This window comes from Microtetraspora sp. NBRC 13810 (assembly GCF_030268685.1).
In the GTDB taxonomy this organism is placed as follows: Bacteria; Actinomycetota; Actinomycetes; order Streptosporangiales; family Streptosporangiaceae; genus BSRQ01.
Genome location: NZ_BSRQ01000004.1, coordinates 164,760 through 219,126, shown reverse-complemented (window position 1 = coordinate 219,126; position 54,367 = coordinate 164,760). Strand labels below are relative to the sequence as shown.

The following is a 54,367-nucleotide window of genomic DNA, read 5'->3' as shown; positions in this document are numbered from 1 at the left end:
ATCACCCTGCAGATCAGGCAGGTCGGCGGGCACACGCCGGTCGCCGGGCGGCTCGCGGCCATCCCCGAGGTGCTGGAGGCGCACACGATCACCGGCGGCGGTGACATGCTGTGCCGGGTGGTCGCCCGCAGCAACGCCGACCTGCAACGGGTCATCGACCTCATCGTGCAGGTCGAGGGGGTCGTCAGGACCTCTTCGATGATCGCGCTCGACACGCCGGTGCCGTACCGGATGCTGCCGCTCGTCGCCGACGCGCCCGGGCACGACGACCCGCCGCACTGACCGCGCCCGCCCCGGCGGGGTCGCTCACCCGGTCCGCTGGGCCGCCACCAGGACCTCGCCGGCGTCGGTCCGGTAGTAGAGCACCGACCTGCCCGCGCGACGGCGCCCGACCAGCTGGGCGTCGAGCAGCACCCTGAGGTGCCGGCCCACCGAGCCGAGGCCCTGGCCGGTGAGGGCCACCAGCTGCGTCGTGCTCTTCGGCGTGCCGAGCAGGACGAGCACGCCCGCCCGCGCGGGGCCGAGCAGCCGGGACAGCGCCTCCGGCGCCGGCCCGGGAGCGGCGCCGGCCAGGGCGCCCGAGCACGGGTAGACCACGGCGTAGCGCGGCACGTCCCAGGACACCCAGCCCTGGCGCGGCGTGACCGGGACGAACATCAGCTGCGCCCCTTCGACCTCGCGCGGCGGGTAGTCGTGCGTGTTGATCTGCAACCTGCTCCCGCCGAGCCAGCGCATCCCGGGCCGCATGTCGTCCAGGGCCGCGGCCCAGCCGCCCTGGCTCAGCCGAGCCGTGCGCGCGACGACGTCGGCCTCGATGATCCGCCGATGCCGCGGCCAGTAGGGGAGAACCGCCTCCCGCCACACCCACTCCAGCAGGCTCGCGGTGCGTTCCGGCAGGTCGGAGCGGTGCAACCGGGCGGGGAGCGGGCCGCGCAGCGTCTCGGTCAGGTCGTCCCTGGCGGCCTGCGGCGGCGTCTCGCGGATGCGCGCCACCTCCTCCTCGAAGGTGGGCTCGCCCTCGCCGGCCGGGGTCGGGGTGAGGAAGGTCGCGTTCCACTTCGGGCCGAGTGCCGCCCGGACGAGCAGCGCGGTGACCGGGTCGCCGGCCAGCCGTTCCCGGTAGGCGGGCAGGTGGGCGTCGAGCCAGGCGCGCTCGCCCGGATGCGCGGCGGCGCCGCGTTGCAGCGTCTTCATGCTCGCGATGGCCTCGGCCAGCGGGGAGACGACGAACCTGCTGCCCGCCAGGGTGTCCGCGTTGACCTGCCACAAGCCCATGGTTTCGCCTCCCCGCGAAACAGTAGCGTTCCCCGGCGGGGTCTTCGAGACTCCGGGCGTGCGTACCTATCGCGAACTCTTCCGCACCCCGGAGTTCACCCCGCTGTTCCTCACGTCCGCCGGGCAGGTGGCCGCCCAGACGGTGAGCGGGCTGGCCCTCGGCACGCTGATCTACACGGCGACCGGTTCGCCGCTGCTGTCCGCGCTCGCCATGTTCGGCCCGTCCTTCGCCCACGTGGCCGGCGCGATGCTGCTGCTTTCGGCGGCCGACCGGCTCCCGCCGCGCGCCACGATGACCGGCCTGGCGCTGGCCTTCGCCGCCGGCACCGCGCTCCTGGCCGTCCCCGGCCTGCCGGTGTGGGCGGTCTTCGCCGTCGTCCTGGCCCTCGGCCTGGTCGCCTCGCTCGGCGGCGGCGTGCGCTACGGGCTGCTGGACGAGATCCTGCCGAAGGAGGGCTACCTGCTCGGCCGTTCGGTGCTCAACATGTCCGTCGGCGGCATGCAGATCTGCGGGTTCGCGGCCGGCGGCCTGCTGGTGACCGTGCTGTCGCCGCGTGGCACGCTGCTCGCCGGCGCCGGGCTGTACCTCGCCGCGGCGGCGGTCGCCCGGTTCGGGCTGAGCCGCCGGCCGCCGCGCGCCGCCGGTCGCCCGTCGGTCGCCGACACCTGGCGGATCAACGTGCGGCTGTGGTCCTCGACGCCCCGCCGCTACGTGTACCTCGCCCTGTGGCTGCCCAACGGGCTGATCGTCGGCTGCGAGTCGCTCTTCGTCCCCTACGCCCCCGAGCACGCGGGGCTCCTGTTCGCGCTGGCCGCGCTCGGCATGCTGGCCGGGGACACCCTGGCCGGGCGGTTCCTGCCGCACCGGTGGCGGCGGCGGCTCGGCCCCCCGTTGCTCCTGCTGCTCGCGGCGCCGTACCTGGTCTTCGCCCTGAGCCCGGGGCCCGCGGTCGCGGCGGTCGCCGTCGTGATCGCCTCGGCGGGGTACGCGGCCAGCCTGGTGCTCCAGGAACGGCTGGTCGCGCTGACCCCCGCCGACGTGCGCGGGCAGGCGCTGGGGCTGCACTCCTCCGGGATGATGACCATGCAGGGCGTCAGCGCGGCCCTCGCCGGGGCGGTCGCGCAGTACACCTCGCCGGCGACGGCGATGGCGGTGATGGCCGTGGCCTCGATCGCGGTCACCCTGATCCTGGCGCCGGGGCTGCGGCACCGGCCGGCGGAGCCGGACGCCCTCCCCGAGGCGGCGCGGGAACCCGTCCGGGGCGCGGTCACCGAATGAGACGGCGGACCGGGCCGCCCTGGGCGGCCGCGGCCGTGGTGGACGCCCGCCAGGCGATCGGGCTTCCGGCGGGTCAGCCGAAGACGCGGTCCCTGGCCAGGTCGAGCGCGGTCAGCACGGCGCCCTGGAGCACCGGGTTGCCCGCCACGGCGCTGGCGCGGATCTCGGCCGGGGCGAGGGAGAGGGCGGCCACCCGCTCGGCCACCAGCTCGGCGAGCCCGTCGCCGCCGGCGCGGCCGGTCGTGCCGCCGAGCACCACGAGGCCGGGGTCCAGGACGGTGACGAGGGCGAAGGCGGCCTTGGCGATCCGCCCGGCCAGCTGCTCCGCACCGAGATCCCGGATGACGCCGGCGCCGAGCTGATCGCACAGCGGGCTGCCGTCCACCTCCAGGAAACCGATCTCGCCCGCGCCGCCGGACACGCCGCGGCGCAGCCGGCCGCCGAGGACGACCGCGGCGCCGATGCCGTCGTCCAGCCAGAGGAGGACGAAGTCCTCGCGGCCCGTCGCGGCGCCGATGCGCAGTTCGGCGACAGCGGCGAGGTTCACCTCGTTCTCCAGGATCACCGGCACGCCGAGCCGCCGCCGTACCGAGGGCAGCAGGCCGGGGTGCCAGCCGGGCACCTCGTTGCCGGCGACCAGGTCGCCGTGCCGGGGATCCACCAGACCGGGGGCGCCGATGACGACCGTGTCCAGCGCGTGGCCCCCGGCGGCCTCCTCGACCGCGCCGCCGATGAGGCCCGCCAGGTCGTCCGGGCCCGCCAGCTCCCGTACGGCCGAGCCGACCGGCCGGCCGGTGATGTCGGCGACCGTGACGTGGACGGCGGTGCGGCGCACGTCCACCCCGGCGGCGTGGGCGCGGCCGGGCACGATGCCGTAGAGGCGGGCGTTGGGGCCGCGCCGGTCCTCGCCGAACTCGCCGGTCACCTCGATGAGCCCGCCGTCTCTGAGTCGTTCGACCAGGTCGGACACGGTGGGCCTGGACAGGCCGGTCAGCGTGCGGAGCTGCGGGGCGGTCAGCGGCCCGCGCTCCAGCAGCAGGTCCAGGGCGAGCCGGTCGTTGATGGCACGGGCCATGGCCGGGGTGGCGGTCTTCACGCTCCCCATATTAATCAGGGAGCCTGCCTGAAAGCTCTTTTCATCAGGAAGCCTGCCTGATAATTTCGCGGCATGAGCCATCACCGCTCCATCGCCGCCGTGTTCGCGGTCCACGGCGCCACTGCCGGCAGCCTGGCCACCCGCGTCCCCTGGTTACAGGACCACCTGGACCTCGGTCCCGGCGTCCTCGGACTCGCGCTGCTCTGCCCCTCGATCGGCGCCTTCGTCGGCATGCCGCTCGCGAGCCGCCTGGCCTACCGCTTCGGCGGACGCGCTGCCACCCGCGTCCTTCTCGCGCTGTGGTGCGTCGGCCTGGCCCTGCCCGTGCTCACGCCGTCACTTCTCTGGCTCTTCCCGGCGTTCCTGCTGTACGGCGCGGCGGCCGGCATGTGCGACGTCGTGATGAACGCGCACGCCGTCGTGCTGGAACGGCACCTGGGCCGCTCGATCATGTCCGGGCTGCACGGCATGTGGTGCGTGGGCAGCCTGGCCGGCGGCGGCGTCGGCGCCCTCGCCGCGCACGGCGGAGTCGACGCCAGACTCCATCTCGGCGCGGCCTCCCTCGTACTGCTCGTCGCCGGCGTGCTGGCCGGGCGGGACCTGCTGCCCGACACCGCGCCCGCCGACGGACCGGCGCCGCGCCGCTTCGCCCTGCCCTCGCGGGCGATCCTGGCCATCGGCCTCGTCGGCTTCTGCGCGCTCTTCGCCGAGGGCGCCAGCGCGAACTGGGCGGCCGTCTACCTCACCGAGGTGACCGCCGCCGGGCCGGGTACGGCCGCCGCCGGTTACACGATCTTCATGCTCTGCATGGCGGGCGCCCGGCTGGCCGGTGACCGGGTCGTCGGCCGGATCGGCCCGGTCGTCGCCGTCCGGGCGGGCGGCGTCGTGGCCGCCGCGGGCGGGGTTCTCGTCGTCGTCGCCCGGACTCCCGTGCTGTGCGTCATCGGGTTCGCCATGATCGGGCTCGGCGTCGCGGTGATCGCCCCGCTGGTGTTCGCGGCGGCGGGCAACGCCGGGCCGACGCCGGGGGAGGGGGTGGCCGGCGTCGCCACGATCACCTACCTGTCCGGGCTGACCGCCCCGGCCGTCACCGGCTGGGTCGCGGGCGGCGTCTCCTATCCGGCGGCGTTCGCGATGATCACCGGCGTGGCGGTGCTGCTGACGCTCCTCGCCCCCGTCCTGCGCCCCGCCCCCGCCGTACGGCCGCCGGCCGTGCCCGTCGCCGGGACGCGGCATGGCTGAACCCCGCCTGGAAGGAGGCCGCCATGTCCACCGGCGGAACGCTTCCGGGGGGGGTCGCCGATCACGGTGGGCGTGCCGGATCAGGCGTCCGGGGGCAGCAGGTCGCGGGTGAGGGCGTCGAGGTCGGCCAGGCGGGCCGCGGAGGACAGCCGGGCGGCGACGGCGACGAGGACGAGTTCGGTGACGGCGATCTGGTGGGTGAGCGGCGCGATCGGCCCGGCCGCCTCGCGGGGCAGCCGGATCAGGATCTCCGCCCGGTCCGCCAGGGGGGACTCCCAGGCGTCGGTCACCAGGACCAGCCGGGCGCCGCGCCCGCGGGCGGCGCGGGCGAAGCGGGCGGTGTCGGCCGAGTAGCGGCGGAAGTCGTAGGCCACGACGACGTCGGCCGGGCCGAGGTCGAGCAGCGTGCGGGCGCGCGACGACGGCGAGCCGGGCACCTGGTGCGCCCCGGGACGCAGGCCGGCGAGCTGGCGGATCAGATACTCCGCGGCGAGCTCGCTCAGCGGGCCGCCGAGGGCCCAGACGCCGCGGGCCTCGGCGAGGCGGATGGCGACGGCGTCGAGCAGCGGCCCGGTCACGGCGGCGAGCGCGCCGTCCAGCCCGGCGCGCAGGTCCTCGGCCGCCCGGTGCGCGTCGGGCGGCCGGGTGACGAAGTCGCGCAGCCGGGAACGGTCCTGGTCGCGGGCGGTGGCCCGGACGGCTGCCTGGAAGTCGGCGAAACCGGCGAACCCCAACCGGCCGACCAGGCGTGAGGCGGTCGGCGGGCTGACACCGGCCCGCTCGGCGAGCGCGCGCAGCGAACCCAGCGCCGCGAACGGGTAGTCGTCCAGGATCACCCGGACGATCGCCCGCTCACCGGGCGGCAACTCGGGATAGACCTCGCCGAGGCGGGCCGCGAGAGGATCGGACTCCATGCTGACAGATGTTACACGTAACCAAGCTTGACGTCATCGATGAAACGAATGTTAGGGTGCGGCCATGAGCACCTGGCATGGTCTGATCGACAGCGACTACCGGCGCTGGCTGCCGGTCACCGACGACACCCCGGCTGTCTCCCTGCACGAGGGCAACACGCCGCTGATCCACTCCGGTCACCTGTCCGCGCTCACCGGATGCGACGTCCGGCTGAAGGTCGAGGGCGCCAACCCGACCGGCTCGTTCAAGGACCGCGGGATGACGGTGGCGGTCAGCAGGGCGGCGCAGGCCGGGGTCGAGGTCGTCGTCTGCGCCTCCACCGGCAACACCAGCGCCTCCGCCGCCGCGTACGCCGCGCGCGCCGGGCTCGGGGCCGCCGTGCTGATCCCCAGGGGGGCGGTCGCGCTCGGCAAACTCGCCCAGGCCGTGCGGTACGGCGCGGACGTCGTCGAGGTCGCCGGGACCTTCGACGACTGCCTCCGGATCGCCCGCGAGCTGGCCGCCCAACATCCCGTCGCGCTGGTCAACTCGGTGCGCAACGAACTGCGGCTCGCCGGTCAGCGCACCGTGGCCTACGAGGTCGTCGACGCCCTGGGCGACGCGCCGGACGTGCACTGCCTGCCGGTGGGCAACGGCGGGAACATCACCGCCACCTGGGACGGCTACCGCGCCTACGCGGCCGAGGGTCTCGCCACCCGCCTGCCGCGGATGTGGGGCTTCCAGGCGGCCGGCGCGGCGCCCCTCGTACACGGTGTCCCCGTCGCCGAACCGCAGACCGCGGCGACCGCCATCCGGGTGGGCAACCCGGCGACCTGGGAGGGCGCCGTCGCCGCCCGCGACGACTCGGGCGGCCTGATCGACGCCGTCACCGACGAGCAGATCTTCGACGCCTACCGCGCGCTCGCCCGCCATGACGGCGTCTACGTGGAACCCGCCTCCGCCGCCGGTGTCGCCGGCCTCCTCCAGCAGCACGCGCGGGGCGGCCTCGCCCCGGGCGCACGAGTCGTGATCACCCTGAGCGGCAACGGCCTCAAGGATCCTGCCGCCTCACTGAGCGACGGCTACACCCCCACCGAGACCTCCGCCGCCACCGCCGACGTGGCCCGCGCACTCCACCTGGCCGCCTGACCTCCACAGACGTGGCCCGCGCACTCCGCCCGATCGACCGGCCGCCGGCGGTGTGGTCCGCGCGCTTCGCCCGGTCGCCTGACCTTTCGTGCCGTGTGGGGCGAAGGTGCCGCGCGGCCGGGCTTGCCCTGGGGGAGAGCGTTCCGGCCGCGCGGCGGGTTTCCCTCGCCTGTCCGCGGGGGTGGGCCGCGTGCAGCCAAAGGTAGCCAGGCGGCTGATCCTCCGGCATCAGCAAATATGCCTATTTAGGGCGACCTGAGATATTCGTCGATACCGCCGGTATTCACTGTCGCCGGGAGTGCATCTTCCCGTCCGGGCATGAACGGTACGGCAGGGCGTGATCCGGCGATCCGTGCCGTCTACGTGGTGAAGTACGCGAAATCCCGGATACCCCCGGTCAATCCCCGATGACACCTTGAGTCCAGGCAATCGCCCAACGTAATCGTCACAGGTCAGGGGAGAAGACATGCACGGCAAGCGACGACTGGTGATCCTCGGCACGGTCCTGCTCGGCGCCACCCTGCTCGTACCGGCCGGCGCCGCCGCGGGCGACTCCGCACGGCACGCCGCGGCACAGAGCGCGGCGGCTCAGAGCAGGTCCTGCGAGCGCGACTGCAAGCTCGGCTTCCGGCAGGGCTACCGCGACGGGTACAAGGACTGCCTCATCGAGACCCGCCGCGACGCCCGCACCCGCCGCGGCTTCGGCGAGTGGGCGCGCGGCTACGACCTGGGCTACCGGCGGGGCTTCTACGCCTGCGGATGACCGCGAGCCCACCCGGCCGGACCGTGACACCGGGCACGGGCCGCACGGCGCCGGCGCCCTCGGCGGGCCGGGGCCGGGCGCCGGGCCGGACGGAGGCGTTCGCGCCGCTCCCTGGGGAGAGAGCGGCACACGCCTCCCCGGCCCGAAGCCACGCGGCCCGGACGGACCCGGCTGTGCAGGCGACTCACCCTTCAACGCCCTGGGCTGTTCGTCGGTCATGTCACTTTCGAGCATTGGGCCGTGTCGTATCCACGGTCCAGGCTCCAGCCGTGGACCGTCCATCGGGTGAAGGGAATCTGAAGGTGCGACACGCGACCAGTGCGGCGAAACCCCGTCGGCTATCCGCGAAGCTCAAGGTCACAGGCGGCACGCTCCTGGCGGCGGCGGCCGTTGCGCTCACCGGTGCGATGCCGGTGCACGCGGCCACCACGCCGCCCTCCACTGCCGCCCAGGCGGAAGCCGGGCAGCGCGGTGCCACTCCCGCGACGGCCGCCGGCGATGTCGACGCCTCCGCCGTCATCTACTGGGCGTTCAGGAACGACGCCACCGATGCCTGCCTGAGCACCTACGCCAGCGGCGCGATCCGCTCCGTGCCGTGCGACGCCTCGGCGAGAGCCCAGGAATGGCACTGGATCAACGTTCCCGGAAGTTCTGAACGGATGCTCAAGAACAGGTGGACTGAGAGGTGCCTGGTCGCGACGAGCCCCGTCACCTCCGGGGACTGCCGCGACAGGAGTCTCACGCGCTTCGTCAACCTGGCGAACACGCACAACGGCTCGTATTGGATAATCAACGGCGAAGACCTCTCGCAAAAGTATCTGTACGACCGCCCTGTCGACGATCACGTGGGTATGACAGGGGATGTGGACGCCGCTCGGTACATTTACTGGTACATGCAGGAGCGCGACCGGGGGTAGGCGAGACGCGTCCGAGGCACGGGCCGATGCTCGTGACCCACTGCTGCGGAGAGCGTTCGATGCCCCGCTCAGGAGGGCCCCCGCGCGCTCGGACGCCACGGCACACGACGAGGCCCGGCCATCCCCGCGCGGGGGTGGCCGGGCTAACGGCGTGAGGAACAGCCAGTCGAAGATCGGCCTGTACGACGGGTACGTCACCGCCGGCAGATCCTCGACCCTGCCGACTGCGGCCGTCCGGCGGCGTGGGACGATCTTGAGGTCATGTGTCTCGGCCTGGGCCCCGACTCCCCGTGGACCGCATCGGTAAAGGATCAGGCACGCTTCATGAACCGGATCACCGTCTGCCGCGGCTGCTGCTGCGGCAGCGTCCGCAAGGTACCCGCGTTCGACCATGACGACCAGGTCCGCCGCCTGTCGCAGGTGGCCGAGGTCCGCGTCACCGACTGCCTGGACGTGTGCGAGCAGGCCAACGTCGTCATCGTCCACCCCTCCCCGGCCGGGCGTCTCGCCGGTGGCCGTCCGGTCTGGCTGGGCCTGGTCAACCAGCCGGACGCCGCCGAGGACATCGCCGCCTGGATCGCCGCCGGCGGGCCGGGGCTCGCCGATCCGCCCGAGATCCTCACCCTCCACACCATGGCCTCACCGGGCCGGAACAGGGCCCGGGCACAGGCCCGCCCCGCCACGCCGTAGCACCGGCACACTGCCGAGCCGCATGCCGTCGCGGTGCGGGCGGTCGAGGCCGGCCCGCCGGAGTGGGCGCGGTCAGGCGGTGCGGTCCAGCCAGCGGGCGATCGCCCGGCCGATGGCGTCGGGCTGGTCCTCGGGGGCGTGGTGGCCCGCCGGGCCGACGGGCTCGATGTCCAGGTCGGCGACGGTCTCCGCGGCCCAGGCGACGACCTCGGGGGAGGCGATGCCGACCTGCGGTTCGACGGTGAGCAGCAGCTTGGGCACCTCGGGGCTGCCGGCGAGCCACCGGCCGTAGGCGTCGAAGCGGGCGGCGACGTCGGCGGGCTCGCCGTCGAAGGGGGCCTCCCGCGGCCACTGGAGCAGCGGGCGCCGGGAGGCGGCGTCCGGGTACGGCGCGCGGTAGACGGCGAGATCCTCCTCCGCGATGCCCTTGCGGGTGCTGAACTCGGAGGTGAGGCCGCCGCCTTCGATGAACACGTTGTGCTCCAGCACCAGGGTCTCGCCGAGCCCGGGGGTGCGCAGCGAGCGGAACCAGTCGGCCACGTCTGGGCCGAGTTCCGCCCAGGTCTGCGGTCGCAGGAACGTCTCGACCAGGACCAGGCCGCGCACCCGCCCGGGATGGCGGGCCGCCCGATCCATGGCCAGTGCGCCGCCCCAGTCATGGCCCACCAGGACGACCTCGCCGAGGTCCAGCGCCTCGAACCAGGCGTCCAGGTAGCGGGCGTGGTCGGCGAAGCGGTAGCCGATGTCCGGTTTGCCGGAGGCGCCCATCCCGATCAGGTCCGGGGCCAGGGTGCGACGCCGGTCCGCGACGTGCGGGACGACGTCCCGCCACAGGTGCGAGGAGGTGGGGTTGCCGTGCAGGAACACCACCGGCGGCCCGCCCACCCCGGCTTCGGTGTAGGCCATGTGGGAGCCGAGGACCTCGACGCCGGGCATGTTCTTCACATCCTTTCCGATGGCCCGTCAGCGGGCGAGTTCCGCGTCGGCGCGGGCGGTGATGAGGGTGAGCACGCGGCCCGCGACGGCCAGGTCGCCCGCCGGGACGTCGCTGTACAGGCGGGTGACGGTCTCGTCGATCGCGGCGGTGAGCCGGTCGTGCAGGTCGCGACCGGCGGGGGTGAGGGCGGCCGGCCCGTCCTCCGCCAGCAGGCCCGCGGCGACGAGACCGGCGATCGCCTGCCGGGCCGCCGGTTCCCCGGTCTTCAGGGCGTTCGCGACCTTCCCGGCGAGCCCGTCGCCCGCGCCGCCGGCCGCCGTGATCTTGAGGGCGACCCACTGGTGGTAGCTGAGGCCGGTGCCGGTCAGGGTGCGGTCCAGCAGGGCCCGGTGGGCGTTCTCGGCCCGGCCCAGGATCTGGGGGTTGAGGGTGGTCATGACATCTCCGTTCTCTGGATGCCCGGCCATAATGACACTCAGTCTCGTTTGAATACAAGTCGCAAATAGTGCTCGGTCTTGTTCGTGACCGGGGGTCGCTGAGGGTAGGATCCCGGGCATGACCGAGGACCGTTCACTGCCGCTGCGCGAGCGCAAGAGGCTGCGCACCCGGCGGGCCCTGGCCGACACGGCGCTGCGGATGTTCAGCGAGAAGGGTTTCGAGGCGACCACGCTGGACGAGCTGGTCGACGCGGTGGAGGTGTCCAAGAGCACCTTCTTCCGCGCCTTCCCCGCCAAGGAGGCCGTGGCGATCGAGGCCGAGGCAGAGCTGTGGTCGGCTTACCTGGCCGCGTTGCGGGAGCGGCGGTTCTCCGGTCTCGTCCTCGGCGAGTTGCGCGACGCGCTGGCCGGCGCCGCCGCCGCGCTCGGCCCCGGCTGGGACGAGCGCTATCTCGCCACCCGCCGCCTGGTGCTGACCGCCCCCGCCCTGCTCGCGTACGTGGAGCACCACCGCACCGGGGTCGAGCGCGAGGTCGTCGCCTGCCTGGCGGCCAAGCTCGGCCTGGACCCCGACGACCTGCGGCTGCACGTGCTGGCCGAGCTCACCACCACCGCCTGGAGCGTCTCCGGCCGCGACTGGGTCCGCCGCGACGGCGAGGGCGGCCGCGCGGCGCTGATCCGGCGACTCGAAGGCGCGTTCCAGGCCGTCCCGGCCGCCCTGCACCTGTCCGCGGGCGACTAGGGCGTGCATCAAAGCCCGCTACGCGCGGCGGGGTGCTGGAGCCGTAGACCTCATCACCGGTCACCCAGCCGCAGATTCCCGCGGCCAGTGCGCGACCGATCATCTGCGCGGCCAGTTCGGGCTTGGTCGCAAAACACCGCTCGGCCGGCACCTTGGCTCGTTCGCGCCGCACCTGGTCGCCTACCCATGTCCGGGGCAGATGCAGCTCGCGGTCGATCAATGCGTGCCCGGTCGCTGTGGCATAGGTCGGAAAGACGCCCACCTGGCTGTTTTCGATCCGCCCGGCAGTGCCGGTGTACTGGCGCTGCACGCCGACTGCCACGGCCCTTCTTCAGGTCGCCGCTCATCGAACATCAACTGCCGGCGCGAGGCCGTTACGCTGTCGCCTGCAGCCATCGCATGATCTTCGTTCGTCAGCACAACAGTCGATGATCGCGGTGGCCGCACGTGTTCGTTGCACTCGCCCACCACACCGCCTTGTCAAGGAGGACGTCTCATGCGTTGGTTAGACGTGCGCCGACATAGCTTGACCAAGAAGGGCGTGACGCGCGGCCGGGGATCTCATCTGTCGGCTGACGGCATCGCCCTGGCCCGTTTCATCGGTTCTGGAGTCGGCCCCTACGAGCGCGTCGTCACCAGTTCGTCCCCACGGGCAGTCGAGACCGCCGTCGCGATGGGGTTCGCCGTCGACGACACCATGGAGATGCCGTCAGGCTACGTATCAGGAGAGATCCCTCGGCATGCACAGTGGGACTGGACCGAGCCATACCAGCAGATCGCGGACATCATCCGGAAGGGCCGTGCCGCGGCGGCCGTGGCCGAGACCCACCATGCGATCTGGGCCGACACGGTGGCTGGTGTCGCGGAGGGCGGGTCGGCGCTGTTGATCGGGCACGGAGGGGCGATCGAACTGGCGTTGGTAGCGTGTTTGCCGGATGCTCCGCACGACACGTGGGGAACGCCGTTCGCACACTGCGATGGCGTCCGCCTCGGCTTCACCGACGGTCACTTTGTCAGCGTCGAGTTCTCCCGGGCCCCCCGCAGAGCCCTCCCCAACTGAAGATCGCTGGAGTACTAGCCGACGATGTCCAGCTCGTTGTGCCACGTGTGCCGCGGCGGCGGAGCTGTCCATCGGTGACCAGCAGCGCGAGGCCGGCCGGAGGCGACCAAGACCCTGTGTGCGGCGTCCGAGTTTCCGCATCGCTGGGGGCGCCGCCGGTGTCGATCTCGAACTTACCCACCTGCTTCGTTCAATTGGCCGAGGACCTACTCAGGATCGAATGCCCCACCGACCCGCGCCGGATGTGGTTCTGGCGTTGACCGAGTTGGGGTGGATACCGCCGAGCGACGAATGGATCGCCGCATTTGTTGCACTGACGGTCACCGGTGACGACGTGGACTGGCCGGCAGAGGGAAGCCCGAACTTCTCCCGTGACCTCTCGATGGCTTCCCCGGACACCGGCGAAGCCGCCAGGCTCGTGGTCGGGGCACTGCGTACCCTCGGAGCGAGGCTATCGGAGCTGACCTACTGGGTCGGGAGAAACGGCGACAGTCTCGGCATGAAGCTGCCCGAACTCGGTATCTGAAAGTTCACTGAAGGCGATCCGGCTATCAAAGTCCATCGGGTGTAGCTCGTCCTCATTGAGTTCCCGAGCTGGAACGGATACCGCCTCATAGCCTGCCCCCGGCTCTCTGAGAAAGAGCCGCACCCGTTCGGATTCCCCAACCCGCTGCTGGGCGTGGCAGGCTCCGCCATCGGCGCCTCCTGCTGACTGGCACGCGGCTGCCGCGCCGGCTTTGGCTCGGCCTGCAGGCCGGAGTCACTTTCGGTGTGGTGTTCGTGCACTGGCTCATCTACCAGAGCCGGTACGTGATCGGCGCGCTGTGCCCCTACTGCATGGCCGTATGGGCAGTCACCATCCTCCCTGCTGGCCGTGCACGCAAAAGGGGGATCTTCCGGCCGAGCCGCCGGGTGGCAGCCGCATCGAGCCGCCCAGGCCGGGCACGCGCGGGGCGATCCTGTCGAGTGGCGCGAGCGCCGGTCGGGTCGAGGCTGCACGGCCCCGCTCGGCCGGCAGACCGGTCAACCGCGCGATGGCTGCCATGTCCGCAGCGTCGGCCCGTTCCCATAGCTCTTCGATCCCGCAACGCGGTCAAGATCCGCCACCAGGTGCCATCACGCTGCAGTCTGCGGGTTCGCCGACGGTGGCACCGCTTCCGGAGACGGGCGGGCAGGGGGTGCTCAGAGGGGCAGGCGCCGGACCTTCAGCACGTTGTCCTGACGGGTGACCGCGTGTCCGCCGGGAGCCGTCTGGCTCCGCTCGTACTCCTCGCTGAGCAGCACCTCCCACCCGCCCTCCGGGAGGCGGAGCTCCCGCAGGACCTCGTCGGTGGTGGGGAGGCGCACGTGGGAGTGGTCGTGCTCCCACGGCGGCGGCCCCGCGTGGCCGACGACGAGCAGGATCCCGCCCGGCGCGACGGCCGAGGCGGCGGTGCGCAGGATCTCCTCCCTGGGCATGTCGGTCATGGAGTGCAGGAAGTGCGCGGAGACGAGGTCGAACGTCCCGGCGGGGAACGACGTGCCGAGGTCGTGCCGCTGCCAGTCGACGCGGCCGGCGACCCCCGCCCGCTCCGCCTCCCGGGCCGCGCGGTCCAGGGCCACGCCGGAGATGTCGGCGGCGGTGACCCGCCAGCCCCGCCGGGCGAGCCAGATCGCGTCGGCACCCTCGCCGCAGCCCAGGTCCAGGGCGTCGCCCGGCGCCATGCCGGAGACCTCGCGGACCAGGATGACGTTGGCGTTCCCGCTCCAGATGCGCTCGCTCTCGCCGTAACGGGCGTCCCAGAACTCCTCGCCGCTCATCGGCGGGTGGTCGCCGAGCGGGTGCTCGGCGGCCTCCCGTTCCGTCCGCGCGGAGGAGGGCGCGCGGCGGCCGGCGACCGCGCGGCGGGTCTCCTCGTCGATCAGGTCGGCGTTGATCGCCGCCCCGGCGCGCAGCCCCGCGGCGGCGGCGCCGATCACCTGCTCGGTCGGGTCGGCGACGTTGCCGGCCGCCCACACGCCGGGGACGCGCGTCGCGCCGGACGGATCGACGGCGATGTAACCGCCCACCACCTGCTCGCCCTTCAACAGGTCGGTGGTCTCCAGGCCCAGACCGGTGAGGACGCCGGCCCGCGCGGTGAAGCGCGGGGCGACCACCAGCGCCTCGCGGCCGATCACCCGCCCGCCGGCCAGGCGCACGCCGGTGAGCCGGTCGCCGGTCACCTCCAGGCCGGTCACCTCGCCGCGGACGACGGTGATGTCCCGCGCGGCCAGCCGCTCGGCCGCGTCGGCGTCCGGTTCTGCGGCGGTGTGCAGGAAAAGGGTCACGTCCTTGCTCCACTGCCGCCACAGCTCGGCCTGGTGCACCGAGCTCGGCCCGGTGGCGAGGACGCCGATCGCCTGGTCGCGCACCTCCCAGCCGTGGCAGTACGGGCAGTGCAGCACGTCCCGCCCCCAGCGCTCGGCCACGCCGGGCACCGCGGGCAGCTCGTCCACCAGGCCGGTGGTCACCAGGAGCCGGTCCGCCGTGACCGCGGACCCGTCGGCGAGGACGACGCGGAACCCGCCGGCGTCCAGGCGCTCGGCCGTGACGACCTCGCCGGTCACGAACTCGCCGCCGTAGCCGGCCACCTCGGCCCGGCCCTCTTCCAGCAGCCGCGCGGGCGGCACGCCGTCACGCGTCAGGTAGTTGTGGACGTGCCCCGCAGGGGCGTTGCGCGGCCGGCCGGCGTCGATCACGAGCACCGAGCGGCGGGCCCGGGCCAGAGTCAGGGCGCCGCTCAGCCCGGCGGCGCCGCCGCCGACGACCACGACGTCATAGCGCCGGTCCGCGCCCGCGGGGGAAGTCTGTTCCGATTGTGCTGTCATGCCCAGCATGTTGTGCTCAGACGGGGGCGGTTGACAAAGTCTCTTGCCATCACGGCAAACTGGGCGGGTGGCAGACGACGACCTCGTGAACGTGCTGAGCGCCGTGGGGCCGCGGCTGCGGGCGCTCCGCCGCGACCGCGGCACCACCCTGGCCCAGCTGAGCGAGACGACCGGCATCTCGGTCAGCACCCTGTCCCGCCTGGAGTCCGGGCAGCGCAGGCCGACCCTGGAGCTGCTGCTGCCCCTCGCGAAGGCCCACGGCGTGCAGCTCGACGAACTGGTCGGCGCGCCGTCCACCGGCGACCCCCGGGTGCACATGCGCCCCTTCACCCGGCACGGCCGGACCTACGTGCCCCTGACCCGCAACCTCGGCGGGCTGCTGGCCTACAAGCACATCATCCCGGCGGGGCGCCCCGGCGAAGAGGCGCCCGAGCAGCAGATCCACCAGGGCTACGAGTGGCTGTACGTCCTGTCCGGCCGGCTGCGGCTGCTGCTGGGCGAGCACGACCTCGTCCTCACCTCCGGCGAGGCCGCCGAGTTCGACACCCGCACCCCGCACGCCTTCGCCAACGCGGGCACGCGGCCCGTCGAGTTCCTCGCCATCTTCGGCCCCCAGGGCGAGCGCATGCACGTGCGGGCCCGCCCCGCGAGCAAGAAGGGCACGGCTACCTGACGGCGGTCGCGACCTGCCCGGTGACGAGCGCTCCACAGCCCGAACCGCGGCCGGTCACCGGCCCGCGCCGCCGACTCCGCGAAGCTCGGGTTCTCCGGCCCGGCGACATCCGGCTCGTACGGACGCTGCGGCCCTGCAGGCGCCGGACCGGGCGCCGGATCGGGCGGCGGCCACGCCGCCCCCGCCGTGGCCGAACACCGTCGTCAGCGACACCGCGAGCAAGGCGGCGTCGGGGGCATCAGTCGGCGGAGGCGCTCAGCATGCCGCGCAGGATTCTGACCAGGGTCTCCGCGTCCTCCGGGGTGAGACAGGAGGCCAGCAGGGTGAGGTTGGCGGCGTGGTCGGTGAGGGTGGCGTCGATGACGCGGAGCCCCTCGGCGGTGAGCGCGACGCGGAAACTGCGCCGGTCGGCCGGGTCGAGACTCCGCTCGACCAGCCCGGCCGCCTCCAGCCGGTCCAGCCGGTTCGTCATGCCCGCCCGGGACATCATCAGCACGGCGGACAGCTCCGACGGGATCAGCGTGTACGGCGGGCCGGAACGCCGCAGCGCCGCCAGCACGTCGAACTCCCCCTGGCGCAGCCCGTGCCGGGCGAACACCTGCTCCACCCGCGCCTCGACGACCCGGGTGAGCTGCGAGACCCGCCCGAAGACCCCCATCGCCGACAGGTCCAGGTCCGGCCGCTCCCGCCGCCACTGGCCGAGCACCACGTCGATCGCGTCCCCGGGCCCATCCTCGCCGTTCATGACCCCGATCCTAGGGGCGCCGGAATGGCCTCCTCCTGCACGGCCGCTCCGGCGCCCGCGCCTCAGCCGAGCGGCGCCCCGAACGTCTTGCTGAAGGTCACCGGGTTCGTGTACTCCTCACCGGCGACGATGAGCCCGTCACGCCAGTCGAACCGGAAGAGGTACACGTTCTTGTACGGACGCCCGTCGGCAGTGGTGAAATCACCGTAAGTCTGGACGAAGATCGTACGGCCGCCGGAGGCGACGCTCAGCCGCTGATCGGTGAAACGGACGCGTCCCATCGTGCCGAACACCGTCCGGAAGTAGCCGAGCACCTGTTCCTTGTTCGTGTAGCGGGTGTCCGGGGTCTGGGCGCCGGTGAAGGTGATCGGCATGGTGAGCGTGACGCGCGGGCTCAGCTTGGCGCCCACCGCGGCGAGGTCGCGCCGCTGGAAGTCGCTCAGGAAGTCCTTCGTCCGGCGGAGGTTGTCGCTCTGCGCGCCCGGGGCGGCGGCCGGGGTCCGGCCGGACCCGGCGTGAGCCGAGGCGGCCAGGCCGGTGATCAGCAGGGTGGCCAGCGCCAGAGGCGTGACGAGGTGTCGGATCTGCACGTGTCGTTCCCATCGAAAGCCGTGTTCGTGACGTGGTCCAGCCTCGGCCGTCCGCCCCGTTCCGCCCAGCGTGCCGGCACGGCCCGCCGTACGGGCCGCCCGCACTCGCCCGGTACGGGCAGCCGCACCCGCCGGGAGCCGGTCAGGCGTTGAGGTAGCGCAGGACGGCGAGCACCCTGCGGTGGTCGCCGGGGTCCGCGGTGAGGCCGAGCTTGGCGAAGATGCCCGTGCAGTGCTTCTCCACGGTGCGCTCGGCCACCGAGAGCCGTACGGCGATGGCCTGGTTGGAGCGGCCCTCCGCCATGAGTCCCAGCACCTCCCGCTCCCGCCCGGTCAGCCCGGCGAGCGGGTCGTCGTCACGGCGCCGGCGGCCGACGAGCTGCCCGATGACCACCGGGTCGAACGCGGAGCCCCCGCCGCCCACCCGGCGCACGGCCGCGGTGAAGTCGGCCAGGTCCGCCACCCGGTCCTTGAGCAGGTAACCGACCCCCTCCGCGCCCCCGTCGAGCAGTTCCACGGCATAGCTGACCCGGACGTACTGCGACAGCACGAGCACCCCGGTGCCGGGGAAGCGCCGCCGTACCTCCCGCGCGGCGCGCAGCCCCTCGTCGGTGTGCGTCGGCGGGAGCCGGATGTCGACGACGGCGACGTCCGGCCGGTGCCCGGCGACCGCGGCCAGCAGCCCCTCGGCGTCCGCCACCAGCGCCGCCACCTCGAAGCCCGACTCGGCCAGCAACCGCCCCAGCCCTTCCCGCAGCAACGTCGAATCCTCCGCCACGACGGCCCGCATCCCCGTCACCTCGCCACCCCCGCAGGGAACGGCTCCCCGGTCGTCAACGGACCACCGGTGGCCGGCGGGTCCCCGGCGGGCAGCCGGCCCTCGGCGGTCAGCGGGAGTGTGACGCGGAGGTGGGTGCCGTGCGAGGGCGGGCTGGAGACGTGCAGGGTGCCGCCCAGTGTCCAGGCCCGGTCGGCCAGGCCGCGCAGGCCGCTGCCGCGCGCGGGGTCGGCGCCGCCGCGCCCGTCGTCGCGCACCTCGATCACGAGGCGCCGCCCGTCCCCGTGCACGGTCACCGCGGCGGCGCGGGCGGCGGCGTGCTTGGTGATGTTGGCGAGCGCCTCGGCGACCACGTAGTAGGCCGTCGTCTCCACCTCGGCGGGCACCTCGCCCGGCAGGTCGAGGAGCAGTTCGACGGGCGGCTCCGCGACGGCGGCCAGCTCGCGCACCGCGCCGGGCAGGCCGCGTTCGGTGAGGACCGGCGGATGGATGCCCTGGCACACCGCGCGCAGCTCCTCCAGGGACAGTAGCGCCGCCTGCTTCGCCTCGCCGATCAGCGGCCCGGCCCGTGTCGCGCCGGCGGCCGGATCGGCGGCGAGCACCGACTCGGCGAGGCCGAGGGCCATCGGGATGGACAGCAGCCGCTGCTGGACGCCGTCGTGCAGGTCGCGTTCCAGGCGGCGGCGTTCCGCCTCGGCGGCCCGCAGCACCCGGGCCCGGGAGGCGGCGAGCTGGCGCACCCGTGCCCGCAACTCGGCGGTCAGCCGCTCGTTGTCCAGGGCGAGGGCGGCGGCCGCGCACGCCGCCTCGATCAGCTTGGGGTCCTCGTCCCGCGCCCCGTCGTGCACCACCACCGCGATGGTGTGCCCGCCCCGCTCCACCCTGGTCACCATCCGTCCCTCCACCATCGGCAACGGCCGCCCGCCCAGGTCCACGAATTCCGCCGCGCACCCCTGGGGAGCGGCGAAACCGTCATCCGTCCCGTGCGGGCCCACGAAGCCCGGGGCCGGGCGGCCGTCCGCCCCGGTCCGCCAGACCCGGTAGCCGACCAGCAGCCCCGGGTCGCGCAGGGTGCCGGCGAGCAGTTCCTGGACGGTCTCGGCCCGTGACGCGTCGTTGAGCCGCACCACGAGATCGGCCATCCGCCCCCGGCCGATCCGCCGCCGCAGCACGCCGGCCAGGTACGCGACCGGAATCAGGGCCAGCGCGACGTGCGTCACGACCGGCAGCGCGGGCACCCGCATCCCGAGCAGCTCCATCGGCTTCCACGCCGCCACCAGCACGGTCGCCGCCACCGCCGCGCCGAGCATCGGCGGCACCGGCCGCCCGCCCCGCCACCGCCTGACCTGCACCCCGAGTACGGCGAGGCACAGCACCACGCTCGCCGCGACGTTCCCCGCCCCGTACGCCCGCCCCGAGGCGAGCAGGCACCCGGCGACCAGCGCGTAGACGTACACCAGCGCCACCAGGCAGCGGCGGCCGGGCGTCTCCAGCCTCCCGGCCGGGTAGATCAGCACCAGGTGGGCGAGCGCGGCGAGCCACAGCCCGCCCGTGGTGGCGGCGAGCCACGCGGGCAGCGGCGCCCACGCCACCAGGCGCAACCCCGCCACCACGATCATCAACCGCCCGATTCCGGTCCCCGGCAGGGCACGGCGGGCGACCGCCCCCGCCCCCGCGAACGCCCCCACGACGAGCAGATTCAGCGCCACGACGGACAACCGCCACCCCTTAGGTTGACAACGTCAACCACCTTAGCCCCCCGGCCGGCGACGACGGCCCTTCACCCCGCCGGTCGGCCGGGGCGGAAACCGGCGGCGGGACGGGCGGCGTCCCCGCTCAGAGCGGCGGCGGGACGCGCTCGGCGAGCCAGTACAGGCTGACCGCCACGATGGGGACCGAGAGCACGGCCGGCGCCCAGCCGGCGGCGGAGGTCCGGCGCAGCAGCACCAGCAGCGGGAAGAGCACGGAGATGATCACGAGCTGGGTGACCTCGATGCCGACGTTGAAGCTCAGCAGGGACAGCAGCAGCGGCCACGACCCGCTCTCGTCGATGTCCAGCGCGCCGGCGAAGCCCAGCCCGTGCACCAGGCCGAAGGCGAAGACGATCGGCAGCCGCCACCGGCCCAGCCTGTCCTCCCCCCGGCCCAGGAGGTTGGCGACCGCCACGACGACGATCGACGCCGCGATGACCGGTTCGACGATCTCACCGGGGACGTCCACGACGCCCATGGCCGCCAGCAGGAACGTGATGCTGTGGGCGACCGTGAAGGCGGAGGCCGTCACGACGACGTCGCGCGGCCGGCGCGCGCCGATGAGCAGCGCGAGCAGGAAGAGGATGTGGTCCGGACCGAGCAGCAGATGCTCGGCGCCGAGCAGGAAGAACTCGCCGATCTGCCGCACGGCGGAGTGGTCGCCGACCCGCACCGTCGGGCTTCCGGCGACCAGGACGGCGGAGCCCCGCTCGCCGTCGAGGTCGTAGCGGACGATGGTCTCCGTGCTGTGCACGAAACTCTCGGCGTCGGGGAACAGCGCACTGGAGATCGCGTGGACCCCGCCGCCCCCGGCGTGTCCGCCCGCTCCGCCCGCTCCGCCCGGTCCGCCCGGTCCGCCCGCGCAGGCGAAGGTGAGGGTGAGCACCGCGAAGGCCGCCTTGCCGCGGAGCCGGATGTCCGCGTCGCCCGCCGTCGTGGGCGCGCAGGGCCGGTCGTCGTAGGTCACGGCGAAGCGCCGGGTGACGTACTCGGTCACGGCCGCGCGGTTGATCGCGAGCTGGCGGAGCTGCTCGGCCCGCTCCTTGGCCTCGTACGCCTCCGCGTAGAGCCAGGCCGACTTCATGAGCAGGTCGTACTCCAGGTCGAGCACGGCCTTGACGTTCGCGCCCGTGCCGCTCACCTCGGCGTGGGCCTTCGTGGTCGCCTCGTGCGCCGCCGCCGGAGCGGGACGCGCCAGACCGGCCAGCAGGCCGCCGAGGACGACGGCCAGGACGGCGGCGGACAGGCGGAGCCTGCGGGACATGTCTGATCTCTCCTGCCGGGGTGGGGGAGCGCCGCCCCGGACGAATCCGGGGCGGCGGAGGTGGGTCAGCGGCGGAACCAGTGGTAGAGCGGCGAACCCGGTCCCCACGTGCCGGGACGGCCGCGCCCGTCCTTCGTGACGAAGACGCTCGGCTCGGAGGCGGTCACGCCGCCGCCGGTGGAGCGGGCGGTGACGAACCAGGCGTAGGCCGTGTCGTCCTTGAGGCGGTCCCAGGTCACCGAGGCGACCTGACCCGAGGCGACCCTGCTCTTGCCGATGACCCGGGTGGGCTTGTACAGCGCGAGGGAGTCTGTCTGGAAGGCGGTCGTGCGGGAGGTGAGGTCGACCGGCAGCACCATGTTGTCCTCGCGGCCGTCGTAGCGGCGCAGCGGATCGAACTCGGTGGCGCCGAAGTCGTCGAGCAGCGGGGAGTAGGTGTCCACGCTCAGCTCGGCCCGCTTGACGTCGAACTGCAGCAGCCGGAAGAAGCTCGCGCCGAACTGGAGCTGGTCCGCCGGGTTGTACCCGCCGACCTCGGTGAGCCCGAGCCGGTCGGCCGACACCGTGTAGAACTGGTAGTCCGCCAGCAGCTCGACCACGCCCTTGCCGACCTGGCCCACCTTCGGCTTCACGTTGGTGCCCACGCCGTGCTCGTGCCCGGCGAGGATGAGGAAGACGTTCGGGTTCTTCTCCACCACCGTCTTGTAGAGCATCGAGCCGTCGGGGGCGGCGAATCCGGCGCCCCGCCCGTCGGGGTTGGTGCTCGGCACCAAGTAGTCGTGCGAGAGCAGGATGCCGTTGCGGCCGGCGAACTTCTTGAACACGGAGTCGGCCCACTCGGCCTCCTCCCTGGTCACGCCGTACGACAGGCCGACCACCACGAAGTCCAGCCCGCCGGCGGAGAACAGGTCGTAGTGGTTCTGGTTGTCGCCCGGCCGCCACGGCCCGCCGTACTCGGCGTGCCGCCAGCCGCGTGAGGCGTCCTGGTACCGGTCCGGGCCGTAGTACCGGTTGTAGATCGCCTCCGGCCCGTTCTCGGTGCCCGACTGGTTGTCGTGGTTGCCGGCGATCACGCCGTTCGGGATGTCCGCGTCGTCCAGCACCCGCTGCTGCCGGGAGGACACCTCGAACTCGCCGACGACCTGCTGCCGGGTGGCCTCGTCGGCGGGCGGGCGGATGTTGTTCTCGATGATGTCGCCGGTGTGCGCCACGTAGGAGATCTTGCGCTGGTCCTTGTTGGCCTTGACCCAGTCCACGATGCCGGCGTAGGCCGACTCCCACACCGCGCGCTCCTCGGCGGTCTCCTGCTCCACCGCGCCCTCGGAGAGGTACTGCGTGTCGGTGAAGTGGACGATCGAGAAGTCGTAGGAGGAGGGTTCGGCGAAGCCGTCCGGGGCGCCGGGCTCGATGTCGTCGGCGAACGGGTCCTCGCCCGTCACCATGACATGGACCTCCTGCCGGTCGACGTGGTCCTCGTCGACGACGGCCGTGAGCACGGTCTTGCCCTCGGCGGCGCCGCGGGCGCTCGTCAGCAGGTCCCAGGCCCTGGTCTCGGTGTTCCACACCCGCAGCGACGCGAGCCGCTCGGGGTCGATGACGCCCTCCCAGCGCACGACGGGGGAGTCCACATGCCCCCGCACCTTGACGTCGTACCGCTGGTAGGTGACGTCCTGGCCGGTGGGCGCGTCGATCGTCCGGCCGTCGGCGGGTTCGATCCCGCTGGCCCTGATCCTCCGCTCGCCCGGGACCTTCAGCGTCGTCGGCACGGACGCGGCCGTGCCCTGGAACACCTCCTCCGGAGTGAGGATCTCGGCCTCGGAGAACGTCGCCGTCACCTGGCCGCCGCCGGGCTCGGCCACCTTCGCCGAGAGCTTGACGGGATCGGACACGTCGGTGGCTCCCAGCGCCGGGCTCAGCTCCGCGGGCAGGTCCGGGATGCCGGCGGACTCGAACACGATCTCGCGGGTCGCGGTGTTGCCGAGCCCGTCGGCGCCGGTCACGGCCAGCGTGTGCCTGCCGGCGCGCAGCCCCGGGCCCACCTGGGCGCCCGGCTCGATCGGCCGGCCGTCGAGCGTGACGTCCGGCCCGGACACGACACCGGAGGCGTCCTCCAGCCGGACGTCCAGCACGACCGAGGCGGTGATCTTCTCGTTCGCGGCCGGGACGCTCCGGGCGACCGCGGGCGCCGAGTTGTCGGTGATCAGGGTGCGGGTGGCGACCTCGCCGGTGGCCGACGCCGCGGCGAGGGTGTGCCTGCCGTCCTTGACGGCGGCGGTGTCGAGGTCGGCGCGCAGGCCGCGGGCCGGCCCGGCGACGAGGAACTCCAGGTCGATCTCCGCGAGCGGGTTCACGTTGTCGCCGCAGTTGCCGTCGCCCAGGTTGTAGGAGGACTTGAGCATCTGGCCGGTGGCCGTGCCCTCCACCGGGGTGAGCGCGATGTTGGAGATCGCGAAGTCGTCGTGGTTGTCGCCGCACGACGTCGGGAACGTGCCGGTGACGAAGTCGATCGTGTTCCAGCCGGGCACGAGGTACTCGTTCGGGATCGTCAGGTCCACCCGCCGGCTCACGAAGTCCCCGTCGAGCACCACCTTCTGGCCGTTGACGAGCACGAAGTTCTGGTAGCGCGCCTCGATCGAGTTGCTGCCCACGGTGAAGCTGAGGGTGGCGGCGCCGGAGCCGAGCGTCTCGACGACGTGCACCGCCGGGGCGTCGATCGTGTAGTGCAGCTCCGCCTCGCGGAGGAGGTTCTGGCCGGAGCCGCAGGTGCCGTCGCCCAGCGCGTACGACGGCTTGACGTCCCGGCCGGTCACGGTGGCGCCTTCAAGGTCGAGGGCGGGACCGGTGATGGTGAAGTCGTCGCGGTTGTCGCCGCAGGTGTCCCGGAAGTCGCCGGTGACGACCTTGATCGTGTTGTCGCCGGGCACCAGGTACCGGGCCGGGACCGCGACGGTCACCCGCTGGTTCGCCCACGAACCGCCCAGGTCGATGCGCTTGCCGTTGACCAGCAGGAAGTTGTCGAACCTGTCGTCGATCGAGTCGGCGCCCACATCGAAGGCGAACCGCGCGGCTCCGGTGCCCAGGGTGGGCTTCGTGGCCGGCCTGCCGCCGTCGACGGTCAGGGACGCGACGCCGCCCGCGCCGCCGGCGGGCACGGTCGCGAAGACCGGCTTGGTGCCGGCGACGAGCGTGCCGTCCACGGGGAGCAGCTTCGGCGCCCCGGCGGGGGCGTTGTTCACGGTCACGGTGTTCTTGACGGTCACCCCGGCCGCGGTCGTGGCGGAGAGGGCGTGCTCACCGTTGGACAGCGTCGTCGTGTCCAGGTCCGCGGTGAGGCCCGTGGTGCCCTGCGGGTCGGACTGCACGAAGAACGTGAGCGTGGCGCGCTTCAGCAGCGAGGTGTTCGTGCCGCAGCTTCCGTCGCCGAAGGAGAAGGTGTACGGGTTCTCCTCGCCGTCCGCGACCTCGCCGAGCAGTTCGAGGCCGACGTCGGACAGCACGTAGTCGTCGTAGTTGAGGCCGCAGGAGGTCTGGATCGCGCCGACGACGATCTCGACGGTGTTCTCGCCCTTGACGAGGTGCTCGTTCGGGATCTCGATGGTGGCCCGCTCGTTCACGTGGTCACCGATGTCGGTGCGGTGGTCGCCGTTGACCAGGACGTAGCTGTGGTACTGCGCCTCCGTCGAGTTCGAGCCGACGTCGAAGCTGAGCCTGGAGACGCCCAGCGTCCGGGTGGCGTCGAGCGGGGTGCCGTCGACGGCGAGCCTGGTGACGCTGTCACCGGCGGTGGCAGGCGTCGCCGCGACCTTCGCCGTGCCTTCGAGGTAGGAGCCGGTGGCGGGGGTGAGCGCCGGAGGGGCCGTGGTGCCGGTCGGCGCCGGGCGGGGCCGTCCCCGGTCCCGTTCCTCCGGTCCCGGATCGGCGTGGGCCGCCGTCACAAGGCTGCTCACCAGCAACACCGCGGCCATGCCGGCCGCGGTGAGACGCCATCGGCTCCCTAAGCCGCCCGGGAGCTTTCGCGCTGGCTGCATCAGATGCAGTCCCTTCTTCACGTTCACGAGGACGATCAGGGCAGTGCCCTTCGGGCGGACACGATGGAGCGCACGAGTGAACGGTGCGGGTGAAGAGACTGACGGGAAGCCGAACCTATCGCCTCAATCTGATCATCTGTCACGAGACAGGAACAACCGGGTCACAAGGTCAGCAAAGAGGGACGTACCATCCGCCGGCGGACGCAGTGGCTTTTGCGAACTCGGTGAAGTCCCGGGGCGCGCGGCCCAGTGCCCGCTGGACGCCGTCGGAGAGGTAGGCGTCCGTCCCCTTCCTGAGCGGGGACACCATGTCGGCGCTCGCCTGGGCGTCGGCGGCGGGCAGGCCCTGTGCGGTGAGTTCGGCGACGTGCTCCTCGGGGGAGAGCGGAACGTAGCGGATCTCCCGGCCGGTCGCCTCGGAGATCGCCGCGACGGCCTCGGCGAGGGTCAGCGCCCGGGGGCCGGACAGCTCGTAGACCTGCCCGGCGTGGCCGTCCCCGGTGAGCGCCGCGACGACGACCGCCGCGATGTCCTCGGCGTCGACGAAGCTGGCCGCGCCGTCGCCGCCCGGCAGCCGCAGCTCACCGGCCCGGATCGCGTCCGCGAAGAAGCCCTCGCTGAAGTTCTGCGCGAACCAGCCCGGCCGGACGATCGTCCACTCGGCCCCGCTGTCGCGCACCGCGTCCTCACCATCCCGCAAGGCCGCGGCGAGGCCGCCGCTGTCAGGGGCGTAGTCCGGCACGTCGATCCCGCGTCCGGACGCCAGGACGATCCGCCGGGCGCCGAGCCGCACCGCGCGCTCGACGAAGGGACGGGTGAGAGGCGCGCCGTCCAGCGGTACGACGTACACGGCCCGCACGCCTTCGAGGACCGGGTCCCACGTGGCGCGGTCGGTCCAGTCGAAACGCGGGTCGCCGGAGCGGGACACGGCGCGCACCGGTACCCCCTTCGCCCGTAGTCGAGAGACGACCCGGCGGCCGGTCTTGCCGGTGGCGCCGGTCACCAGAATGGGTTGTTGCGTCATGCTGACCAGCCAAGCGGGTCCGGCGAAGACGGGCCATGGTTGGAAAGCTCGGATCGATACCTGTGCGTCTACGATGGCGAGGTGGACGCGCTTTCAGACCTGCTGGGCGAGGTACGGGCGCGCGGGGCCCTCTTCAGGCGGACGATCATGAATCCGCCGTGGGCGCTGCGGATCACCGGCGGCGTTCCGCTGACCTTGGCGACGATGCTCCGGGGCGAGGCGTGGATCGTCCCCGACGAGGGCCGGCCGGTGCCGATCAGGGCCGGGGACGTCGCCGTCGTCCGCGGCCACGCGCCGTACACGGTGGCCGGCGACCCGGACACCCCGCCGCGGTTCACGGTCGGCGCCGCCGACTACTGCGGGCGGGGCGGCGGCGCCGAGGAGGCCGCCCGCGACATCCGCACCTGTGGCGTGCCGTCCGACGACTCGCCGCTGCTGCTCAGCGGCGCCTACGAGGGGCGCGGGCAGATCAGCGAGCGGTTGCTCCAGGCGCTGCCCGGGGTGCTGGTGATCCCCGACGCCGAGTGTCCCTGCCCGTTGCTGGACACGGTGGCCGAGGAGGTCGCCAAGGACCGGCCGGGGCAGCAGATGGTGCTGGACCGGCTGCTGGACCTGATGCTGGTCTCCGTCCTGCGCGGCTGGTTCGACCGGCCGGAGGCGAACGCGCCCGCCTGGTACCGGGCGATGGCCGATCCGGTGGTCGGCCGGGCGCTGCGGCTGCTGCACGACGACCCCGCCGTTCCGTGGACGGTGGCGAGCCTGGCCGCCCGGGTGGGGGTGTCCCGTGCCGCGTTCGCGCGCCGGTTCACCGCGCAGGTCGGGGAACCGCCGATGGCCTACCTCGCGGGCTGGCGTATCGCCCTGGCGGCCGATCTGCTGCTGGAGACGGACGACACGGTGGGGTCCATCGCCAGAAAGGTCGGCTATGCCAACGCCTTCGCGCTGAGCGTCGCGTTCAAGCGCCTCCGCGGCACCACTCCCACCGGGCACCGCTCCGGCGCCACCTGAGCGACGGGGACCTCCGCCCGGGGCGGGAAGGGACCTTGGCCCCTGCCACCGGCCGCCCCGCTCGGGAGAGTCTGGCGATGGAAAGGGGGCAGCCATGTCCATCAAGGTCAGGCAGGTGATGGGGCGGGTCGCGATCGCGGTGCGGGAGGAAACCGCGTTCGCCGACATCGTCGCCGTGATGAGACGGTACGGCGTGGGGGCCGTCGCCGTGGTCGACGCCGATCGGCGGCCGGTCGGCGTCGTGTCGGAGGATGACCTGTTGCTCAGGGAGACCGGGGCGGAGCGGCGTGGCGTCGCGGTGTTCGGCGGGGCCGTGAGCCGGTTGGAGCGGCACAAGGCGGTGGGGCGGACCGCCGCCGAGTTGATGACGGCACCGGCGGTCACCGTGACCCCGGGCACGCCGGTCAGGACGGCCGCCTGCCTGATGCACGAGAAGAGGATCAAGCAGTTGCCGGTGGTCGACGCCCTGAGCGGGCGTATCACCGGTACCGTCCATCAGGCCGACCTGCTGCGCGTCTTCGCCCGCCCGGCGGCGGAGCTGCTGGCGGAGATCGCGACCGTCATCCGGGCGGAGACCGGGCTCGACCCCGACGCGTTCTCGTTCGACGTGCACGAGGGCGTGGTGAGCCTCGGCGGGGAGGTCGTCCGGCACCATCAGATCAGGGCGCTGGTGGCGGCGATCCGCCGGGTGGAGGGCGTCGTCGGCGTCGAGTGCCGCCTCACCTGCGCCTGCCGCTCCGACGTCGGGTCGTGCTGACCCGGGCGTGACCCGGGCGCCCCCGGACGCCGTGGGCCGGTGATGGCAGACTGGCCTCATGGGCGGAAGCGACGGACGTCCGTTGATGCCTTCCATGCGCCTGGACGAACTGCTGGCCGAGCTCCAGGTGCGGCTGGAGGCGGTGCTCGCCACCCGGGACCGGGTGCACGCGCTGCTGGACGCCGTCGTCCTGGTGGGCAGCGACCTCGACCTGGAGACGGTGCTGCGGCGCATCGTGGAGACGGCCACCACGCTCGTCGACGCCGGGTACGGCGCGCTGGGCGTGGTCGGGCAGGACAGCACGCTCGTGCAGTTCGTCCCGGTGGGCCTGAGCGAGGAGCAGATCGCCGGGATCGAGCACTGGCCGCACGGCCTCGGACTCCTCGGCCTGCTGATCAAGGAGCCCCGGCCGCTGCGGCTGGCGCGGATCTCCGGTCACCCGGAGTCCTACGGCTTCCCGCCGGGGCATCCGCCGATGGGCAGCTTCCTGGGCGTGCCGGTGCGGGTGCGCGACGAGGTGTTCGGCAACCTCTACCTGACCGAGAAACGCGGCGGCGGGGAGTTCGACGAGGAGGACGAGGCGATCGTCGTCGCGCTGGCCTCCGCCGCCGGCGTCGCCATCGAGAACGCCCGCCTGTACGAGGACACGAGGCACCGCGAGACCTGGCTGCGCGCCTCCTCCGAGATCACCACGAGCCTGCTGTCCGGAGCCGAGCCGGACGAGGTGCTCACGCTGATGGCCCACCGGGCACGGGAGATGGCCGACGCCGACGTGGTGGCGATCCTGCTGCCCGAGGGCGACGCGGAGAACCTGCGCGTCCTGCTCGCCGACGGGCCGGCGGCCGGCGGGCTGGAACGGTCCACGGTGCCGGTCGCCGGATCCCTGGGCGGGCAGGCGTTCACCAGCGGTGAGCCGCGCACGGTGACGAACCTGTCCGCGGCCGACATGCCGACCGTCCTCGCCGGCAGGCTTACCGCCGGACCCGCGGCGGCCGTGCCGCTCGGCGCGGCGGGAGCCGTACGGGGGGTGCTGACGCTGGTCAAGCGGTCCGGGCGGATCCCGTTCAGCCAGGCCGAGGTGCACATGCTGCACGCGTTCGCCGGGCAGGCCGCGCTGGCCCTGGAACTCGCCCGGCGGCGTACGGACGCCGAGCGGCTCGGCCTGCTCGAAGACCGCGACCGGATCGCCAAGGACCTGCACGACGTCGTCATCCAGCGACTGTTCGCGGTCGCGATGACCCTCATGAGCGCGGTGCGCCTGGTGGACCGCCCGGAGGCGTCGTCACGCCTGCAAGGTGCCATCGACGAACTGGACGGCACCATCCGGCAGATCCGCTCGACGATCTTCGCGTTGCAGACCCCTGGCGACGCGGAAGCCCCGACGCTGCGCGCCCGGATCGTGGACCTCCTCGAGGGCGCCCGCGGCCACCTGGGGTTCATGCCCGGCCTCACCCTGGAGGGCCAACTGGACAACCAGGTGCCCGAGCGCGTCGCCGAGCACCTCCTCGCCGTGCTGCGCGAGGCGCTGTCCAACGTCGTACGGCACGCCAGGGCGGCCCACGTGGACGTGGTCGCCAGGGTTGGGGACGGCACGCTCACCCTGGTCGTGGAGGACGACGGGATCGGCGCCTCGGGGGAGGGACGCCGCAGCGGGCTGCGCAACCTCGAAGAGCGCGCCGCGAGCCTCGGCGGCACCTTCGGCCTGTCCGCCCGGGAAGGCGGCGGCTCCCGGCTGTGCTGGCGCGTGCCGCTCGGCTAGCCGTCCTGCCGCGGGAGGCCGGGGTGGACGCGGCGGCCGGTCAGCCGTTCGGCCGGTATGACGACGTAATGGTCCTCCGCGTCGTGCGCCCAGACCGTCATGGGGAGGCGGGACAGCCGGTCGGCCTCGGCCGCGTCGCGCACCGCCCGGGCGCGTCCCAGCGCCGTGACCGACCAGCCGGTGCGGGTCACCGGGTCGAACGCGTCGACCTGGAAGGCGACGATCGCGCCGGCGAGCCTGGACCCGCCCGCGGCGCGGATCACGATGTGGTCGCCGTCCACGGCGAAGGCGACCGGCTGGACGGCGGGCAGGGCCTGGTCGGTGAAGACGACGCGCCCGATCGGAGCCGAGGCCAGCAGCGTGACGCAGTCCTCGCGGGACAGCGGCTGGAGGCCCGCGTGGCCGGGGCCGGGAGGGCCGGGGGAGGCGGTCATCCGCCGCGATCCGCCTTGATCCGCGCGGCCAGGGCCGCGGCCTGGGTGCGCCGCTGCATGCTGAGCTTGGCCAGCACGTTGGAGACGTAGTTCTTGACCGTCTTCTCGGCGAGGAAGAGGCGTTCGCCGATCTGCCGGTTGGTGAGGCCCTCGCCGATGAGTTCGAGGATGTGCCGTTCCTGGCCCGACAGCTCGGCCAGCGGATCCTTCCTGGTGGCCTGGTCGCGCAGCCGGGCCAGCATCGCGGCGGTGGTCTGCGGGTCGAGGAGCGACTGGCCGGAGGCGACCGTGCGCACGGCGCCCACCAGGTCCGAGCCGTGGATCTGCTTGAGCACGTAGCCCGCGGCGCCGGCCATCACGGCGTCGAACAGCGCGTCGTCGTCGGCGAAGGAGGTGAGCATCAGGCACGCCAGCCCGGGCGTCCGGGACCGGACCTCCCGGCACACGCCCACCCCGCTGCCGTCGGGCAGCCGGACGTCGAGCACCGCGACATCCGGCCTCAGCGCCGGTATCCGGGCCATCGCGGCCTCCGCGGTGCCGGCCTCGCCGATCACCTCGATGTCGCCCTCGGACTCCAGCAGCGCGGCCACGCCCCGGCGTACCACCTCGTGGTCGTCCACCAGGAACACTCGAATCATGTCTTCGACGCTAACCGGCGGCCCGGCCGGAGGGTAGGGACGAAGGTCCCACCCGGAAGGGGACCTTCGGCGCGCCGGGCGCGTGCCGTACGGCCCCGCCGCCGGGACGGAGGTTCGCGATCTGCCGGGACCACCCGGCGACGGCACACGGAGAAGAGCCTCAGGCGGCCGGACCGGTCGGCGGTGCGTACGTGCCGACCACGGCGACCGGGCAGCGGGCGTGGTGCATGACGCCGTGGCTCACCGAGCCCACGACGGCCGACTCCAGCCTGCCCAGGCCGCGCGAGCCGACCACGGCGAGGTCGGCGCCGGCCGACGCGTCGCAGATCACGGCCACGGGATGCCCGCACTCGACCGTCTCGCGCACCGGCACGCCGGGAAACCGCTCCCGCCAGGGGGCCAGCGCCTCCCGGGTGACCCGCTGCTCGGCGTCGATGATGTCGTCCGTCACGGTGGCGTACGCGGTCGCGGCGACCCCCATGTAGGGCACGAACCAGGTGTGCACGGCGTGGACCCGGGCCCCGCGCAGCGCCGCCTCGCCGAAGGCGTACGCCAGGGCGGCCCGGGAGTGCTCGGACCCGTCGATGCCGACGACGATCTCGCCGTGGGCCGTCTCCGGCACGTCCTTGACGATGACCACCGGCGGGGTAACGTGCCCGGCGAGCGCCAGGGAGACCGAGCCGAGCAGGAGGCCGGCGAACCCGCCGTGGCCCCGGCTGCCCACCACGACCTCCTGCGCCCCCTCGGCCGCGCGGCGCAGGACCTCGGCGGGTTCGCCCACCTCCAGCACGCTTTCCGTCCGGAGGCCCGGCGCCTGCTCGCGTGCCAGGCCCGCCGCGGTCCGGAGCACGTCGTCGCACCACTCGTCCATCGAGTCGCGGAAGCCCGGCGGGGTGCGCAGGGGCGTGTCGTACCACGGCGAGCACGCGTGCACGATCCGCAGGCCGCAGGCGCGGCGGGCGGCGTCGCCCGCCGCCCACACGGTCGCGGCGTGTGAGGAGGGTGAGCCGTCCACGCCCACCACCACGTCCGCTGTCATAGGCCCTCCCCAAAGGCTCCCGGTCTCCCGCGCCGCCCCCCGGCGGCGGACCGGTCCTCCCTGTGAGGATGTCCTCGATCGGCCGCCGTAAGCTCCTGACCTTGCCGGTGTCAGGAGCGCAGGGTGCGGAGGTGGGCCTCGACGCCGTCCAGGATGCGGGCCAGGCCGTAGGCGAAGGTGCCGTGCACCTCCTCGGCGCCGCCGGGCTCGTCGTCGCCGAAGGCGCCCGCCTCGATCGCGGCGCGCAGCGCGGGCAGCCGCCCGTCGCCGGTGACCCGGCGCAGGAAGGGCTCGTAGTCGGCCCATCGCGGGCCGGGGCCCTGCTCGGCCGCCATGCCCAGCACGACGCTCACCTCGCTCAGCACGTGCCCGCCCACCAGCAGTTCGGTGGCGAGCTTCGCGCGGGCCGGCAGGCCGGTGCCGGCCAACGCCTGGAGCGCCAGGTCGAGCCAGGCGAGCTGGTTGGGGGTGGCCGGCGGGCCGGTGGTCACCATCAGCGGGGCCGCCCAGGGGTGCGCGAGCAGGGCCGTGCGCATGGCGGAGGCCCAGTGTTCGAGCCCCTTCCGCCAGTCGGCGCCCTCCGGGAGCGGCGGCGGCGGGCCGACCGCGGCGTCCGCCATGAGCACGACGAGCTCGTCCTTGGTGGCGACGTAGCGGTAGAGCGCCATGGTGGAGACGCCGAGCTCCTTGGCCACCCGGCTCATCGACACGGCGTCGAGCCCCTCCGCGTCGGCGGTCCGCACCGCGGCGGCCACGATGCCCTCCAGGGTGAGCCCGGGCCGCGGTCCCTTCGGCGGGCGTCCGCGCAGCCCCCAGACGGCCTCGATGCTCGCGGGGAAGGCGCCGCCGTTCTCGCTGTCCATGCCGGGAGTTTACGCCATACGCAGCAAAGTGTATGGTCTACGCAGTACCGTTTACGGCATACGCAGTAGCGTGTAAGTCGTACACAGAAAGGGAGGGTCCCAGATGACCCATGAACCGGCCGTCGAGGCGTGCGGCCTGGAGAAGTCCTACGGCGGCGTCCGCGTCCTCGGCGGCGTCGACCTCACCGTCCGGCGGGGCGGCGTCTTCGCCCTGCTCGGGCCTAACGGCGCGGGCAAGACGACCACCGTCCGGATCCTCGCCACCCTGCTGAAGGCCGACGCCGGCCGGGCCAGGGTCGCCGGTCACGACGTGGTGTCGCAGCGCTCCCTGGTGCGCCGTGCGATCAGCCTCACCGGGCAGTACGCGGCGCTCGACGAGGAGCAGACCGGCGAGGAGAACCTGCGCATGATGGCCAGGCTCTCCGGCCTGCCCCGGGCGCGGGCCGGGCGCCGCGCCGGCGAACTGCTGGAGCGCCTCGGCCTGACGGACGCGGCCCGCCGCCGTGTCGCCACCTACTCCGGCGGCATGCGCCGCCGCCTCGACCTCGCCGCCTCCCTCGTCGGCGAGCCGTCCGTGATCTTCCTGGACGAGCCCACCACCGGCCTCGACCCGCGCAGCCGGCTGGCCGTCTGGGACGTCGTCACGGAGCTGGCCGGCGCCGGGGTGACCGTCTTCCTCACCACCCAGTACCTGGAGGAGGCCGACCGTCTCGCCGGCCACATCGCACTCATCGACGGCGGCCGGATCGTCGCCGAGGGCACCGCGGCCGACCTCAAGCGGCGCGTCGCGGGCGAGCGCCTCGACCTCACGCTCGCCGGGCCGGAGGCGTACGAGCGGGTGGCCGGCCTGCTGGCGGACCGGATCGTGCGGCGCGACCCCGAGACGCTCGTCCTCGGCGTGCCTACCAGCGGCGGCGCCGGCGACGTGCGCGACCTCCTGGACGCGGTCGATCCCGGCCGTCGCCTCGTCGAGCGTTTCGCGGTGCGCACCGCGACCCTCGACGACGTGTTCCTCACCCTGACCGGCAACTCCGCGCGCAAGGAGGACCAGCGTGTCTGACGCCGTGACGATGATCGGCCGCTCCGTCCGGCTCAGCTCCCGCAACGTCGAGGCCCTGCTCACCTCTCTCGCGCTGCCGATGATGCTGATGCTGCTGTTCGTTCACCTGTTCGGCGGCGCGATCAGCACCGGCGACGCCTACGTGCAGTACGTCGTGCCCGGCGTCCTCGTCCTGTGCGCCGGATTCGGCGCGGGGAGCACCGCCGTGAGCGTGTCCCAGGACATGACGGGAGGGATCATCGACCGCTTCCGCTCCCTCGACGTCGGCGGCCCCGCGATCCTCGCCGGCCACGTCACCGCCGCGCTGGCCCGCAACGTCGCCGCGTCCGTCCTCGTCCTCGCGGTGGCCGCCGCGATCGGCTTCCGCCCCCAGGCCACCGCCGCGGGATGGTTCGCCGCGGCCGGCGTCCTGCTGGCCTTCGTCTTCGCGGTGGCCTGGCTGGCGGCGGCGGTCGGCCTGCTCGCCAGGTCGGCGGAGGCGGCGAGCGGCTTCGCCTTCGTCGTCGGCTTCCTGCCCTACCCGTCGAGCGGGTTCGCGCCCATCGACACCATGCCGTCCTGGTTGCAGGGTTTCGCGGAGAACCAGCCGATCACCCCGGTCATCGAGTCCCTGCGCGGCCTGCTCCTCGGCCGGCCGGTCGGCGAGAGCCCCTGGCTGGCACTGGCCTGGTGCGCGGCCATCGTGGCGGTGAGCATGGCCGCCTCGATCGCGCTCTTCCGTCGCCGCACGTCCTGAAACACCGCTGACGGGGTCCGTCAGCGGCCGGTGCGCCGGCCGTCAGCGCCCCCGGCGACGCTCGGCGATGTTCATCCGACCAAGGTCAGACCCGAAGGACGGTCCGCCATGAATCCCTATCTGGAAGGCGCTTTCGCGCCGGTCAAGGAAGAGGTCACCGCCTACGACCTGCCGGTGACCGGGCGCATACCCCAGGAGCTGAACGGGCGTTACCTGCGCAACGGCCCCAACCCGCTCGGCATCGAGGATCCGGTGGCCCACCACTACATGCTCGGTGCGGGCATGATCCACGGTGTCCGGCTGCGCGACGGCCGCGCCGAGTGGTACCGCAACCGGTGGGTCCGGTCCGCCTCGGTGGCGGCCCGGCTGGGCGAACCGCCCCGGCCAGGCCCGCCCGCCGGCGACCCGTGGCTGGACTTCGCCCCGAACACGCACGTCATCCGGCACGCCGGCCGCACCCTCGCGCTCATGGAGTCCGGGCCGCCGCCGTACGAGCTGGACGACGAGCTGCGCACCGTCGGGACCTGCGACTTCGACGGGACCCTGGAGGACGCGTTCACCGCGCACACCAAGCTGGACCCGGTGAGCGGCGAACTGCACGCCGTCACGTACTTCCCGCTGTGGGACCACGTACGGCACCTGGTGCTCGACGCCTCCGGCGCGGTCACCCGGACCACCGAGATCCCGATCCCGGACGCCCCGATGATGCACGACTTCGCGCTGACCGAGCGGCACGTGGTGCTGATCGACCAGCCGGTGACGTTCAGCATGGAGGCGATGCGGAGCGGCGAGCCCGCGCCCTACGTCTGGGACGAGGGGCACCAGGCGCGGGTCGGCGTCATGCCGCGCGAAGGCGGCGCGGTGCGGTGGCTCGACATCGACCCGTGCTACGTCGCGCACACCCTCAACGCCTACGACGAGGGCTCGGCCGTGATCCTCGACCTCGTCAGGTACCCGCGGATGGACGTGCGCACGCTCACCGCGGAACCGCCCGCGCTGGAACGCTGGACGATCGACCCGGACGCCGGGACCGTGCGCCGGCGGACGGTGGACGACCGGCCGCAGGAGTTCCCCCGGGTCAACGACGGCGTCCTGTCGCGCCGCCACCGGTACGGCTACGCCGCGGTCATCGGCGAGATGAACGAGGCCACCTTCTCCGCCATGGCCGGGCCGCCGCCGGACGAGGCGTTCGACAACGCGCTGATCAAGCACGACTACGAGCGGGGCACCGTCGAGGTGCACCGCTTCGGCCGCGGCGCCGCCGTGGGCGAGGGCGTCTTCGCCGCCGCGGGGGCCGGCGAGGACGACGGCTACCTCCTGGCCTACGTGCACGACCCGGAGCGCGGCGCGGCCGACCTGGTGATCCTCTCCGCGCGGGACTTCACCGGCGAGCCCGTCGCGCGCGTCCACCTGCCGGTGCGGGTGCCGCTCGGCTTCCACGGAAGCTGGCTCCCCGACCGGTGAACCGGGCCGCGGCGTCCCTCTCCGTGCCGTTCCGGGCAGCGCGTTGACCCGACGAGGGCGCCGCTGTCCACCACGCCCCTGTCATGGGGGCGCTTGACAGGGAATATGCCGAGTCGTCTATATTCCTGACATGGAAAATACGGTGGAAGGCGCCCCGGGCGCGCACGGAACGCTGGTGACCACCGGGGACGGCCGCTTCGCGCTGAGGTTCGAGCGCAGGCTGGGGCATCCCCGGGCCAAGGTGTGGCGGGCGCTCACCGAGGCCGATCAGCTGCGCGCGTGGTTCGCGCAGATCCTCGACTACGACCGGTTCCGGCTCGATCCCCGGGCCGGGGCCGAGATCGCCTTCGTGCCCAGGGCGGGGCTGGGGCTGCCCGCCGGGCGCGGCGAGGTCCTCCGGGCCGATCCGCCTCGCCTGCTGGAGTACACCTGGGACGCCGAGACGCTCCGCTGGGAGCTGGAGGCCGACGGTGAGACCGGGTGCCTGCTGGTGCTGACCAACATCTTCGGCGACCGGGACTCCGCGGTCGCGCTGGGCGCGGGCTGGCACGCCGGCCTCGACCTCCTCGCGGCGCTGCTGGACGGCCGCCCGGCGGAGCCGCCGGCGATGGAGCCGCTTCTGGCCGGCTACGAGCGCGCTCTCGGGTGACCGGTGTGCGGACCGCGTTCGAGGTGCTGGCCGAGCCCAGGCGGCGGGAGATCCTCGACCTGCTCCGGGACGGCGAGCGGCAGGCGGGCGAGATCGTCGGCAGGCTCGCCCTGACCCAGCCGACGGTCTCCAAGCATCTGAGGGTGCTGCGGGAGGCCGGTCTGGTCGAGGTGCGCAGGGACGCGCAGCGCCGCTGGTACCGGCTGCGCCCGGAGCCGCTGCTGGACATCGACGCCTGGCTCGCACCCTACCGGCGGCTGTGGGGCGACCGGCTCGACGCGCTGGAACGCCACCTCGACGCGATGCCGGACTGACCCCCGGGCCGCCGGGACTAGGGTCGTCCGATGTGACAGACATCCTCATCCGTCCCGCCACGGCCGCGGACGTGCCGGCCATCGTCGCCATGCTCGCCGACGACATGCTGGGCGCGGCCCGCGAGACCCCCGGCGACCTGGCCCCCTACGAGGCGGCGTTCGAGCGGCTGCGGGCCGACCCCGCACAGTCCCTCGTCGTGGCCGAGCGCGAAGGGCAGGTGGTGGGCACCCTCCAGCTGACCGTGATCCCGGGACTGTCGCGTCAGGGGGCCACCCGGTCGCTCGTCGAAGGAGTCCGGGTGCACACCGCGGAGCGTGGCGGCGGCCTGGGCAGCCGGCTGATCGAGTGGGCGGTCGAGGAGTCACGCCGCCGGGGATGCGCCCTGGTGCAGCTCACCACCGACGCGAGCCGCGTGGACGCGCACCGCTTCTACGAGCGCCTCGGCTTCACCGCCTCCCATGTGGGCTTCAAGCTCCAGCTCTGATCAGCCCGCGCGGCCGTACGCGCGCAGGAAGGCCCGGACGCCGGCGGAGGTGAGCCGGTCGGCCTCCTCCTCCGGCAGCGGGACGACGCCCCAGTAGGAGCGGAGCGCGGTGTCCGTCGAGGTCAGCGCGATGAAGTGGGCGGCGGCCTGGGCCGGGTCGCCGTGCGCGTCGATCAGGCCGTGCTCCTCCAGGACGGCCATGGCGGCGGCCGTCTCCCGGGCTACCGCGCGGGGGCCCGCCTCCTGCCAGGCGTCCAGCAACTCGGCCGGGACGTGGCCGGCCTCCGCGTAGATGTGCCGGACCAGCGCGAAGTGGCCGCGGAAGTCCTTCAGCAGGGCGTACCAGGCGCGGGCCAGGGCGAGCAGGTCGCGCCCGAGGTCGGCGGGACGCGGCGGGCGCCCGGCGTCGAGATGTCGCCGCAGCAGCGCGATCTGCGCGTCCCGCACCTGGCCGGAACTCCACCGCACGACCTCCCGGAACAGCTCCTCCTTGCCGCCGGGGAAGTGGTTGTAGAGCGTGCGGGTGGAGGCGCCGGCCTCGGCCGCGATCGCGTCGACGGCCGCGCGGGCGTAGCCGTCCCTGCCGAACACCTCGCACGCGGCCTGCGCGATCGCCGCCGCCTTGGTCATCCGTCCCGGCCGTGAGGCCGTCGTCTCCGCCATGGCACACATCCTAACTACAACGCTCGTTGCACTAATCACAACGTGCGTTGTACCTTACGGCGGGATCGAGCAAGCACACCAGGGGGACATCCATGCCCGACGCCGTCCACACCCGCCCGGCGACGACCGCCGGCGACCCGGCCGTCCCCGGCCTGGCCGGGATCATCACCGTCGTCGTCATCAGCTCGATCATGGCCGTGCTGGACGTCACCATCGTCAACGTCGCCCTGCACCCGCTGGCCGTCGCGTTCGGGGCGCCGCCGGCCGACGTGCAGTGGGTCGCCACCGGCTACACCCTCGCGCTCAGCGCCGTGATCCCGGTCGCCGCCTGGGCCATGGGCCGCTTCGGCGCGACGACGTCCCGTCCGGCAGCACGACGCCGAACATCGTCTCCCAGGTCGGCGCCTCGATCGGCACCGCCCTGCTGTCGGTGCTGCTGGCGTCGAACGGCGCGGGCGCGGGCGTGGCCCGGCAGGCGGACGCGTTCCGGGACACCTACTGGTGGGCGGCGGCGCTGCTGGCACTCGCGGCGATCCCGGCCCTGCTGCTGCCGGCACGCCGCCGCGAGGCCGCCCCGCCCGCCCGGCCGCACGGGACGCGGTGACCGCTCAGCCCACGAGGCGGCCGGGACCGCCGGCGTGGAACGGTCCATGCGCGAAGGGAACGGATCCGTCCTAGCATCCTCGCGAAAGCGGAACCGCCGCGAACGCGGGCACGGGCGCGGCGGTTCCCCGGCGACCGTCAAGGCAACCGCAGAGGAGTTTACGTGACGACATTGGTGACAGGAGCGACCGGGAACATCGGAAGGCGGGTGGTCGCCGGGCTGGTCGGAGCGGGGCAGCGGGTGCGCGCCATGAGCCGCGACCCGCGCGCCGCGGCGGCGCGGCTTCCCGCGGGCGTCGAGGTGGTGCACGGCGACTTCGACCGGCCGGAGACCTGGCCGGCCGCGCTCGGCGGGGTCGAGCGGGTGTACCTCTTCCCCTTCGTGGACCCGGCGCCCGCCGCCGGTCCCGGCTTCGTCGGCACGGCGGTCGAGGCGGGGGTGCGCAGGTTCGTGGTGCACTCCGCCGCCGCGGCGGCGCTCGACCACCAGGGCGACCCCGGCGACGCCGCCCTCCCGCCGCTCCGGCGCCACCTCGCCGACGAGCGCGAGGGCCACCGCGACGTGGAACGGGCCGTGGAGGACAGCGGCGCCGAGTGGACGCACGTCCGCCCCGCGCTGCTCGCCGCGGGCGCGCTGGACTGGAGCGACCGGATCCGCGCCACCCGGGCCGTGCGCGCGCCGTACCCCGGCGCGGGGAACGCCCTGGTGCACGAGGCCGACGTGGCGGAGGTCGCCGTCGCAGCCCTCCTCACCGACGACCACCTCGGCGCCGCCCACACCGTCACCGGGCCGGCCAAGGTCACCCAGGCCGACCAGGTCCGGGCGATCGGCCGGGCCGTGGGCGCGGATGTCGGTCTCGTGGAGCTCACCCCCGAACAGGCCAGGAAGGAATGGCACGACCCGGAGCTCGGGATGGATCACGACACCCTGGACTGGCTGCTGGCGGTGCTCGAAGCCTCCGTCGAAGGGGAGGGGCTGCTGCCGCCCAACGACACCTTCGAACGGATCACCGGTCGGCCGCCGCGCACCTTCGAACAGTGGGCCCGCGACCACGCCGGGGACTTCCGGTGACCGCGGCGGGGCGGGTGCTGGTGACCGGGGCGACCGGCAGGGTCGGCCGCGAGGTCGTCGCGGAACTGCTGCGGGCCGGTGCGCGGGTCCGCGCGCTGACCCGCAGCCCCGGGACGGCCGGACTGCCGGCCGCGGCGGAGGTCGTCCGGGGCGACCTGGAGGATCCGGCGTCGCTGGCGCCGGCGCTCGCGGGCGTCGAGCGGATGTACCTGTTCCCGGTGCCGGAGACGGCGCGGGAGGTGGTCGCGATGGCGGAACAGGCCGGGGTCCGGCGGATCGTCGTCCTGTCCGGCGCGCTCGCCGGACAGGAGGAGGGGGACGAGGCCGGCTACCGTCCGGTGGAGATCGCGGTCGAGGAGTCGGCGCTGGACTGGACGTTCGTCCGTCCCGGCGAGTTCGCGGCCAACTGGCTCGACCACGCCCCTGGCGTACGGGACCGCAGGGAGGTGCGGCGGCCGTTCACCGGCGCGGTCGGCCGTCCCACGCATGAGGCCGACATCGCGGAGGTGGCCGCCGCCGCCCTGCTCGGGAACGGGCACACCGGGCGGATCTACACCTTCGGCGGGCCGCAGGAACTGACCTTCGCCGAGCAGGCGCGGATCGTCGGCGACGCGATCGGGGCGGAGATCCGCCTCCTGGAGCTCACCCCCGAGCAGACCCACGAGGAGTGGTACGCGCCGGAGCACGGCGTGGACCACGCGGTCATCGACTGGCTGCTCGACCTCTACGGCTCGACGGTGGGCGCGCGGGGGATCCTCCCGGACGCGGCCGACGTCGAACGCGTCCTTGGCCGCCCGGCCCGCACCTTCGCCCGGTGGGCGTCCGACCACGCGGAGGACTTCCGCTGACCCGTTCCGGCGGCCGTCCCGCGTGACCGGGGGCGGCCGCCGGACTCAGGACCGCGCGCGGTGCCTGAAGCGCAGCCGCCACGGCATCAGCGCCGACTCAAGCTGCACCCGCAGGCTCATCTTCGAGGCGCCCGCCCGGCGGTCGGAGAAGTGGATGGGGATCTCGATGATCGTCATCCCCGCCCTGGTCGCCCGGTAGTGCATCTCCACCTGGAAGCTGTAACCGCCCGAGGCGATCTCGCCGAGGTCGAGCGCGGCGAGGCCGTCCGCCCGCCAGATCTTGAACCCGGCGGTCACGTCGCGCAACCTGATGCGCAGGATGGTGCGCACGTAGAAGTTCGCCCACGCCGACAGCGCCCGCCGCCCCCGGCTCCACTCCGCGGCCAGCGTCCCGCCCGGCACGTACCTGCTGCCGATCACGCACGCCGCCCCGGTCGCCTGCGCGGTGCCGAGCAGGCGCGGCACGGCGTCGACGGGATGGGAGAAGTCGGCGTCCATCTGCACCACGAACTCCGCCCCGGCCGCGAGCGCCGTCTCCAGCCCCTGCACGTAGGCGCGGCCCAGCCCCTCGCGGACCGGGCGGTGCACGACGGAGACCCGGCCGGGATGCGCGGCGGCCAGTTCGTCGGCCACCTTCCCGGTGCCGTCGGGCGAATCGTCGTCGACGACCAGAAGCCGCAGGTCGTCGAGCGGCAGCGCGAGCAGGGCCTCCGCGATCAGCGGCAGGTTGTCCACCTCGTTGAACGTCGGGATCACGACGGTGACGGTGGGCATGGTCCTGGTCAGGGCCTTCCGGGCTCGGCGGTCGGGCGGCTCCCGCCCCGGGACCCGTCCAGCGGACACCGCCCAGGCGAGGAGCACCCCATGCTAGCGGCCACGCCGGGGACACGGCGCACCGGTGAGAAGGCCCGGGGAAGCCGCGCAGACGATTCACGAAGCGCCACAGAACATTGAAGAATGGCACAGAGGCGATTTCCGGCACCTCGAATCCGGCCGCAGGTGATCGTGAGGGGTTGAGCCGATGGAGGACGACGAGCCGATCGTGGATCCGGGCGTCCCGGAGCGGGTCCGCTGGCAGATCATCGGCGCGGCGGCCTCACTGGACAGGTCGGGCGAGCCCGCGTCGGAGGCTCGCCGGTTCCACCTCGGCGGCGGCGTCGTCGCGGGAGCGATCGGGGCGTTCCTCGCCGGGGTGGCCATGCAGTCCGACTCGCAGATCGCCGCCGTCTCCGCCGTGCTCCTCATCGCCATGGCCGGGCTCTTCGCCGGCGCCGCCCGCCGGAGCCTCGCCGTACGGCTGCGGCGGGTCTACGGCGACTGCTACGTGATCCCGGCCGATCTCGACGCCGGCGCCCTCGACCTGGTCCGCCGCGCCCGGCGGGCGATCGAGCGGGTGTCCGCGTCCCGCGTCCACCGGCTGGGACTGCTCGGCGACGCGGCCGGCGAGGCCGTGCTCCAGGAGAGCCTGTGGAACATCGCCCGTCTGCTCCGCGCGCAGGTGGCGTTGCGGGCGGAGCACGAGGAGGCGGCGGGCGAGGTGATGACCCCGAGCTGACGGCGGTGCTCACCCCGCAGCGCGAGGCCCTGGACCGCGCGCTGGCCGCGATCACCCGGCAGGTTCTCGACCTGGAGGCGTACGCCCGCCGGGTGCTGGAGGCCGACGCCGCGCTCCGCGCCCAGGAGCTGATGGACGGCAACGACCGGTACCGGGACCTGCTGGCGCAGACCGGGGACGTCCAGGGGCTGACCGTGCTCACCGAACAGGTGGACGCCCTGGAGAACGCCCTGGCCGGCAGCCTGCGCGACGCCATCGAGGCGGGCCGCACCCTCGCCGTGCCGCGGGAGTGACGTCGCCCAGGCCGCACCGGGCGGGTCAGGGCAGCGGACGCCTCGCGCGCAGGGTGACGGCGGTCAGGACCGCCACCGCGGCGGTGAGGAGGGCGCCGATGAGGGCGGCGGTGGTGACCCCGGCGGTGTAGGCGGTGTGGGCCGCGTCGAGCAGGGCGGCGCCCGCGGGGCCCGCGGTCTCCCGTGCCGCCGCGACGGCGCCGGTGACCGTTTCGGTGGCCGCCTGGCCGGTGCCCGCCGGCGCGAGGCCGGTCATGGTGGTGCGATAGGCGGCGCTCGCGACGGTGCCCAGGACGGCGATGCCGAGCGCCCCGCCGAGCTCGGTACTGGTCTCGGCGATCCCGGACGCCGTCCCGGCGCGTTCGGGGGGCGCCGTGGACAGCACCAGGGAGTTGGCGATCGTGGCGGTGATCCCGACGCCGAAGGTGAGGACCGTGTACCCGGCGAGGAACACCCACAGCCCGGTACCCGGCCCGAGGGTGGCGACGATCCCGAAGCCGGCCGCGGCGGCCAGCAGCCCGCAGGTCAGCAGCGGCGCGGGGGAGACCCTGGCGGCGAGCGCGGCGGCGGCCCCCGCGCCGGCGAAGGTGCCGGCGAAGGTCGGCGCCGCCCACAGCGCGGCCTGCAGCGGCGTGAGACCGTGCACGGTCTGCATGAACGTGAACGCGAGGACGCCCAGGCCCACGGTCGCCATCGCCACGACCGCGCTCGCGCCGACCGCGGCGGAGAAGGCGCGGACGCGGAACAGCGAAAGGTCGATCAGCGGGTGCGCGGCCCGCCGCTGGCGCGCGAGGAACACCGCCGCCGCGCCGGCCCCGGCGAGCGCCGCGCCGGCGGCGACGAGCCCGAAACCGTGCCCGGCCACCTGCTTCAGGGCGTAGACCAGGCTCAGGATCGCCACCAGCGAGGTGACCACGCCGAACACGTCGAACCCGGCCCGCGCCGGATCCCGCGACTCGGCCAGCAGGAACGGCGCCGCCACGAGGAGCAGGACCATCACCGGGACGTTGATCAGGAACACCGAGCCCCACCAGAAGTGCTCCAGCAGCACGCCGCCGACGACCGGCCCGGCCACCGCGCCGCCGGAGAACGCGACGGTCCACGCCCCCACCGCCGCGCGCCGCTGGGCCTCGTCGGCGAACATCCCCCGGATCAGGGACAGCGTCGAGGGGGCGAGGGTCGCCCCGCCGATCGCCAGCGCGGCCCGGGCGAGGATGAGCAGCTCCGGGGTCGGCGCGTAGGCGAGCGCCACCGAGGCGGCCCCGAACAGCGCCGCGCCGGCCAGGAGCAGTCGCCTGCGCCCGACACGGTCCCCGAGGCCGCCCATCGTGATGAGCAGGCCGGCCATGACGAAGCCGTAGACGTCCATCGCCCACAGCCACTGGGTGGCACTGGGCCGCAGCGTCTCGGCGATCACCGGCGCCGCGACGAACAGCACGGAGATGTCCATCGAGGTCAGCAGCGCGGGAAGCAGCAGCACGAGCAGGCCGGCCCAGGTGCGGAGGGTGGCCTTGGGAGTGGTCGGCATGGGGGCGATCGTACGTACGTACAAATCGAGGGTCAAGACGTACGTACGTTCAAATGCTAGGGTGGTGGGCATGAGCCAACGCGAGGACCTGCTGGCCGGGGCCAAGAAGTGCCTGATCGAGAAGGGGTACCACCGGACCACCGCGCGGGACATCGCCGCGGCCTCCGGGGCGCATCTGGCGTCGATCGGCTACCACTTCGGGTCCAAGGACGCCCTGATGAACATAGCCGCCCTGGAAGCCCAGGCGGAGTGGGGCGACATGATCGAGGCGGTGGTGCGCGCCGCAGGCGACGCCGGCCCGTCGCAGCGGCTGCGGATCGGCCTGGACGAGCTGGTGGCCGCCCTGCCCCGGCAGCGCGAGCTCATCGTGGCGAGCGCGCAGGCCTACGCCCAGGCGCAGTTCGCCGACGACATCCGGGTGCCGCTCACCGAGGCGGCCGAGGAGGGGCGCGTCCAGTTGGCCGCCATGGTCCTGGGCGCCGCCGCCGCGGACGTCGACGCCGGTACGGCTCGCGGCCTGGGCTCCGTGGTGCACGCGCTGATCGTCGGCCTGGCGTTCCAGTCACTCCTGGACCCCGGCTCCCTGCCTACCGGCGAGCAGATCCTCCATGCCCTGCACACCCTGGCCCACGAGGAACAGAACGACTGACCCACCCCCGCCTCAGGCGAGCCGACCACCCTCAGCGACGTCGGGCGCGTGGGGGCGTCGGTCGGGGGCGCCGATCGCCCAGGGGACGCCGGGCGCGCGGGGATTCCGGGCGTTCGGGGGCCAGGGCGGGCGGGGGTTCCAGGGCGGGTGGGGGACGCCGGGTGGGCGGGGAATGTCGTACGGTCGGGGCATGGGGTTCCGGGCCGTGATCCGTGTCGGGGGGAGAGCGGTCACGCGTCCGCGGGTGGTGGACGCGGTGCTGGTCGTCGCGGCCTGCGGCGCCGTGGTGCCGCTGCTCGGCGCAGTGTCGGGGCCGGCGCTGACAGCCGTGGTCGCGCTGTGGGTCGCCGCCGCGCTGACGCTGTCCGGGTGGCGCGCCAGGCCGGTTCCCGTGACCGCGGCGACCGTCGCCGCCGACCTGGCGGCGCTGCCGCTGTTCCTCTCCGCGAACGTGCCGCCGCCGCTGCTGGCGGGCCTGCCCGCCACCGTCGCGCTCTACGGGCTCGGCCGGTACGGGTCGCGGCGCGCCGCGTGGTCCATGGGCGGCGCGGCCGTCGCCGCCTACTTCGCCGCCGCGCTGGCGCTCGGCCACGGCAACCAGATCGGCGTCGCCTGCCAGGTCGTGGCCGCCGTCGTGGTCGGCCGGCTGTTCCGGCTGCGGTGGCGGCTCAGGGAGCGCAGGGCGCGGCAGGCGGCGCAGGACGCCGTGCGCGCCGAGCGGCGCAGGATCGCCCGGGAGCTGCACGACGTCGTGGCCCACCACATCACCGTGATCAACGTCCTGGTGGGTGCCGGCCGTACGACGATGGCGTCCGACCCGGCGGGCGCGGAGGAGGCGTTCCTGACCGCCGAGCGGACCGGGCGGGCGGCCATGGCCGAAATGCGCCAGCTGTTGCGGGTGCTGCGGGCCGACGAGGCCGACAAGGCCGACAAGGCCGACAAGGTCGGCGAGGTCGGTGATGCGGACGGCACGGGTCCCGCCGGAGCCCTGGACGGCCGGGGCGCCGGCGCGGCGCAGCTCGGCGCGCTGGTCGAGCGGGCGGCGGCGGCCGGGGCGCCGGTCGCCCTGGAGGTCACGGGCACCGCCGTGCCGCTTCCTGCGGCCGTCGACCACGCCGTCTACCGGGTCGTTCAGGAGGCGCTGACCAACATCCGCAGGCACGCCCCGGGCGCCAGGGCCGGGGTACGGGTGGCCTACCTGCCGGGAACGGTCGAGGTGGAGGTGCTGGACGACGGGACGGCACGCCCGGAGCCCGAAGCCGGGGGCGGCTTCGGGCTGAGCGGCATGGCCGAGCGGGTGGCGTTGTGCGGCGGGGTGCTGCACGCCGGCCCGCGGCCGGGGGAGGGGTTCCGGGTGTACGCCACGATCCCCGTCCCGGAGCGGGAGGAGGCCGGCGGGCGCACCGGACGATCAGGCTGACCTCACGCGTCACGCCGGCGCAGCAGGTACGCCGCGCCCGCCAGGGCCACCGCGATCCACAGGCAGAAGACGCCGAACCCGGTCCACGGCGCGAGCCCTCCGGCCGTCTCCGGCGACATCACCCGCATCCCGGCGACACTCGTCACGTACGGCATGAGCCGCGCCCCGGTGCCCCCGGGGATGACGCCGACGAGCTGCGGCAGCAGGAACAACGTCACCGTGACGGCCACGATGCCGCCCGCCGTGTGCCGCACCAGCGCGCCGAGCGCGAGCCCGAACACGCCGGAGCCGGTGATGTAGAGCGCGCAGCCGCCCACGATGCGCAGGACGCCGGGCTCGCCGAGCCCCGTCCCGTACGGGCCGAGCACGACCTGGCCGACGAAGAACGTCGCGAAGCAGGTCAGCAGGCTCACGGTGAGGGAGAACACGGTGAACACGGCGGTCTTGGCCGCCAGCATCCGCATCCGGCGCGGCACCGCGAGCAGGGTGGTGCGGATCATGCCGGTGCGGTACTCGCCGCTGATCGCCAGCACGCCCAGCGACGCGACCATCAGGGAGGCGACCGGGGCGCCGCCCAGGGTGAGCAGGGCCGGGTCGATCATGGGGTGCCGGTCCGCCTGCCCCCGCGCGGCGGCGGCGTTCAGGTAGCCGAAGCCGATCATGACGATGACGACGCCGAGCATCGTCCACACGGTGGACCGTACCGTGCGCAGCTTGGTCCACTCCGAGAGCATGACCCCGCTCATGACCGGTCCGCCGCGAACTCGGTGTCGGCCTGGGTGAGCTCCATGTAGGCGGACTCCAGGCTCGGTTCCACCTCGACGAGTTCGTGCAGGGGTATCCCGGCCGCCGCGGCGGTCTCGCCGACCGATCCCGCCGTCGTGCCGGTGACCCGTACGTGGTCGCCGTGTGTCGTGACGTGGCCCTGCGGTAACAGCGGGACGAGCCGGGCGAGTTCGGGGGACCGCACCCGGACGTGACGCCGGGAACTGCGCCCGATGAACGCGTCCACACTGGAGTCCGCGATCAGCCGGCCCTTCCCGATGACGACGAGGTGATCGGCCGTCTGCGCCATCTCGCTCATCAGGTGGCTGGAGACGAAGACGGTCCGCCCCTCGGCGGCCAGGCGGCGCATGAGCGTGCGGATCCACAGGATGCCCTCGGGGTCGAGCCCGTTGACCGGCTCGTCGAACAGCAGGACCTCGGGGTCGCCCAGCAGCGCCCCGGCGATGCCCAGCCGCTGCGACATGCCGAGCGAGAACCCGCCGATCCGCCGGTCGCCCACCTGGCCGAGCCCGACCAGGTCGAGCATCTCGCCGACCCGGGAGACCGGCAGCCTGTTGCTCTGCGCGAGGTACAGCAGGTGGTTGCGGGCCGTACGCCCGCCGTGCACCGCCCGGGCGTCCAGCAGCGCGCCCACCCGGCGGAGCGGTTCCCTGAGCTCCACGTACGGCCGGCCGCCGATGAGGGCGTGCCCCCTGGTGGGCCGGTCCAGCCCGAGGACCATCCGCATCGTGGTCGACTTTCCCGCGCCGTTAGGACCGAGGAACCCGGTCACCCGGCCGCTTTCCACCGTGAAGGAGAGCCCGTCCACGGCCGAGGTCGAACCGTAGCGTTTCGTGAGATCCACTGTCGTAATCACATTCCCAGCCTCGCCGCCGTCCCGTCCCGGAACCTCCTCCGGCGGCACGGTTCGCGCACTGGGAGCGGCGGGCGGGACCGGTAGGAGCGTGCTCCCAGACCACCGGTTTGACGTGAGATAGTTAGACGTCGTACTGTCTGGCACAAAACTACTGGATGGAGGGAACATGCCGGACACCGAAGCGGTGCTGACGCGGGCCGACCGGGCCGAGCGCCTCGGCGAGGGGCCCAACGGCACCTGGCTGCTGGCGGACGCCGACGAGACGGGCGGGGTGATGAACGCGGTCCGCACCACGCTGGGACCGGGCACCGACGGCCCGCCGCCGCATTACCACGAGGAGTCCCCGGAGCTGTTCTTCATGCTGGACGGCGCGCTCCGGATGCTGACCGGCGACCGGATCGTCACGATCGGGAGGGGTGACTTCCTCCTCGTGCCGCCGCGCATGACGCACGCGTGGGGGACGCCGGACGACACCGGCGCGGATGTGCTCATCATCAAGGCGCCGGCGAACAACCGCTTCGACTACTTCCGGCTGGCCGACCGCGTCCGCCGGGGCGAGGCGAGCCCGCGGGAGATCCTGGAGACGCAGGAGCGCTTCGACAACCACTTCGTGGACAGCCCGCTCTGGCGGCGGGCGACCGCGTCCGGGGGCGGGCGGGTCAACCTGGTCGACCTGTGAGGGACGCCGCCGGAGGCCGTCGGATTACTTTGTAAAGGCGCCCGCCCGGATCGTCATGCCGCCGGGTCCGGCCCGCCTGCGGGGAGCGGGGCGAGCCGGGCCCGGCCGGAGATCACCGGAGCAGGACCTGCGCCTCCCTGGATCCGGCCGGGCCGTAACGCTTGATCGCCAGACTGCGCGGGGGCAGGGCGAACGCCTTCAGCACGCCCTCCACGGCGGCGAACAGCCGATCGACATCCGGGCCGCGCAGGAACATGGTGACGACCCTTGACCTGTTGTCGGCGTGGTGGCCGTCCCACGCGCCGGCTCCGGTGTTCTCGGCGACCCGCCGGAGCGCGTGTTCGATGGCGCCCAGGGGGGTGTAGTGCGCACGCCACTCGCCGACCGGAATCTTGATCGCCAAGAACTGGTCGTTGTGGGATTGGTCACCTTCCTCCTGGGGCGCCAGGTTCGAGTTGTATAATGACCTACGCCCGTGGAGCAACATTGCGCCATTGTGCCAGCCGTTTCGGCCGCCAACAAGAGGAAATTCGGGCAGTTGGCTCCGGGATTCTCTCAGGAGCGCGACAGGCGATCGGCCTGGCGGATCGGCTCGGGCAACCGGTAGTGCGGGGCCAGGCGGAGCACATGCGCGCAGGCGTTGCCGAGACCGACGCGATGCCCCTGGGAGACGTAGACCGGCTTGACGCCGTCACGGGTGCGCAACGCCCGTCCCACCACGTCACCGTCCAGCACGATCGGGGTCCACGAACCGCGTCCCGGCGCGGGATCCTCGTGCCGCCCGACGAAGGCGGTCTTGGCCACGCCGACGGTCGGCAGCCCGGTCAGCACGCCGAGATGGCAGGCGAGGCCGAACCGCCGCGGATGGGCCAGGCCGTACCCGTCGCACACCAGCAACTGCGGCGCCACCCGCAACCCCTCCAGCGCGGCCAGCAGCGGCGGCAGCTCCCGGAACGCGAACAACCCCGGCACGTACGGGAACCGCGCCCGCTCCCGCACCACCGCCCGGTCCACGACCTCCAGCGTCCCGGCGTCGAGCACCACGACGGCCCCGGTGACCTCGTCACCCGCGGCCGCGTACCCGACGTCCAGCCCGGCGACGAACTCCACCTCCGCCGGCCCGGGATCGGTGAGATCCACCAGCGGGCGCAGCCGCTCCTGTACGGCTTCCGCCTCGGGGATCGTGCTCGGCCAGTCCACCGGGAAAGCCTAGTGCCCGCCGCTCAGTTGATTCTCAGGCCGTGCTGGGACCGCGTCCGGGACACCGGGCCGGGGCTGCTCTCCCGGGCGGCCGAGGCGGGGGAGCGCAGCGCGCTGGGGGCGCCGAGCGCGCGGGAGATGCCGCGGGCGCTGGCGCGTACCGCCGGGACGAGCGTCTGGGCCCGGCGGTCGTGGCCGGGCACGACGATCGACACGGCGGCGACCACCGAGTCGTCCGGGCCGTGGATCGGCGCGGCCACCGACAGCGCGAACAGCTCCACCTGCCCGTCGCTGACCGCCGTGCCGGTCCGGCGCACGTCGGCGAGCGCCCGGCGCAGCCGCGGCCCCGAGCAGATCGTCCGCTCGGTGAAGCGGCGCAGCGGTCCCGCGATGGCCCGCTCCTGCACCTCGGGATCGGCGTAGGCGAGCAGGACCAGCCCCACGCCGGTCGCGTGCGCGGGGAAGCGGCCCCCGACCCGGGTGAAGACGTGCACCGCGTCCCGGCCGGACAGGCGCTCCAGAAAGATCACCTCAAGCCCGTCGAGCACGGCGAGCTGCACGTTCTGGTGGGTCGCCTCATAGAGGTCCTCCAGGAACGGCAGCGCGGCCTCGCGCAGCCCCGGCCCGCGCGGCGCGAGCGCGCCGACCTCCCACAACCGCAGGCCGATCCGGTAGATCCCCTGGTCGTCGCGTTCGAGGGCGCCCCAGCGGACCAGCTCGCCGGCCAGCCGGTGCGCCGTCGCGGGCGGCAGCCCGGCATGCCTGCTGAGCTCGGTCAGCGACATGGAGCTGCGCTCCGGCGCGAACGCCCCCAGGATGCCGAGCGCCCGCTGGGTCACCGAGGGCCTGCTCGGGCCGGCGTGCCCCATAGCCGCCTCCACCTGTCTCATGCGTGCTCTGGAGTTTAGGACGCTCCGGCCGGCGCGGTCACCGCCGCGGCCCGGCCCGGAGGTCACAGATCCAGCACGAGCCGCGGAGTCCGCGAACGGGACACGCAGATCATCATCACGTCGCAGCCCGCCCGCTCCTCCTCGGTGAGGACCGAGTCGCGATGGTCGGGGACGCCGGCCAGCACGCCCGTCTCACAGGTGCCGCAGGTGCCCTCCCGGCAGGAGGACAACACCCCCAGCCCGGCCGCCTCCACCGTCTCCAGGATCGACGCGCCCGCAGGCACCGCCAGCACCCGCCCGCTGCCGGCCAGCTCCACCTCGAACGCGTCCCTCGGCCCGTCATCCGGGCGCGCGGTGAAACGCTCCGTCCGCAGCGAGCCCGCCGGCCACCGGGCACAACGCTCCTCGACCGCGGCCAGCAGCGGTTCCGGGCCGCAGCAGTACACCAGCGTGTCCGGCGCGGGATCGGCGAGCAGGGCGTCGAGGTCGAGCAGCCCGGTCTCGTCCTGCGGCCACACGTCCACCCGCCCGCCGCCCGCACCCGGCCCGCCGAGTTCGCCTGCTCCGTCGAGTTCGCCCGGTCCGCGGAGGTCGCCGAGTTCGCCGAGTTCGCCGAGTTCGCCGAGTTCACGGAGATACGCCATGGACGCGCGCCGCCGCCCGCCGTACACGAGCCGCCACTCCGCGCCCGCCGCCCGCGCCGCCGCGACCATCGGCAGGATCGGGGTGATGCCGATGCCGCCGGCGATGAACAGGTAACGCCGGGACGGCAGCAGCGGGAAACGGTTGCGCGGGCCGCGGGCGGCCAGCCGTACGCCGGGCGCGAGACGGTCGTGCACCCAGGACGAGCCGCCCCGCCCGGCGGCCTCGCGCAGCACGGCCACCCGCCAGACGGCGGAGTCGGCGGGGTCCCCGCACAACGAATACTGCCGGACCAGACCCGGTCCGTCGCCGGGTCCGTCGCCAGGTCCGTCGGGGGATTCGCCGTCGGGGCCGTCGCCGGGGCCGAGCAGCAGGTCGACGTGGGCGCCCGGCTCCCAGGCCGGGAGCGGCCCGCCGCCGGCGGAGCGCAGCGTCAGCTCGACGACGTCCTGCGCCACCTCCCGCCGCCCGGCCACCACGACCTGGGTCACCGTCTCACCGGCCGTCCCCGTCGCCGTCCCGGTCGCCGCTGTGGTGGTCGTGGCGGCGGTCACGGGGCGCCCGTCCCGTGGTCGGGGTGGGCGAGGAGCCAGCGCCAGATCTCGACCGGATCCTCCGCCCGGCCCTCCGCCTCGCAGTGGCAGACGCCGACCAGCAGGTCGGAACCGGGCTCCCAGATCACCCGGAAGGTACCCGAGCCGCTCATGACGTCCCGGTCATCCGCGCGAGCAGGCGGCGCGCGGCGAGGCCGCCGGTGTCGATGTTGATGCTGAGCTCCTGGTAACCCTCCGGCTCGGCGGCGATGACCTTCTCCAGCAGGTCCAGCGCGGTCACGTCCTGCAACACGACGGTCCGGTTGCTCTCGGCGAGGAACGCCGAGACCTTCTCGTCCTCCAGGGCGAAGTCCCGGGCGACCATCCAGAAGTCGTGCGTGCTGGTCTCGGTCTCCGGCGTGATCGCGTAGACGATCTCGGCGTGGAAGGCGCCGCCGTCGTCGCCGTCGGGACCCGGCTCGACGCCGGTCGGCGCGATCCGGCTGTGCAGCAGGTACAGGCAGGGCAGGTGGTACTCGATGTCCTGCCAGCGGTCGATGCGGCCCCGGATGCCGGTGGACTCGGCATAGAAGGACGGGCACTCGACGTCCTTCATCCGCCGCCGCACGCGCACGACGCCGCCCTCCTCGTCGACCTCGGTGGTGATCGGCGTCTGCGCCACCTCCGGGGTGCCGATGTAGCCGGCGTGCAGGTAGGTCTCGTGCGACAGGTCCATCAGGTTGTCCACCAGGAGCTGGTAGCGCGCGGCGAGCGGCTCCAAGCCGCGCACCGTGACGTAGCCGGGCGAGTCCAGCCACGGGGCGCGCGGGACGGCGGTCGCGTCGGCCCGCGCGGCGTCCCCGATCCACACCCACACCAGCGAGTCCCGTTCCACGACCGGGTAGGCCGGGACGCGGGCGGTGCGCGGGATGCGGGTCTGGCCGGGGACGGCCACGCAGGTGCCGTCCGGGTCGTAGGTGAAGCCGTGGTAGCCGCAGACGATCCGGTCGCCGTCCCGGTTGCTCTCCGACAGCGGGTAGCGGCGGTGGACGCAGCGGTCGGCCAGCGCCACCGCCTTCCCGGCGGAGGTGCGGTAGAAGACGAGCGGCTCGCCGCAGATCGTCCTGGCGAGCAGGCCGTCGCCGAGCTCCTCTCCGTACGCGGCGACGTACCACTGGTTCCGCGCGAAAGTCATGGCACCCAGCTCCTGGTGACATCGGGGGGATGGTGTGAGCCGACTCTCACGCACCGCCCGACGGCGCGGCCACCCGACTTCCGCCTGATGGAACCGTTACAGCTCGGGGCAGGCGTTGGCCAGGTCGCCCGAGGCGGGACGGGGCAGGGTCGCGCTCGGCCGGGGCGCGACGCCCTTGACGGCCCAGCGGTCCAGCGAGTCGAACGCCTCCCGGAAGCAGGGCAGCAGCGGCCGGAGCCGGTCCGGATAGGCGTCGTAGAGACCGTCCACGTGGGTGCCGCCCTCGATCCGGTAGTAACGGTGCTCGCCCGCCCTGCCCCTGCTCCGGATCATGGCCGCGTAGGGGTCGGAGCTGAGCGAGATGGGCAGCAGCACGTCGAGGGTGCCGTGCAGGGTGATCAGCGGCTTGGAGATCCTGCCGGTGAGCGCGATCTTCGACACCGCCTTCCCGACCGAGCGCGGCCGGGCCGCGTAGTCGTAGTCGGCGTCGCAGGCCGGGGTGCCCGGCGCGCAGAACGGCGTGCCCGCCTCGGTCGCGCCGTCGAAGGCCGGATCGACCTCCTCACGGTAGATCCGCTGGGTCAGGTCCCAGTAGGTCTTGTAGTGGTAGTCCCACAGGAACTCCGAGTCCGCGGGGAAGCCCGCCGCCACCATGCGGTCGCGTGCGGCCCGGTCGCCGCCGGCCGCGAGCGGGTAGTCGCGCAGCGTGCCGGGCAGGTAGGTGAGCAGGTTGGGCCCCTTCTCCCGCCACAGGGTGCCCTCGGCGTCCAGGCCGCCGTCGTACAGCCAGGCGCGGTTCTCCAGCTGCCAGCGGACCAGGTAGCCGCCGTTGGAGATGCCGGCGGCGTAGGTGCGGCCCGGCTGCCTGCCGTACCGCTGGGCGACCACGGACTTCGCGGCCACGGCGAGCTGGGTGAAGCGGTCGTTCCACTCGGCGATGGCGTCGCCGGGCGTCTTGCCGTCCTGGTAGAACTGCGCGCCGCTGTTGCCCTTGTCGGTGGAGGCGAACGCGTAGCCCTTGGCCAGCACCCAGTCGGAGATGGTGAAGTCGTTGGCGTACTGGCCGCGCACGCCCGGCGCGCCGGAGACGATCAGGCCGCCGTTCCATTTCTCCGGCAGCCGGATCACGAACTGCGCGTCGTGGTTCCAGCCGTGCCGGGTGTTGAAGGTGGAGGTGTCGGGGAAGTAGCCGTCGAGCTGGATCCCGGGGACCCCGCTCGGGCTGTCGGCGTTCGCCGGGTGCAGGCCCGCCCAGTCGGCGGGTATGGTGTGGCCGCTCGCCACCGTTCCGGTGGTGGTCAGGTCGGCCAGGCAGGCGCTCACCTGCCGCTCGGCCCCGGGCACCGTGATCCGGTCCTGCCGGGCACAGGCTGCGGGCGCGGCGGCGGAGGCCGGGGGCGCGGTCAGAAGTACGGCGCCGGCGGCCACGGCGGTCATGGCGGCCAGCAGATGACGCTTGGACGACATCCAGGTTCCCATCGTGTTACGCACGTCACATGAATGGCGTCATCCTGCTCCTGTGTGGCGGCGCGGACCATGGAGCCGGCGGACACTATTCCCAAGATCAT

Annotated in this window: 57 protein-coding genes and 2 pseudogenes (1 of these 59 running past the window's edge); 29 read left to right on the top strand and 30 right to left on the bottom strand. The window is 73.6% G+C overall.

The genetic code is table 11. From position 1 onward, the window contains the following. Positions 1-282 carry the 3' end of an Lrp/AsnC family transcriptional regulator gene (locus tag QSK26_RS41735; RefSeq protein WP_352244306.1) on the top strand. Its footprint begins 564 nt before the window's first position, so 282 of the gene's 846 nt are visible here — the last part of the coding sequence; its start codon lies beyond the left edge, outside the window; the stop codon is at positions 280-282. Between the two features lie 24 nt (positions 283-306). Here QSK26_RS41735 and QSK26_RS10700 read toward each other — a convergent pair whose 3' ends face one another. After that, positions 307-1,275: an ArsR/SmtB family transcription factor gene (locus QSK26_RS10700; RefSeq protein ID WP_285774886.1), complete on the bottom strand. Its 969-nt coding sequence runs from the start codon at positions 1,273-1,275 to the stop codon at positions 307-309. Between the two features lie 58 nt (positions 1,276-1,333). On the opposite strand from QSK26_RS10700, the gene QSK26_RS10695 reads away from it, so the two are divergent. After that, entirely contained in the window at positions 1,334-2,554 is a 1,221-nt protein-coding gene (locus QSK26_RS10695) for an MFS transporter (RefSeq protein WP_285774885.1), read from the top strand. A gap of 73 nt (positions 2,555-2,627) precedes the next feature. Here the strand turns inward: QSK26_RS10695 and QSK26_RS10690 are convergent, their stop codons facing one another. Beyond that, positions 2,628-3,650 (bottom strand): ROK family transcriptional regulator, encoded by a 1,023-nt coding sequence (locus QSK26_RS10690; protein WP_285774884.1) that lies wholly within the window; start codon positions 3,648-3,650, stop codon positions 2,628-2,630. A 72-nt stretch (positions 3,651-3,722) separates the two neighbouring features. Between QSK26_RS10690 and QSK26_RS10685 the strand changes: the two genes are divergently transcribed. Continuing rightward, positions 3,723-4,892 (top strand): MFS transporter, encoded by a 1,170-nt coding sequence (locus QSK26_RS10685; RefSeq protein WP_285774883.1) that lies wholly within the window; start codon positions 3,723-3,725, stop codon positions 4,890-4,892. Positions 4,893-4,972: 80 nt separating this feature from the next. Here QSK26_RS10685 and QSK26_RS10680 read toward each other — a convergent pair whose 3' ends face one another. After that, complete coding sequence (locus QSK26_RS10680; RefSeq protein ID WP_285774882.1) at positions 4,973-5,806, bottom strand: MurR/RpiR family transcriptional regulator; 834 nt, start codon at positions 5,804-5,806, stop codon at positions 4,973-4,975. A gap of 64 nt (positions 5,807-5,870) precedes the next feature. Here QSK26_RS10680 and thrC point away from each other — a divergent pair, with 64 nt between their 5' ends. The 4 genes from thrC to QSK26_RS10660 all read left to right on the top strand — a co-directional run bounded on the left by thrC (position 5,871) and on the right by QSK26_RS10660 (position 9,305). After that, positions 5,871-6,935: a threonine synthase gene (gene thrC / locus QSK26_RS10675; RefSeq protein WP_285774881.1), complete on the top strand. Its 1,065-nt coding sequence runs from the start codon at positions 5,871-5,873 to the stop codon at positions 6,933-6,935. Between the two features lie 466 nt (positions 6,936-7,401). After that, complete coding sequence (locus tag QSK26_RS10670; protein ID WP_285774880.1) at positions 7,402-7,698, top strand: hypothetical protein; 297 nt, start codon at positions 7,402-7,404, stop codon at positions 7,696-7,698. A gap of 269 nt (positions 7,699-7,967) precedes the next feature. After that, positions 7,968-8,615 carry a ricin-type beta-trefoil lectin domain protein gene (locus QSK26_RS10665; protein WP_285774879.1) on the top strand — a complete coding sequence of 216 codons (648 nt, stop codon included), beginning with the start codon at positions 7,968-7,970 and terminating at the stop codon, positions 8,613-8,615. Positions 8,616-8,939: 324 nt separating this feature from the next. Then, positions 8,940-9,305 carry a (2Fe-2S) ferredoxin domain-containing protein gene (locus tag QSK26_RS10660; RefSeq protein WP_285774878.1) on the top strand — a complete coding sequence of 122 codons (366 nt, stop codon included), beginning with the start codon at positions 8,940-8,942 and terminating at the stop codon, positions 9,303-9,305. Between the two features lie 72 nt (positions 9,306-9,377). Here the strand turns inward: QSK26_RS10660 and QSK26_RS10655 are convergent, their stop codons facing one another. Together QSK26_RS10655 and QSK26_RS10650 are read right to left on the bottom strand one after the other, a co-directional pair. Beyond that, positions 9,378-10,241, bottom strand: a complete 864-nt coding sequence (locus QSK26_RS10655; RefSeq protein WP_285774877.1) for a haloalkane dehalogenase — start codon at positions 10,239-10,241, stop codon at positions 9,378-9,380. Positions 10,242-10,268: 27 nt separating this feature from the next. Continuing rightward, positions 10,269-10,679, bottom strand: a complete 411-nt coding sequence (locus QSK26_RS10650) for a winged helix DNA-binding protein (RefSeq protein WP_285774876.1) — start codon at positions 10,677-10,679, stop codon at positions 10,269-10,271. Between the two features lie 118 nt (positions 10,680-10,797). On the opposite strand from QSK26_RS10650, the gene QSK26_RS10645 reads away from it, so the two are divergent. Continuing rightward, entirely contained in the window at positions 10,798-11,421 is a 624-nt protein-coding gene (locus QSK26_RS10645; RefSeq protein WP_285774875.1) for a TetR/AcrR family transcriptional regulator, read from the top strand. Here QSK26_RS10645 and QSK26_RS10640 read toward each other — a convergent pair. After that, positions 11,408-11,765: pseudogene (locus tag QSK26_RS10640) on the bottom strand (transposase); the annotation flags it as partial. The gene QSK26_RS10645 and the pseudogene QSK26_RS10640 overlap by 14 nt on opposite strands. Before the next feature lie 152 nt (positions 11,766-11,917). Here QSK26_RS10640 and QSK26_RS10635 point away from each other — a divergent pair. The 3 genes and pseudogenes from QSK26_RS10635 to QSK26_RS10625 all read left to right on the top strand — a co-directional run. Next, positions 11,918-12,481 carry a histidine phosphatase family protein gene (locus tag QSK26_RS10635; protein ID WP_285774874.1) on the top strand — a complete coding sequence of 188 codons (564 nt, stop codon included), beginning with the start codon at positions 11,918-11,920 and terminating at the stop codon, positions 12,479-12,481. Positions 12,482-12,737: 256 nt separating this feature from the next. Beyond that, a complete protein-coding gene (locus QSK26_RS10630) occupies positions 12,738-13,007 on the top strand; it encodes a hypothetical protein (protein ID WP_285774873.1) in 270 nt (89 codons plus the stop codon). 126 nt (positions 13,008-13,133) lie between these two features. Beyond that, positions 13,134-13,342 (top strand): annotated as a pseudogene (locus QSK26_RS10625) (vitamin K epoxide reductase family protein); the annotation flags it as partial. 321 nt (positions 13,343-13,663) lie between these two features. Here QSK26_RS10625 and QSK26_RS41730 read toward each other — a convergent pair. Continuing rightward, complete coding sequence (locus QSK26_RS41730) at positions 13,664-15,328, bottom strand: FAD-dependent oxidoreductase (RefSeq protein ID WP_352244305.1); 1,665 nt, start codon at positions 15,326-15,328, stop codon at positions 13,664-13,666. A 67-nt stretch (positions 15,329-15,395) separates the two neighbouring features. Here QSK26_RS41730 and QSK26_RS10610 point away from each other — a divergent pair, with 67 nt between their 5' ends. After that, a complete protein-coding gene (locus QSK26_RS10610) occupies positions 15,396-16,001 on the top strand; it encodes a helix-turn-helix domain-containing protein (protein WP_285774872.1) in 606 nt (201 codons plus the stop codon). Between the two features lie 238 nt (positions 16,002-16,239). Here QSK26_RS10610 and QSK26_RS10605 read toward each other — a convergent pair whose 3' ends face one another. The 7 genes from QSK26_RS10605 to QSK26_RS10575 all read right to left on the bottom strand — a co-directional run bounded on the left by QSK26_RS10605 (position 16,240) and on the right by QSK26_RS10575 (position 26,181). Continuing rightward, entirely contained in the window at positions 16,240-16,746 is a 507-nt protein-coding gene (locus QSK26_RS10605; protein ID WP_285774871.1) for a MarR family winged helix-turn-helix transcriptional regulator, read from the bottom strand. 62 nt (positions 16,747-16,808) lie between these two features. After that, positions 16,809-17,336, bottom strand: a complete 528-nt coding sequence (locus tag QSK26_RS10600; protein WP_285774870.1) for a nuclear transport factor 2 family protein — start codon at positions 17,334-17,336, stop codon at positions 16,809-16,811. Positions 17,337-17,478: 142 nt separating this feature from the next. Further along, positions 17,479-18,126: a response regulator gene (locus tag QSK26_RS10595; protein WP_285774869.1), complete on the bottom strand. Its 648-nt coding sequence runs from the start codon at positions 18,124-18,126 to the stop codon at positions 17,479-17,481. A gap of 5 nt (positions 18,127-18,131) precedes the next feature. Beyond that, positions 18,132-19,823 (bottom strand): sensor histidine kinase, encoded by a 1,692-nt coding sequence (locus tag QSK26_RS10590; protein ID WP_285775091.1) that lies wholly within the window; start codon positions 19,821-19,823, stop codon positions 18,132-18,134. Between the two features lie 127 nt (positions 19,824-19,950). Further along, positions 19,951-21,129, bottom strand: a complete 1,179-nt coding sequence (locus tag QSK26_RS10585) for a HupE/UreJ family protein (protein ID WP_285774868.1) — start codon at positions 21,127-21,129, stop codon at positions 19,951-19,953. Positions 21,130-21,194: 65 nt separating this feature from the next. Beyond that, on the bottom strand, positions 21,195-25,076 hold the full coding sequence (locus tag QSK26_RS10580) for a metallophosphoesterase (protein ID WP_285774867.1): 3,882 nt from the start codon (positions 25,074-25,076) through the stop codon (positions 21,195-21,197). Positions 25,077-25,326: 250 nt separating this feature from the next. Beyond that, positions 25,327-26,181 (bottom strand): SDR family oxidoreductase, encoded by an 855-nt coding sequence (locus QSK26_RS10575; RefSeq protein ID WP_285774866.1) that lies wholly within the window; start codon positions 26,179-26,181, stop codon positions 25,327-25,329. A gap of 81 nt (positions 26,182-26,262) precedes the next feature. Between QSK26_RS10575 and QSK26_RS10570 the strand changes: the two genes are divergently transcribed. From QSK26_RS10570 to QSK26_RS10560, 3 genes are all read left to right on the top strand, one after another. Beyond that, positions 26,263-27,189, top strand: coding sequence for an AraC family transcriptional regulator (locus QSK26_RS10570; protein ID WP_285774865.1), 927 nt, complete (start codon positions 26,263-26,265; stop codon positions 27,187-27,189). Between the two features lie 94 nt (positions 27,190-27,283). Then, complete coding sequence (locus QSK26_RS10565) at positions 27,284-27,946, top strand: CBS domain-containing protein (RefSeq protein WP_285774864.1); 663 nt, start codon at positions 27,284-27,286, stop codon at positions 27,944-27,946. A gap of 85 nt (positions 27,947-28,031) precedes the next feature. Then, positions 28,032-29,705 carry a sensor histidine kinase gene (locus QSK26_RS10560; RefSeq protein WP_285774863.1) on the top strand — a complete coding sequence of 558 codons (1,674 nt, stop codon included), beginning with the start codon at positions 28,032-28,034 and terminating at the stop codon, positions 29,703-29,705. On the opposite strand, the gene QSK26_RS10555 is transcribed toward QSK26_RS10560, so the two are convergent. From QSK26_RS10555 to QSK26_RS10540, 4 genes are all read right to left on the bottom strand, one after another. Then, on the bottom strand, positions 29,702-30,139 hold the full coding sequence (locus tag QSK26_RS10555; RefSeq protein WP_285774862.1) for a pyridoxamine 5'-phosphate oxidase family protein: 438 nt from the start codon (positions 30,137-30,139) through the stop codon (positions 29,702-29,704). The genes QSK26_RS10560 and QSK26_RS10555 overlap by 4 nt on opposite strands. After that, positions 30,136-30,777 (bottom strand): response regulator transcription factor, encoded by a 642-nt coding sequence (locus QSK26_RS10550; protein ID WP_285774861.1) that lies wholly within the window; start codon positions 30,775-30,777, stop codon positions 30,136-30,138. The genes QSK26_RS10555 and QSK26_RS10550 overlap by 4 nt, the downstream gene beginning before the upstream one ends. A gap of 160 nt (positions 30,778-30,937) precedes the next feature. Beyond that, positions 30,938-31,816 carry a universal stress protein gene (locus QSK26_RS10545; protein ID WP_285774860.1) on the bottom strand — a complete coding sequence of 293 codons (879 nt, stop codon included), beginning with the start codon at positions 31,814-31,816 and terminating at the stop codon, positions 30,938-30,940. Positions 31,817-31,926: 110 nt separating this feature from the next. Then, the gene (locus QSK26_RS10540) at positions 31,927-32,679 is read right to left on the bottom strand and encodes a TetR/AcrR family transcriptional regulator (RefSeq protein ID WP_285774859.1); all 753 of its coding nucleotides are present in this window, start codon (positions 32,677-32,679) and stop codon (positions 31,927-31,929) included. 103 nt (positions 32,680-32,782) lie between these two features. Between QSK26_RS10540 and QSK26_RS10535 the strand changes: the two genes are divergently transcribed. From QSK26_RS10535 to QSK26_RS10510, 6 genes are all read left to right on the top strand, one after another. After that, positions 32,783-33,739, top strand: a complete 957-nt coding sequence (locus QSK26_RS10535) for an ATP-binding cassette domain-containing protein (protein WP_285774858.1) — start codon at positions 32,783-32,785, stop codon at positions 33,737-33,739. After that, positions 33,732-34,475, top strand: coding sequence for an ABC transporter permease (locus tag QSK26_RS10530; protein ID WP_285774857.1), 744 nt, complete (start codon positions 33,732-33,734; stop codon positions 34,473-34,475). Before QSK26_RS10535 ends, QSK26_RS10530 begins: the two co-directional genes overlap by 8 nt. A 108-nt stretch (positions 34,476-34,583) precedes the next feature. Continuing rightward, positions 34,584-35,939, top strand: coding sequence for a carotenoid oxygenase family protein (locus QSK26_RS10525; protein WP_285774856.1), 1,356 nt, complete (start codon positions 34,584-34,586; stop codon positions 35,937-35,939). 130 nt (positions 35,940-36,069) lie between these two features. Beyond that, the gene (locus QSK26_RS10520) at positions 36,070-36,588 is read left to right on the top strand and encodes an SRPBCC domain-containing protein (RefSeq protein WP_285774855.1); all 519 of its coding nucleotides are present in this window, start codon (positions 36,070-36,072) and stop codon (positions 36,586-36,588) included. Between the two features lie 5 nt (positions 36,589-36,593). Continuing rightward, positions 36,594-36,902, top strand: coding sequence for an ArsR/SmtB family transcription factor (locus tag QSK26_RS10515; protein WP_285774854.1), 309 nt, complete (start codon positions 36,594-36,596; stop codon positions 36,900-36,902). 32 nt (positions 36,903-36,934) lie between these two features. Next, complete coding sequence (locus tag QSK26_RS10510; protein WP_285774853.1) at positions 36,935-37,387, top strand: GNAT family N-acetyltransferase; 453 nt, start codon at positions 36,935-36,937, stop codon at positions 37,385-37,387. Here QSK26_RS10510 and QSK26_RS10505 read toward each other — a convergent pair whose 3' ends face one another. Beyond that, the gene (locus tag QSK26_RS10505; protein ID WP_285774852.1) at positions 37,388-38,050 is read right to left on the bottom strand and encodes a TetR family transcriptional regulator; all 663 of its coding nucleotides are present in this window, start codon (positions 38,048-38,050) and stop codon (positions 37,388-37,390) included. A gap of 274 nt (positions 38,051-38,324) precedes the next feature. On the opposite strand from QSK26_RS10505, the gene QSK26_RS10500 reads away from it, so the two are divergent. From QSK26_RS10500 to QSK26_RS10490, 3 genes are all read left to right on the top strand, one after another. Continuing rightward, positions 38,325-38,654 (top strand): hypothetical protein, encoded by a 330-nt coding sequence (locus tag QSK26_RS10500; RefSeq protein WP_285774851.1) that lies wholly within the window; start codon positions 38,325-38,327, stop codon positions 38,652-38,654. A gap of 162 nt (positions 38,655-38,816) precedes the next feature. Then, the gene (locus tag QSK26_RS10495) at positions 38,817-39,725 is read left to right on the top strand and encodes an NAD(P)H-binding protein (RefSeq protein ID WP_285774850.1); all 909 of its coding nucleotides are present in this window, start codon (positions 38,817-38,819) and stop codon (positions 39,723-39,725) included. After that, a complete protein-coding gene (locus tag QSK26_RS10490) occupies positions 39,722-40,573 on the top strand; it encodes an NAD(P)H-binding protein (RefSeq protein ID WP_285774849.1) in 852 nt (283 codons plus the stop codon). The genes QSK26_RS10495 and QSK26_RS10490 overlap by 4 nt, the downstream gene beginning before the upstream one ends. A 45-nt stretch (positions 40,574-40,618) precedes the next feature. Here QSK26_RS10490 and QSK26_RS10485 read toward each other — a convergent pair whose 3' ends face one another. Further along, positions 40,619-41,347 carry a polyprenol monophosphomannose synthase gene (locus tag QSK26_RS10485; protein WP_285774848.1) on the bottom strand — a complete coding sequence of 243 codons (729 nt, stop codon included), beginning with the start codon at positions 41,345-41,347 and terminating at the stop codon, positions 40,619-40,621. Between the two features lie 247 nt (positions 41,348-41,594). Between QSK26_RS10485 and QSK26_RS10480 the strand changes: the two genes are divergently transcribed. Both QSK26_RS10480 and QSK26_RS10475 read left to right on the top strand, forming a co-directional pair. Then, positions 41,595-42,128 carry a hypothetical protein gene (locus QSK26_RS10480; RefSeq protein ID WP_285774847.1) on the top strand — a complete coding sequence of 178 codons (534 nt, stop codon included), beginning with the start codon at positions 41,595-41,597 and terminating at the stop codon, positions 42,126-42,128. Positions 42,129-42,133: 5 nt separating this feature from the next. Further along, positions 42,134-42,421 carry a hypothetical protein gene (locus QSK26_RS10475; protein ID WP_285774846.1) on the top strand — a complete coding sequence of 96 codons (288 nt, stop codon included), beginning with the start codon at positions 42,134-42,136 and terminating at the stop codon, positions 42,419-42,421. Between the two features lie 25 nt (positions 42,422-42,446). Here the strand turns inward: QSK26_RS10475 and QSK26_RS10470 are convergent, their stop codons facing one another. Next, the gene (locus QSK26_RS10470; protein WP_285774845.1) at positions 42,447-43,949 is read right to left on the bottom strand and encodes an MFS transporter; all 1,503 of its coding nucleotides are present in this window, start codon (positions 43,947-43,949) and stop codon (positions 42,447-42,449) included. A gap of 70 nt (positions 43,950-44,019) precedes the next feature. Between QSK26_RS10470 and QSK26_RS10465 the strand changes: the two genes are divergently transcribed. Both QSK26_RS10465 and QSK26_RS10460 read left to right on the top strand, forming a co-directional pair. Next, positions 44,020-44,598: a TetR/AcrR family transcriptional regulator gene (locus QSK26_RS10465; protein WP_285774844.1), complete on the top strand. Its 579-nt coding sequence runs from the start codon at positions 44,020-44,022 to the stop codon at positions 44,596-44,598. 190 nt (positions 44,599-44,788) lie between these two features. After that, complete coding sequence (locus QSK26_RS10460; RefSeq protein ID WP_285774843.1) at positions 44,789-46,018, top strand: sensor histidine kinase; 1,230 nt, start codon at positions 44,789-44,791, stop codon at positions 46,016-46,018. 2 nt (positions 46,019-46,020) lie between these two features. On the opposite strand, the gene QSK26_RS10455 is transcribed toward QSK26_RS10460, so the two are convergent. Next, positions 46,021-46,764: an ABC transporter permease gene (locus QSK26_RS10455; protein ID WP_285774842.1), complete on the bottom strand. Its 744-nt coding sequence runs from the start codon at positions 46,762-46,764 to the stop codon at positions 46,021-46,023. After that, the gene (locus QSK26_RS10450; protein ID WP_285774841.1) at positions 46,761-47,660 is read right to left on the bottom strand and encodes an ATP-binding cassette domain-containing protein; all 900 of its coding nucleotides are present in this window, start codon (positions 47,658-47,660) and stop codon (positions 46,761-46,763) included. Before QSK26_RS10450 ends, QSK26_RS10455 begins: the two co-directional genes overlap by 4 nt. A gap of 166 nt (positions 47,661-47,826) precedes the next feature. On the opposite strand from QSK26_RS10450, the gene QSK26_RS10445 reads away from it, so the two are divergent. After that, positions 47,827-48,339: a cupin domain-containing protein gene (locus tag QSK26_RS10445; RefSeq protein ID WP_285774840.1), complete on the top strand. Its 513-nt coding sequence runs from the start codon at positions 47,827-47,829 to the stop codon at positions 48,337-48,339. 112 nt (positions 48,340-48,451) lie between these two features. On the opposite strand, the gene QSK26_RS10440 is transcribed toward QSK26_RS10445, so the two are convergent. The 7 genes from QSK26_RS10440 to QSK26_RS10410 form a co-directional block, all read right to left on the bottom strand. Beyond that, on the bottom strand, positions 48,452-48,742 hold the full coding sequence (locus tag QSK26_RS10440) for a hypothetical protein (RefSeq protein WP_285774839.1): 291 nt from the start codon (positions 48,740-48,742) through the stop codon (positions 48,452-48,454). A gap of 152 nt (positions 48,743-48,894) precedes the next feature. Continuing rightward, a complete protein-coding gene (gene nfi / locus QSK26_RS10435) occupies positions 48,895-49,539 on the bottom strand; it encodes a deoxyribonuclease V (RefSeq protein WP_285774838.1) in 645 nt (214 codons plus the stop codon). A 23-nt stretch (positions 49,540-49,562) separates the two neighbouring features. Beyond that, the gene (locus tag QSK26_RS10430; protein ID WP_285774837.1) at positions 49,563-50,408 is read right to left on the bottom strand and encodes an IclR family transcriptional regulator; all 846 of its coding nucleotides are present in this window, start codon (positions 50,406-50,408) and stop codon (positions 49,563-49,565) included. 83 nt (positions 50,409-50,491) lie between these two features. Then, entirely contained in the window at positions 50,492-51,625 is a 1,134-nt protein-coding gene (locus QSK26_RS10425) for a PDR/VanB family oxidoreductase (RefSeq protein WP_285774836.1), read from the bottom strand. Then, a complete protein-coding gene (locus QSK26_RS10420; protein WP_285774835.1) occupies positions 51,622-51,777 on the bottom strand; it encodes a hypothetical protein in 156 nt (51 codons plus the stop codon). The genes QSK26_RS10425 and QSK26_RS10420 overlap by 4 nt, the downstream gene beginning before the upstream one ends. Continuing rightward, the gene (locus QSK26_RS10415; RefSeq protein WP_285774834.1) at positions 51,774-52,799 is read right to left on the bottom strand and encodes an aromatic ring-hydroxylating dioxygenase subunit alpha; all 1,026 of its coding nucleotides are present in this window, start codon (positions 52,797-52,799) and stop codon (positions 51,774-51,776) included. The genes QSK26_RS10420 and QSK26_RS10415 overlap by 4 nt, the downstream gene beginning before the upstream one ends. A 96-nt stretch (positions 52,800-52,895) precedes the next feature. Continuing rightward, positions 52,896-54,266 (bottom strand): 3-hydroxybutyrate oligomer hydrolase family protein, encoded by a 1,371-nt coding sequence (locus QSK26_RS10410; RefSeq protein ID WP_285774833.1) that lies wholly within the window; start codon positions 54,264-54,266, stop codon positions 52,896-52,898. Between the last annotated feature and the right edge of the window lie 101 nt (positions 54,267-54,367).

What these genes read in the sequence shown, in the direction of transcription:
- QSK26_RS10605 (WP_285774871.1), bottom strand. Translation starts at nt 16,746, where the DNA reads ATGAACGGCGAGGATGGGCCCGGGGACGCGATCGACGTGGTGCTCGGC.
- QSK26_RS10585 (WP_285774868.1), bottom strand. Translation starts at nt 21,129, where the DNA reads ATGTCCCGCAGGCTCCGCCTGTCCGCCGCCGTCCTGGCCGTCGTCCTC.
- QSK26_RS10650 (WP_285774876.1), bottom strand. Translation starts at nt 10,679, where the DNA reads ATGACCACCCTCAACCCCCAGATCCTGGGCCGGGCCGAGAACGCCCAC.
- QSK26_RS10595 (WP_285774869.1), bottom strand. Translation starts at nt 18,126, where the DNA reads ATGCGGGCCGTCGTGGCGGAGGATTCGACGTTGCTGCGGGAAGGGCTG.
- thrC (WP_285774881.1), top strand. Translation starts at nt 5,871, where the DNA reads ATGAGCACCTGGCATGGTCTGATCGACAGCGACTACCGGCGCTGGCTG.
- QSK26_RS10545 (WP_285774860.1), bottom strand. Translation starts at nt 31,816, where the DNA reads ATGACAGCGGACGTGGTGGTGGGCGTGGACGGCTCACCCTCCTCACAC.
- QSK26_RS10655 (WP_285774877.1), bottom strand. Translation starts at nt 10,241, where the DNA reads ATGCCCGGCGTCGAGGTCCTCGGCTCCCACATGGCCTACACCGAAGCC.
- QSK26_RS10445 (WP_285774840.1), top strand. Translation starts at nt 47,827, where the DNA reads ATGCCGGACACCGAAGCGGTGCTGACGCGGGCCGACCGGGCCGAGCGC.
- QSK26_RS10420 (WP_285774835.1), bottom strand. Translation starts at nt 51,777, where the DNA reads ATGAGCGGCTCGGGTACCTTCCGGGTGATCTGGGAGCCCGGTTCCGAC.
- QSK26_RS10520 (WP_285774855.1), top strand. Translation starts at nt 36,070, where the DNA reads ATGGAAAATACGGTGGAAGGCGCCCCGGGCGCGCACGGAACGCTGGTG.
- QSK26_RS10645 (WP_285774875.1), top strand. Translation starts at nt 10,798, where the DNA reads ATGACCGAGGACCGTTCACTGCCGCTGCGCGAGCGCAAGAGGCTGCGC.
- QSK26_RS10550 (WP_285774861.1), bottom strand. Translation starts at nt 30,777, where the DNA reads ATGATTCGAGTGTTCCTGGTGGACGACCACGAGGTGGTACGCCGGGGC.
- QSK26_RS10455 (WP_285774842.1), bottom strand. Translation starts at nt 46,764, where the DNA reads ATGAGCGGGGTCATGCTCTCGGAGTGGACCAAGCTGCGCACGGTACGG.
- QSK26_RS10560 (WP_285774863.1), top strand. Translation starts at nt 28,032, where the DNA reads ATGCCTTCCATGCGCCTGGACGAACTGCTGGCCGAGCTCCAGGTGCGG.
- QSK26_RS10470 (WP_285774845.1), bottom strand. Translation starts at nt 43,949, where the DNA reads ATGCCGACCACTCCCAAGGCCACCCTCCGCACCTGGGCCGGCCTGCTC.
- QSK26_RS10535 (WP_285774858.1), top strand. Translation starts at nt 32,783, where the DNA reads ATGACCCATGAACCGGCCGTCGAGGCGTGCGGCCTGGAGAAGTCCTAC.
- QSK26_RS10480 (WP_285774847.1), top strand. Translation starts at nt 41,595, where the DNA reads ATGGAGGACGACGAGCCGATCGTGGATCCGGGCGTCCCGGAGCGGGTC.
- QSK26_RS10460 (WP_285774843.1), top strand. Translation starts at nt 44,789, where the DNA reads ATGGGGTTCCGGGCCGTGATCCGTGTCGGGGGGAGAGCGGTCACGCGT.
- QSK26_RS10430 (WP_285774837.1), bottom strand. Translation starts at nt 50,408, where the DNA reads ATGGGGCACGCCGGCCCGAGCAGGCCCTCGGTGACCCAGCGGGCGCTC.
- QSK26_RS10575 (WP_285774866.1), bottom strand. Translation starts at nt 26,181, where the DNA reads ATGACGCAACAACCCATTCTGGTGACCGGCGCCACCGGCAAGACCGGC.
- QSK26_RS10635 (WP_285774874.1), top strand. Translation starts at nt 11,918, where the DNA reads ATGCGTTGGTTAGACGTGCGCCGACATAGCTTGACCAAGAAGGGCGTG.
- QSK26_RS10685 (WP_285774883.1), top strand. Translation starts at nt 3,723, where the DNA reads ATGAGCCATCACCGCTCCATCGCCGCCGTGTTCGCGGTCCACGGCGCC.
- QSK26_RS10660 (WP_285774878.1), top strand. Translation starts at nt 8,940, where the DNA reads ATGAACCGGATCACCGTCTGCCGCGGCTGCTGCTGCGGCAGCGTCCGC.
- QSK26_RS10465 (WP_285774844.1), top strand. Translation starts at nt 44,020, where the DNA reads ATGAGCCAACGCGAGGACCTGCTGGCCGGGGCCAAGAAGTGCCTGATC.
- QSK26_RS10540 (WP_285774859.1), bottom strand. Translation starts at nt 32,679, where the DNA reads ATGGACAGCGAGAACGGCGGCGCCTTCCCCGCGAGCATCGAGGCCGTC.
- QSK26_RS10525 (WP_285774856.1), top strand. Translation starts at nt 34,584, where the DNA reads ATGAATCCCTATCTGGAAGGCGCTTTCGCGCCGGTCAAGGAAGAGGTC.
- QSK26_RS10670 (WP_285774880.1), top strand. Translation starts at nt 7,402, where the DNA reads ATGCACGGCAAGCGACGACTGGTGATCCTCGGCACGGTCCTGCTCGGC.
- QSK26_RS10565 (WP_285774864.1), top strand. Translation starts at nt 27,284, where the DNA reads ATGTCCATCAAGGTCAGGCAGGTGATGGGGCGGGTCGCGATCGCGGTG.
- QSK26_RS10485 (WP_285774848.1), bottom strand. Translation starts at nt 41,347, where the DNA reads ATGCCCACCGTCACCGTCGTGATCCCGACGTTCAACGAGGTGGACAAC.
- QSK26_RS10415 (WP_285774834.1), bottom strand. Translation starts at nt 52,799, where the DNA reads ATGACTTTCGCGCGGAACCAGTGGTACGTCGCCGCGTACGGAGAGGAG.
- QSK26_RS10700 (WP_285774886.1), bottom strand. Translation starts at nt 1,275, where the DNA reads ATGGGCTTGTGGCAGGTCAACGCGGACACCCTGGCGGGCAGCAGGTTC.
- QSK26_RS10680 (WP_285774882.1), bottom strand. Translation starts at nt 5,806, where the DNA reads ATGGAGTCCGATCCTCTCGCGGCCCGCCTCGGCGAGGTCTATCCCGAG.
- QSK26_RS41730 (WP_352244305.1), bottom strand. Translation starts at nt 15,328, where the DNA reads ATGACAGCACAATCGGAACAGACTTCCCCCGCGGGCGCGGACCGGCGC.
- QSK26_RS10505 (WP_285774852.1), bottom strand. Translation starts at nt 38,050, where the DNA reads ATGGCGGAGACGACGGCCTCACGGCCGGGACGGATGACCAAGGCGGCG.
- QSK26_RS10555 (WP_285774862.1), bottom strand. Translation starts at nt 30,139, where the DNA reads ATGACCGCCTCCCCCGGCCCTCCCGGCCCCGGCCACGCGGGCCTCCAG.
- QSK26_RS10410 (WP_285774833.1), bottom strand. Translation starts at nt 54,266, where the DNA reads ATGTCGTCCAAGCGTCATCTGCTGGCCGCCATGACCGCCGTGGCCGCC.